Raw genomic sequence first — 57,671 nt, forward strand, 5'->3', positions numbered from 1 at the left:
GAACACAGAAGTTAAGCCTCTCAGCGCCGATGGTACTTGGGTGGAGACGCCCTGGGAGAGTAGGACGCTGCCAAGTACATAGATAAAAAGCTCTATTTCGTAGGTCGAAGTAGGGTTTTTTTTAGTGTTTCAAACAAACCTTTATAGTAATTATTCCTCGTTCATATATATGATATTTTAATAGTATTATAGAAAGCCCATCAAAAACAATAGGTTCTTTAGGAAATAAGTCATAATTTTTTTAATTAACTTATCATGCATATATACTATTATTTATTCCATAGATAACGTTTAATTATATTTATCTTGTATAGCTTTCTGCATCATAACATAAGATATGAAAAGAGACAATTGAATAAAAAATAAAGAGAACTAAAAGGATAAATATTTAACAAATTATGATTGAATTATAATCATAATTATGATATTATACGATTGATAATATTAAAAAAAGAAAGGAAGTGTTTAAATGTCACTATTTGATGCTGATAAAAAAGTAATTATAATTGGCGATAGGGATGGTATCCCAGGACCAGCTATGGAAGAATGTATAAAGACTACAAATGCTGAAGTAGTATTTTCATCAACTGAATGTTTTGTCTGAACTGCTGCAGGAGCAATGGACTTAGAAAATCAAAAGAGGGTTAAAGAACTTGCTGAAAAATATGGTGCTGAGAACATGATCGTATTAATAGGTGGAGCTGAAGCTGAAGCAGCTGGATTAGCAGCTGAAACAGTTACAGCAGGAGATCCAACTTTTGCAGGTCCATTAGCAGGAGTCCAGTTAGGACTTAGAGTTTATCACGCAGTAGAGCCAGAATTCAAAGAAGCTGTAGATTCAAATGTCTATGACGAGCAAATAGGTATGATGGAAATGGTTCTAGATGTTGATGAAATAATAGAAGAAGTTAAAAGCATAAGAGATGAATATACTAAATTCAATGATTAATTTTTTTTAATATAAAATGAAATGAATTTATGAAGTTTGAACATACAAATAAAGTTTATAGACTTTTATTTATTTTTTAAAATATACTATCCAATGTATGATAATGAAAGGAGTGTAAAGGAATGAAACTCGAATTAGGTAATTTTTATGTCAAAGATATAGTCTTTGGAGATGAAACTTCTTATTCAAATGGCGTATTAACAGTTAACAAGGAAGAAGCCTTAGATGTAGTAAAAGAAGATGAGCATATTACTGAAGCAGATCTATTTATTGTTAAACCAGGACATAACGTAAGATTGGTACCGGTGAAGGAAGCAATAGAACCTAGAACTAGAGTAGAAGGAGGTCCAGTATTCCCAGGAGTAACAGGAGATTTAATGCAATCTGGAAATGGAAGAACATTAGCCCTTAAAGATTGTAGTGTACTAGTTGTGGGAAAACATTGGGGTGGATTCCAAGATGGGCTTATTGATATGAGTGGAGAAGGAGCAAAATATACTTATTATTCTCAATTAAAGAATATTGTGTTAGTAGCTGATACGGATGAAGAGTTTGAAAAGAGAGAACAACAAAAGAAAAACAGGGCTTTAAGATGGGCAGGAATGAGATTGGCAGAATATATTGGATCATGTGTAAAAGATTTAGAGCCTGAAAAGGTTGAAACATTTGAATTAGAGCCTGTAACAAAACGTTCAAAAGAAGAAAACGATTTACCATCTGTCGTTTTAGTATTACAACCTCAATCTCAAATGGAAGAGTTAGGATATAATGATTTGATCTATGGATGGGATACTAATAGAATGCTACCAACTTTCATGCATCCAAATGAAGTATTAGATGGAGCTATAATATCTGGAAGTTTCATGCCTTGTTCATCAAAATGGGCAACTTATGATTTTCAAAATTTCCCTGTAATAAGGAAATTATATGAGGAACACGGAAAAACATTGAACTTTTTAGGAATTATCATGTCAAATTTAAATGTTGCATTAGAGCAGAAAGAAAGAGCTGCCTTATTTGTCGCTCAAATGGCTAAATCCTTAGGAGCAGATAGTGCGATTGTTGCTGAAGAAGGATATGGTAATCCTGATGCAGATTTCATAGCATGTATAGCTGCATTAGAGGATGCAGGTGTTAAAACTATAGGATTAACCAATGAATGTACAGGTAGAGATGGAAAATCTCAACCATTAGTTACTTTAGATCCTAAAGCTGATGCAATTGTATCCTGTGGAGATGTATCTCAATTAATAGAACTTCCACCTATGGAAACAGTACTAGGGGAGTTGGAATCATTAGGAAGAGATGGATTATCTGGTGGATGGGAAGGAGACGAAATTCTTGGACCATCTGTTAGAGAAGACGGTTCCATTATTATGGAAAACAACTCTATGTTCTGTGGAGATCAAGTTGTTGGTTGGTCACCTAAGACAATGAAGGAATTTTAAGGAGGTGTAAAAATGAAAAAAGCTATACTTTATATAAATCAATTTTTTGGTCAAATTGGAGGAGAAGAAAAAGCAGATATTGCTCCTGAAATAAGAGAGGGCTTAGTAGGTCCAGCAATGGAATTACAAAAAAGATTAGGAGAAGATGTAGAAGTTACTCATACAGTTATTTGTGGTGATAATTATATGGGTTCTAATACTGATGGAGCAATAGAAACTATATTAGGATACTTAGAAGATAAAGATTTTGACATATTTTTTGCAGGCCCAGCATTTAGAGCAGGTAGATATGGGAGTGCTTGTGGTCACATTGGTAAAGCTGTAAAAGAAAAATTTGATGTTCCAGTTATATCTTCAATGAATGAAGAAAATCCTGGGGTAGAAATGTTCCATGAACATATATATATATTCAAAGGCGGCGCTAGCGCAGCTGCTATGAGAAAAGACATTAAGAAAATGGCCAATTTTGGTAAAAAGATATTGAATGGCGAAGTTCTTTTATCTGCTGAAGAAGAAGGATACTATGGAAGAGGTATAAGACGTCAAGTATGGTTAGAACCCCCTGTAACTGCTGCTGATAGAGTTATTGATATGTTACTTAAAAAGGTTCGTGGAGAAAAGTTCCAAACAGAACTTCCAATACCAGAGCAGGATATGGTACCAATAGCCGAACCTATAAAGGATCTATCAAAAGCAAATATAGCCATAGTTACATCTGGTGGTATAGTGCCAGTTGATAACCCAGACAGAATTCAATCTGCATCAGCCACTAGATGGGGTAAATACAATATATCTGGTTTAGATAGATTAGAAAGCGGAGTATACAAGACTATACATGCTGGATTCGACCCTGCAGCAGCAAATGCAGATCCAAATGTAATAGTTCCATTGGATGTTATGAGAGCTTATGAAAAAGAAGGAAAAATCGGAAAAGTTCATGACTATTTTTATTCCACAGTTGGAACAGGAACTACCCAAGGAGAAGCTGCTAGAATGGGTAAAGAAATAGTAGAACATTTAAAAGAAACAAATGTTGATGGAGTTATATTAGTTTCTACCTGAGGTACCTGTACACGTTGCGGTGCAACAATGGTAAAAGAAATTGAACGTGCAGGTATACCAATAGTACAAATGGCAAATTTAATTCCTGTAGCTAAAACTGTTGGTTCCAACAAAATGGTCCCAACAATATCGATACCTTATCCATTAGGAGATCCAAGCACATCAAAGGAAGAACAATGGAAATTAAGATATCATAGAGTTGGAGTAGCTTTAGACGCATTAACTATGGATGTCAAAGAGCAAACAGTATTTAAAGTTAAAATTTAGTTTATAAATTAAAAAGGGTGATAAAATTTTATCACCCTTTTTAAAGAAAAGCGTAGTTAAAACATTAACATTTAATTATAATTGATAGGAGGTAAGAAAATGAATGATGCAAAGCAGAAAGATAATAAAGTTTTTTATATGTCTCTTGGTTTATCTATCATAATAGTCTTATGGGGTATAATAGGACAGACAAGTTTTGCAAACTTTTCAAATTCCTTATTAAGTTTTTTAACTAATAACTTTGGTTGGTCATATCTGATATCTATGTTAGTGTTTGTAATATTTTCTGTTATACTAGCTTTTAGTAAATACGGTAATATAAAGCTTGGATCCGATGATTCTAAACCTGAATATAGTAATGCATCCTGGTTTGCTATGTTATTTGGAGCAGGAATGGGTATAGGGCTTGTATTTTGGGGAGTAGCGGAACCAATTTCTCATTTTGTTAGTCCTACAGGAGGAATAGAGCCTGGAACAGTAGAAGCAGCAAATTTTGCAATGAAATCATCTTTTATGCACTGGGGATTTCACCCATGGGCGAATTATGCTATTATAGGTCTTGCTCTTGCTTACTTCCAATTTAGAAAGAATAAACCTGGTCTGATAAGTAGTATATTCATACCTTTATTTGGAGAAGAAAGAGTTAGGGGACCAGTAGGTAAGTTAATAGATATTCTTGCAACTTTTGCTACAGTAGCAGGTGTAGCTACATCCTTAGGATTAGGTACTTTACAAATTAATAGCGGATTAAATTATCTTTTTAATATTCCAGAGACAACATTAATTCAGATGTTAATAATTGCAGTTATTACATTTTTATTTATTTGGACTGCAGTAACAGGTATAGATAAGGGGATTAAAGCTTTAGGTGATATAAATTTATATTTAGCATTTGGATTACTTGTTCTTGTGATGATATTAGGGCCAACTTTAGTAATAATAAATAATTTTACCAATGGTTTAGGACAATATATCAATAATTTTATAACAGATAGTTTGAGTATAAGTGCATTTGGAGATAATACTTGGTTAAATGATTGGAGAATATTTTATTGGGCATGGTGGATAGCTTGGGCACCTTTTGTAGGTAGCTTTATAGCTCGTATATCTAAAGGGAGAACTATAAGAGAATTTATTGCAGGAGTTATTTTAGCCCCAGCTTTAGCTTCAGTTATTTGGTTCTCTGCATTTGGATCCATGGGAATAAATTTAGCCGATAAAATTGGATTAGAAAATTTATCAATAGCTGCTCAAGCTCCAGAAACAGCACTATTTAAGGTACTTGGAGAATATCCTTTAGGAAGTGTACTATCATTGGTTGCAGTAGCATTATTATGTACATTCTTTATTACGTCTGCGAATTCTGCTACATTCGTATTAGGGATGTTTACTTCTGAAGGGAATTTAAATCCAGGTAATAGCAAAAAAGTTTTATGGGGATTGGTGCAATCTTTATTTGCGGCAGCGTTATTACTATCAGGTGGATTAGAAGCTTTGCAAACAGCCTCTGTTGCTGCAGCTTTTCCATTTATTTTTGTAATGTTATTAGCAATAGTATCACTTATAAAAGCGTTTAGAGAAGAAGTATAGAGTATAAAACTCTATTTCGTAGGTCGAAATAGAGTTTTTTTTATTTTATAATATATTATCAATCAAAATGAGACAATAGAATCATCCTATGCATTTATTTAATAAGTAGAGAATTAAGAGTGACTTTAATGTACATCATTGTCCTCTCAACAGCAGTATTACGATCTATTGTTCCTTTTATTACTTGTAATAATATGCCTTGAAATAGAAGAGTACCCATTTCATTAAGAGTTTCAGCATCCTCTTCTCTTATAAAACCTTCTTTAACACATTCACTTATAGTAGTCATCCCTCGTTCATATATGTTACGTTTTAAGAGCATTGTAGAAAGCCCATCATATTCAATGAGTTGCTCGGGGAATAGTTTATAATAATCGGCAATATACTCTTCGGGCTTATTACTTAAATCAGCAAAAAAGATTGCATAATATATTTCGGGATCTTTAAATGCAAAATCGCAAAAACATTCCCATACCTTGATAAACCTATCTAAAGCATTATCTGCATTTTTCAAGTATTTAGGCAAAGCAAAAGCATAGTCTTTTATATATCTCATAGCAGTAAATAGAATTAAATGATCCAGATTTTCAAAATAATTATATAAAGTGGCACTATTATACATAGCTTTATCAGCTACTTTTCTTATTGTAACATTGTTTATACCTTCTTCTTTTATGATTTCATCCGCTGCATCAATAAAGAAAGTCATAGTTCTTTTTCTTTTTAAAAATCTCTTATCCATATTTTTCACCTGTCTTTTTTATATTATGAAGATAAATATAGCTCATATATAACATCATAACATGAAGAAAGTGATAATTAAAGTAAAAAAAGATAAAAATTTAACAGGCATAGTTTAATTATAAATATGATTATGTTATCATACAGATGAAGAGTTTAAAAAGAAAGAACGACAAAACAAGGTTTTAAGATGGGCAGGAATGAGATTGGCAGGATATATTAGATTATGTGTAAAAGATTTAGAGCTGATGATGTTAGTCTACAAAAAAACTAGACAGTGTGATATGATATGATACTTCCAAAGTAGACAGTCTAATTAATTTAAATTAGATTATCTACTTGGAGGTATTTTTTTATTAAATAATATTTATCAGTTATAGGAAAAGCTCTTCTGATAATAGATTAGTTATCAGAGAGGTGGATTTGTTATGAACAAAAATTGGATCAAAATTGCATCTATATATATAGGTACGGTAATAGGAGCTGGATTTGCTTCAGGAAGAGAGATAATAGAGTTTTTTGCAGTATATGGAATTAAAGGTATTTTGGGAATGATATGTGTCGGAATATTATTTTCTGTAGTAGGGAGTTTAATGCTTATAAAAATATATAATAATAAAATACAGAATTTAGATGAATTAACTATTAGATTATTTGGTGAAAAGTCCAGATTCATCTTAAATACTATTATTGGATTTTCTCTGTTTACTGGATACAGTGTTATGATATCTGGAAGCGGAGCTATATTTAAAGAAGAATTAGGACTTTTATTAGATATTGGAATTTTGGTTATGGTAATTTGTTCCTTTATAGTTTTTTTATTTAAATTAGAAGGATTATCATTTATTAATTCTATACTAGTACCTTTACTTATTATAGGAATATTATTTACATCATCTTATCTTAATATAAGAGAAGAATTTAATTTTTCCAATATAGAAGGAGTAAGTTTAACTAAAAAAGGGAACTTTTTATCTTCTGCTTTACTATATTTTGGTTCAAATTCTTTGATAATCATTATAGTTTTTTCATCTCTACTTCCTTTGATAAAAGATGTAAGAACAGCTATTTTAGGTGCGACAGTTGGAGGAACTGTATTATTTATTCTTGGAGTATCAATATTGATTTCTATGCTTATATATTATAATGAAACATATGCCTTAGATATCCCAATGCTTAAGATGTGTAGTTATATTAGTAAAAATTATAGGAAAGTATATTCTATAATACTTTGGATTGCAATGTTTACCACCGCTCTGGCTAATGGATTTGGATTTATGAATAAAATATCAAAATATAAAAATAGATTATTATATACAGCATTGTTCTGTATATCTGCTATACCTTTGGCTAAGTTAGGATTTGCGAATTTAGTAGGGATAATATATCCTATTTTTGGACTAATAGGCCTTGGAATGATGTTATTGATTCTGCTATACTGATACTAAATATAAAACAGGAGATGATCTAGTGCCATATATAAAGATAAAAGATAAAAATATATATTATAGGGAATACGGTAATGGTGAACCAGTAGTTTTTTTAAATGGAGTAATGATGAATACCAGTAGTTGGGGACATTTTACTAAAATTGTATCCAAGAATTATAGAATGATTACTATAGATTTATTGGATCAAGGGAGATCTGATAGTTGTGAAGAAGAATATACTGTGAGAACTCAAGCTGAAATATTAAAAAGTTTTTTAGATGAGATTGGAATTGATAAAATTCATTTAGTTGGAATGTCCTATGGGGGTAAGGTAGCTTTAACATTTACTCTTAATTATCAACATATGATTAAATCTTTAATATTAACGAATACGGATAGTTATACTACGAGAATAATGAAAGAATTTGGGAAGGGATGGGGGTATGCTGCATCTACTTTAAATGGCGAGATTTTCTCTTCTATTGTATTGCCATATATGTATTCATACAATTATTATGAAGAAAAATTTTCTGATGTTGAGGGAAAAAAGAGAATAATTTCTAAAATATTAAATAAGAAATGGAGTGATAGATTTATAAGAAATTTAAGTAGTGCTTTAGATTATGATGTATCTCATAGATTGAATAACATTAAAGTTCCTACATTAATAATTAGTTCAGAACTTGATGCTATAACATTAATTAAGTACCAAGAGCTTATGCATAAACAGATAAAAAATTCAAAGTGGATAGTGATGAAAGATGTAGGTCATGCTGCTTTATATGAAAAACCAAATGAATATATATCTATGATAATGGATTTTTTAAGTGAAATATGATATGAGGTAGATATAGAGGTCTACCTCTATATTTCACTTATACAAAGGGTAAATATTTATTATTGTCTTCATCAAATTTTTTCCTTAATAAATTTTCTATAATTTTAATACCTTGAATTATTTCTTCATTGGACACAGCTCCAAAGCTTAAGCGAATATAGTTAGAATATATGTTATTATCAATAAAGAATATCTTACCAGGAACAAAGGTTACGTTATTTTCAACACATTCGTCGTATAATTCTATGGATTCTATTTCATTTGGAAGTTTAATCCATATACTAAGCCCTCCATTTGGTTCAATAAAAGAGAGTCCATATTTTTTTAATCTTTCTAATTCCTTAATCATAGTATTATATTTTTCTGAGTATACCTTTTTTATGGATTTTATATAACCTTTCCATAATCCTTTTCTTAAATATAAATCAAACGCTCTTTGTAGAAATCCAGAAGAAGAAATATCTGTAGTATGTTTTGCTCTTATAATACTTGTAAATAGTCTTTGAGGTACCATCATGAAACCTATTCTAACTCCAGGCATAAATATCTTTGAAAAACTTTTTACATATATGACCTGATCTAAATTATCAATTGATTTTAATGGTAATTTTTTGTCTTTATCATAATTTAAGTCTGTTAAAAAATCATCTTCAATTATATAGAAATTATGTTTTTTACTCAGTCTAATGAGTTCTCTCTTTTTTTCTTGACTATAAGAATAGGTAGTAGGGCTTTGATAATTAGTCATCATATATATAAATTTAGGATGGTATCTTTTAATATGTTTATTTAGTATGTCAAGGTCCAATCCATCATTCAACATAGGTATTCCAATTATTTTAGCTCCTCTAGATTTAAAAGCAGCAATAGCTCCTGAATAGGTTGGATTTTCGACAAATATACAATCTCCTTGAGAAACTAAGGTTTTAGTTATAATATCTATTCCTTGTTGCCCACCGGAAATAACTAACACTTGGTTTTTATCTATCCTCATATTATAATTATCATATAGGAAAGAGGATATGGATTCTCTAAAAGGCTCATATCCACTGATTTCTGGATATGTAAAGGCATTTCCTTTATCTCTGTCTAAGACTTCGACTAGAGCCTGTTTAAATTCCCCTATAGGAAATATTTCAGGAGTAGGAGATACAGAAGCAAAGTTGATACTATTTTTAGATATAGGTAGAACACCTCCTACCATAAGTTCAATATCTCCATCTTCCATATAAGGAATATTTATGTTATAATTAATTTTTCTAACATAGGTTCCACTTCCTTTTATAGAATAGATATAACCTTCTTGTTCTAAAACTTTGTATGCATTTACTACTGTGATATTGTTTACATTTAATTTATTTGCTAAACTTCTAATAGAAGGAAGTTTTTCTCCTTCTTTTAACTCATTGTCTTCAATCATATCCTTAAATCTATTGTATAATTGTATATATAGTGGAATATTTAAATTTTTATCTATATACATTTTCAAAACCTCCATTTAAATGTATGGGTACATTTATTATATCAAATATAAAAATAAATAACTACAATAAATTTAAAGGATATAATGAAAAAATAAAGAATTATAATAACAGAGGTGGATATTATGAAGGCAGAGCAGAAAAGCAATAATGGCTTTAAATTATTTGTTATAGTATTGATTGGCGTTATATTATTTTTCTCCAGTAGTAAAAATCAAGAAAAATTTATAAATTTCATTAATAATACTTCAATGGTAAGAAAAGATTTAGAAGTTATTAGATCTATTCCAATGAAAGAAAGTATAGATGATATCGCCTATTATGATAATAGCATTATAGTATGGATGGACAATAAATTGGTAAGATATAATACACAAGGATCGAAAGAATGGGAGAAGGAATTCAATTTAAATAGTCCTGAGGTGACATTTGGAGATGAAGGCATATATGTATATGAGGCGTTAACAGGAAATGTATACTCATTAAATACAAAAGGAGAAACAATAAGTAAGTTTCAGTTACAGACTGAAGTTAGGAATGTAATTGAGGGTAATAAAAATATTTTGTTACATGTAAAAAAAGATGATAATGAAGGAATCAACATATTAGATACTAATGGAAAAATGATTCAAAATAAATTAGTTGAAGGTGATAATGTTCTTACTTATTGTATAAATAGGAGTAATAGCAAATATGCTTTTGCGACATTAAATTTAAAAGGCAATAGTATTAGATCTGAAATTCAAGCCTATAATATGGAAGGTGAATTTTTATCAACCACATATTTAGATAATGAAATTGTTTTTTATTTAAATTTTATTAAAGATGATACTTTAATTGTAATGACGGATAAGGGATTGTATTCCATTGATGATAGTAGTATTTTATGGCAAAAAGATCATCAATTGATAAAAGATATATATATAAATGAAAAGGGTATAAATATACTTTATGGTAATACTCTTGAGAATATATCCTTTGATGGAATATCTGAATATAAACATTCATTTTTAGAGGAATATAGGAAAAGTATTCCTTTTAATGAATATATGATCATATATGGACCTAACAATATTATAGGACTGAAAGAAGGAAAAGAGGTATTGAAATATGAATCTGAAGAATCTATACTTAAAGTATTAAATGGAGGACAAAATTTGATAATAGTATATGAAAATAGAATTGATATAGTCTCAATTTAAATGAAAGTATGGTGTTTTGTATGAATTGGCTAGATGTAATTATAATTTTAATTTTGTTATTTTCTGTATTCAAGGGATTAAGATTAGGATTAGTTTTATCTATATTTAATATCATAAGAACTATACTATCGATACTGATAACTATTAAAATTTACCCTATTGTACATGAATATATAATTAGTAGTCCTGCAGCTTATGGAATATTTGAGGGGATAACTAAAATAATTCTTAGCATATTATTTAATTCACAAGCTAAAGATAATCCTAATTTTATTCCAAATTTGATGTCAGGAGAATTAGTAGGAATAATAATTAAACTTCTATCAATAATATTTATATTTTGGTTGGTTAGTGTTTTGATGAATTTAATTTTAGGATTATTTTCTTTTATATTGAATGTGCCAATATTGAAGCAGTTAAATAAAGTAGGGGGTATAATATTTGGATTGATGGAAGGAATATTTATAGTATATTTTATAACTTTAATTTTAACTTCTATAGCTACGTTTTCTCCAGAATCTTTGATAGGAGAAGGTGTATACAATTCCTTGATTGTTAGTTGTTTGAAAGATCTTAATTTATTAAATTTAATGATAGAAATTTTATCTAACAAGACTTATATTTAAATGGGAGGGATGTATATGAAAGCTAAAGATTATCTATTTGGTGTATTTCTAGTATTTGTAGGTATATTATTTTTATTGTTAAATTTAGATGTGTTAACATTTGAATGGTTATTGTTTTTGTTATCTATAGCAATTTTAATAGGATATTTGATGAAGAGACACATGGGATATTTAGTTTTAGGATTAGTTTTACTAGGTATTTCATTGATATCTATCCTAGATCGATATATGCTTGTTGGAATAGATATTAAAAGCTTTTTATTCTTATTGATATTTGGAATTATTTCTTTGACGCTTTATGTTAAACAAAAGAATAGGTCGCTTTTAATGGTTGGAATGATGTTACTTGCCTTTGGGACCCATAATTTGGTTGAGGAATTAGTTTCTACAGATGTAAGTTGGACATTATATCTAATATTTGGAATTGCCTTTTATATCATATATCTATTAGGATATAGAGGGTCTGGTATAGAATGGCCTAGAAATTTAGGAACAGTTATGGTAATTGTTTCATTACTGTTTTTATTATCATCTCAAACCATGTTAAAATTTGGATTTTGGCAATTTATATTTTATCTGTTCCCAGTGTTATTGATAGGTATTGGAATAAAGATCATATACAATATAAAAAAATTAAAAGAATAATCCTATTTGGGATTATTCTACAAATATTTCTACCTTTTCCCCGTTATTCCCTTGTATCTCTACTAATTTTCTAGAGGTTCATTTCTTATGACTTGAAATATTTCATTCAAGTCATTATCATCAGATCCAGTTTCTTTAAGCAAGATAAATGTGATTATAGATGTTTTTTATAGTTTATTATCGATATATAAAAATTATTTATTAAGCATGATGAGTAAGGAATAGTATAATATACTTATAATAAAAGAATAGGGGGATTTATTGTGAAAAAAGAAATAAACGCAACAGGACAGGCTTGTCCTAAACCAGTTATAATGACTAAAAAAGAATTAGATAATATAAATGAAGGTATGATAACAACTATAGTTGATAATGAAGCAGCGAAAGATAATGTTTCAAAACTTGCTAAAAGTTTAGGATACGAATATGAAGTTGATGCAAAAAGTGATAATGAATATCATATAACTATAACTAAAGGGGATAAAGAAGAAATTGAGAAAAAGTCCGATAAAGTAACTAAAGGCAATTCAAAGGATGTAACCATAGTATTTGCTTCGGATACAATGGGGAAAGGTTCTGAACAGTTAGGTAAAATACTTATAAAATCCTTTATATATACTTTAACCGAAGCAACCCCATATCCTTCTACATTGATATTTTATAATGGAGGAGTTCATCTAACTTGTGAGGGTTCAGAAGTGTTAGAAGATTTAAAGGAATTAGAAGCTAAAGGAGTAGAAATTATTTCTTGTGGAACTTGTTTGGATTATTATGAAATTCAAGATAAGCTTCAAGTTGGAGAGATATCAAATATGTATACAATATATGAAAGATTAAAAAATGCATCAAATACAGTAAACATAGGATAGGAGAGTATGTTATAATGAAAGAGAGACAGTTTGGAGTGGTTGCCTTTAAATCTACGCAATATGCAATTAAAGCTGATACCATCTTTAATAGACATAATATTAAATATCGAACTATACCGACTCCAAGAGAAATAACCCATAGTTGTGGTTTAGCTATTAAGTTCAATTTAGATGATATAAAAGAAGTGGGAAATATAATTGAGGATAATCATTTAGAAACAGAAGGGATTTTTAAGATCATAAAAGATAATGAAGGAAATAAGGCGGAGAAACTTCACTAGTATAAGAGAAAACATATGGATAGTATATCTAATTACTAGAAAAACTTTTACGTATAATGACTAATATGGTTGCAAAAACAAAGTTAATGGAGCAATGGAGTATAGAAATACCATATCCAAAGATGGTTATATACAATAATAAATCTTAGGAGGTAGGTATTAAGATGTTAAAATATGAGTTGGGAGATGTAATAACTTTAAAAAAACCTCATCCCTGTGGAGAGAATAAATGGGAAATAATAAGAACTGGAGTAGATATTAAGTTAAAATGTTTAGGATGCGGTAGACAGATTTGGATACCTAGAATAGATTTTGAGAAAAGAGTAAGAAAGATTTTAGTAGACGATAAATGGATTAGCATATTCAATTATAAGTAAAGAAAAATGAAGGATAAGAGCTGTTTTCTATTAAAATTTAGTTGGAAAACAGCTTATTGATGTTTAAATTGTATTTAAACATTAGACAATTTTATAATTTAATAGTAAACTATAGGTGAGGGGATTTGTTACAATATTAGCATGAAAACGTTTTTATAAATATTTTAGGAGGTGCTTTAATGTCTTTAAATTATGCAAAAAGAATGAGCAACATGAAGGCATCTGAAATTAGAGAGATGCTAAAGCTTACTCAACGACCAGAAGTTATTTCCTTTGCTGGTGGACTACCAGCTCCAGAATTATTTCCTATTGATCAAATGAAAAAGGTAGCACAAAAGGTATTAGATGAGAATGGATCATCTGCATTACAGTATGGTACTACTGAAGGATTTGGACCACTAAGAGAAAAAATTGTAGAAAGAATGGCTAAAGTTGAAGCTGATGTTAGTGTAGATAATATTCTAGTTACTAGTGGGTCTCAACAAGGGTTAGATTTTGTAGCCAAAGCATTTATCAATCCTGGAGACGTAATAATATGTGAAAGTCCTACTTATTTAGGAGCTATAAATGCTTTCAAAGCATATGAGCCTAAGTTTGTAGAAGTAGATACAGATGATGATGGAATGATAATGGAAGATTTAGAAAAGGCTCTTAAAGAAAATAAGAATGCAAAATTTATTTATGCTATTCCAGATTTCCAAAATCCATCAGGAAAGACTTGGAGTGTTGAAAGAAGAAAGAGATTAGTGGAATTAGCGAATAATTATAATGTAGCAATAGTAGAGGACAACCCATATGGTGAATTAAGATTTGAAGGTGAAAAATTACCATCTGTATTCCATTACGATACAGAGGGAAGAGTAATCTTTTTAGGTACTTTTTCAAAGATATTCTCACCAGGGCTTAGATTAGGTTGGATAGCTGCAGCTCCTGAAGTACTCAATAAGTTTATTATGATTAAACAAGGAGCTGACTTACAATCCAGTACAATATCTCAAATGGAAGTAGCAAAATTCTTAGAAGAGTATGATATAGAAAAACACATTGAAAAAATAAAGAAAGTATATAAGAAAAGAAAAGATTTAATGATAAAAACAATGGAAGAAGAATTTCCTGAGGAAGTAAAATATACAAATCCAGAAGGTGGATTATTTACGTGGGTAGTATTACCAGAACATATAAATGCAAGAGATTTAGGTAAAAAAGCTTTAGAAAAAGATGTAGCTTTTGTTCCAGGAGGGTCATTCTTCCCTAATGGAGGTAATGAAAATACTTTTAGAATGAATTATTCAAATATGGAAGATGAAAGAATAGTTGAAGGAGTAAAAAGATTAGGAGAAGTTATAAGAGAAGCATTGTCAAAAGAAAATGCTTAATAAAAATCTCACCTCAATTAATTGAGGTGAGATTTTTTTATAGGTAATTGTATTTTGATATCTGTTCCTTCATTAATTTTACTTTTTAAAGATATTTTACCGCCGTGATATTTCACAATATGTTTTACCATTGATAATCCAAGACCTGAAGAACCATCTACTTTTTTAGATCTACTTTTATCTACCATATAAAAGCGTTCGAATACCTTTTCTTGTTGTTCATGGGGTATACCTATTCCTGTATCCCTGACTTTAATTACACAATAATCGTCTACTTGTTTAATAAATACCTCAATTTTACCATTAAGTTTATTGTATTTTATTGAGTTATCGATAAGATTATATAGCAAGTCTCTTATCATTCTTCTACTGCCTTGAATTGAGGTATTTTCAGCTATAATATTTAAACTTAAATTTTTCTTTTTAGCTCTGACTTTTAATTGAGATACTACTTCATTAGCAATATCTGAAATATTCATAATCTCCATTTTTTTATTTTCAGTTTCATGTTCAATTCTACTTAGATTTATGATTGAATCTATTAGTTCTAATAGACGGATACCTTCCTTATGAATTATATTAGCGAATTTAATAGCATCTTCTTTATTTACATTACCAGTAGATAGCATTTCAGCAAATCCATTTATTGAAGTAAGAGGAGTTTTTAATTCATGGGATATGTTAGCAGTAAAGTCCCTTCTGGATTTTTCTGCTTCTTTAAGTTTTAGTATATAGGTTTCTATTTCTTTTTTTTGAGTTTGAATAGTTTCCATAAAGGGATTAAGTTCTTCATAGACTTCAATATTTTTTATTTCATCTCTTCCAGATAATATACTTTCTATATTTTTAGTGGCTATGCTTATAGGTTCTATAATACTTTTAGTCAATATATGTGCAACAAAATAGAGTAATATTAGAATAAATACTAAAACACCTGTAATAACAGGGAGTGTATATAAAAATTTGGTTACAAAATTAATATTTCTATTGAGTATATTAGCATTATACAAATCATAAAATAAAAATGCAGTAACGCTAGCAGTAATAATTGCGGTGACAGTCGCGACTATTGCAAGATTTTGATAGATTTTTTTCTCCATGATTAACCTCCTAGTTTATACCCTACATTTCTAATAGTTTTAATATATTTACCTGCATCTCCAAGTTTTAATCTCAGTGTTCTAATATGCACATCTATAGTTCTTGTTTCTCCTTCAAAATCAAATCCCCATATTTCATTCATTATTTTATCTCTTGATAGGACTATACCTTGATTTTTGATTAGATAATATAATAACTCAAATTCCTTATGAGTTAAAGATACTTCCTTTTGCGAAACCGAAACTAAATATTTGTCGTAATCAATGTAAATTTCTTTAAAGGTTAATTCTGTAGATCTATCTATTTTTTTACTGCGGCGTAAGACGGCTTTTACTCTAGATATTAATTCCATAATACCAAAAGGTTTTTCAACATAATCGTCTGCTCCCATGTCTAGGGATTTAACTTTATCAAATTCGCTAGTTTTTGCTGTAAGCATTATAATAGGAATATTTGATGTTTTAAAATTTGATTTTAATCTTTCTAAAATAACGTAGCCATCATCACCTGGAAGCATAATGTCTAATATAATTAGATCTGGAATAGGATTATCAAATAAAGTTTTTCCATTTTCAAAACCTTTTGCATCAAAATTGTTATTTTTGAGAGCATATACTACAAGCTCTCTTATGCTCTCATCATCTTCAATGCAGTATATCAAAGGCATATAATCAACTCCTAATATTCATAATGATCTCCTTCTATTGCATAATATACCCATTCTGCGATGTTTTCTGCATGATCTCCTATTCTTTCCATATCAGTAATTATCTTTAGAGAAGATGAAATAAGTCTTAAATCACTTGCAACAGGTTGCTGTTGCAATAATAGCTTCATACATCTTTTTTCAATATGACTTTCAATATTATCTATTTCATCATCGTTTTCTACTATTCGCTTTGCTAATTCTACATCTTGTTCTTTGAGAGCTGTTACAGCTATCTTTATGGAGCTTTCGATTAAATTACCCATTTCAATTAATTCATTGTTCAGCGAATCCAATTCTCTATCAAATTTACTTCTCATAATTGTCACCTCTTTCAATTTATTCACTAACCAAATCTACCAGTTATATAATCTTCTGTACGCTTATCTTTTGGTACAGAGAATATATTAACAGTTTTATCATACTCAATCAGTTCACCATTTAGGAGAAAGGCTGTTTTATCAGAGATTCTAGTTGCTTGTTGCATATTATGAGTTACTATAACTATTGTATAGTCTTTTTTTAATTCTTGTATCAATTCTTCGATCTTTGTAGTAGAAATAGGATCAAGGGCAGATGTTGGTTCATCCATCAATAATACTTCTGGTTCAATAGCTAGTGCCCTTGCTATACAAATTCTCTGTTGTTGTCCACCAGATATCCTTAAAGCATTTTTCTTGAGATCATTCTTTACTTCATCCCAAATTGCTGCAGATTTTAAACTTTTTTCAACAATTTCATCTAGTTTAGATTTATTTTTTACTCCATGGGTCCTTGGTCCATACGCAATATTGTCATATATACTCATTGGAAATGGATTAGGTTTTTGAAATACCATGCCGACTCTTTTTCTTAGTAGATTTACATCAGAATTTTCAGCATATATATCTTCACTATCAAGAAGGATATCTCCTTTGATTGTACATTTTTCAACTAAATCATTCATACGGTTTAAGCTTTTTAATAGAGTAGATTTACCGCATCCTGATGGACCTATAAGAGCAGTTATTTTTTTCTCATGGATATTCATATTTATGTTTTTTAAAGCATGAAAATCATCATAATATAAATTCATGTTTTTTATAACAAATTTATTCATTTCGATTCTCCTTTGTCAATTTATTACTTAGTAATGTAGATAAAACATTTATAATTAATATTACAAGCAATAGTATAACTCCTGTTGCATAAGATTCATCTACATGCATTCCTTCTGTGGAAAGCACATACATATGAAGGGCTAGAGTACGTCCTGATGAGAAAAAACTATTTGGAATTTTTGTAGCAGTTCCTAAAGTAAATATCAATGCTGCAGTCTCTCCAACAATACGACTTACAGAAAGAATGATTCCTGATAAGATCCCTGGCATAGTTACAGGAAGAACTATTTTAAAAATAGTACGTAGTTTACCAGCTCCAAGTCCAAAACTTGCTTCTCTAAGAGAATCATCAACAGACATTAAAGCTTCTTCAGTAGATCTTATAATTAAAGGCAATACCATTATTACAACTGTTAAAGTACCTGCTAATAATGAATATTGAAAATCGAGATATATAACAAAGAATAACATACCAAATAATCCATATACTATTGAGGGTATTCCTGATAATGTTTCTGTTGTTATTCTAATTATTTCAACTAATTTGCTACCCTTTTTTGCATATTCTATAAGGTAAAATCCTGTAAATACACCAATAGGTGTTGCAACTAAAAGTGTAAGGACTACTAGCATTAAAGTAGTAATTATAGCAGGGAACAGTGATATATTTTTTGTTGTGTATTTTAATCCAAACAAAGACGGAGTTAGGTTTGGTATACCCCTTATCAAAATATGACCAATCATGAAGAACAATACGCCAAATGTTATAATAGCTGATAGTTTTACAGCAAATCGTATTACTTTACTCAATTTTTACTCCTCCTTCTGACAATTAGAAAGGTTCCATTGATAATTAGGATAAATATAAACAATACTGCAGCTGTTGCTATTAGAGCTTCTCTATGTTCATCAGCAGCATATGCCATTTCAATTACTATATTAGTAGTAAGAGTTCTTATCCCTTTTGTAATTCTAGCAGGCATACGAGCTTGATTTCCAGCTACTAATATTACTGCCATAGTTTCTCCTATTGCTCTACCAATTCCCAATATTATACTTGATAATACACCTGATTTTGCAGCAGGTAGTATTACCGACATAATAGTTCTCTCATGCGTTGCACCAAGGGCAATACTTCCTTTATAGTAGCCTTCAGGTACAGCTTTAAGGGAAGCCTCTGACATACTTATAACAGTAGGAAGTATAATGATTCCAAGTAAAATGGAGGCAGTAAGAATGTTCATGCCTGTTCCTCCAAATATGTCTCTTATAATTGGTACAATAACAACTAAAGCAAAAAATCCATACACTATTGAAGGAATTCCAGCCATTAAATTGATACCTGGTTTTAATAATTTATATAGCTTATTATTGCAAAACTTTGACAAATATACTGCTGTCAAAACACCTATAGGAACTCCTATAATTATTGCACCTATAGTAACATAAATTGAACCCATTATCATTGGCAATATTCCAAAGGACGGAGGCGTATTGCTTGGTTTCCATTCAGTTCCAAGAAGAAAATGTTTGAGACCATATTCCTGTATAAAAGGAATACCTCCAGTAAATATAAATAAACATATAAGAATTATAGCTACTACAGATATAACTGCACTAATTAGAAAGACACCTTTCATAAAATATTCAAAGGATTTTGAACTCATTTTTTCACCTTCATTTCTATTTTACCATCGCATTCCACTCAGTTGTTTCACCTGTATAAATTGATTTTACATCTTCAAGGGTTAGGTCTTCTGTAGGATTTGAATTGTTAACTATTACTGCAATACCATCTTGAGCTATTACTTCTGAAGTTAATTCAGCGAGTTCTGATTCTTTAAGTTCTCTTGATGCCATCCCTAAGTCAGCAGTACCTTCCATTGTTGATTGCATACCAGCTGATGAGCCTGTGGATTGAATTTCGATTGATACTCCTGAGTGAATTTCTTGATATGCTTCAACTAATTTTTCCATTACTGGAGTTACTGAAGTGGAACCTGCCACTACTAAGTTACCTTCTTGTTCACCATTTGCTTCATATGCTGTTAAATCATTTCCAATTTGTACATAACCTTCTTTTAATACAATTTCTTGACCTTCTGTACTTAATATGAAGTTTAAGAAATCTTCGGATAATGTGTTAAGTTTTCCTTTATATGCTATATTGAATGGTCTTGATATTTTATAAGAGTTATTTTGTACATTTTCAGCAGTAGCTTCTGCTCCTTCTATTTTCAAAGCTTTTACAGTATCATTTAAAGAGCCTAATGAAATATATCCTATACTATATTCATCACCAGTTACTGTGGTCATAACTGCATTGGTGCTGTTTTGAACAACAGCTTCAGTATAAGTTCTATCTGTTTCATTACCATTTTCACCTTTTTCTAATATTCCTACTATTTCTGTAAACGCTTCTCTAGTTCCTGAACCATCTTCTCTAGTTGCTACATTTATAGTACTACTTGCATCAAAATTACTTTCACTATTTTTAGCTGGAGAATTTGTGTTATCTCCTGTTTTAGCTGTATTATCATTTGAACAGCTAGCTATAATAGTCATTGTCATGATTGATACTAAAAAGATACTCCATATTTTTTTCATAATATAATACCTGCCTTTCGTTATATCTTTATTTTCAATATAAGTTTACAGAGAGAATGTAAAATCTGTTGCATATAGAATGTAAAATCTATGTAAAATTTTAAGTATATAAAAATAATATTTATTGCATGAAAAGCATATTAATGATATACTTTATAAGTAAATCCTTGCTCTTAATTAGAGCCGATAGTCCAAAAGGAGGTGAAAAACATGAGAAAATACGAAGCAGTGTTTATTTTTATGGCAAGTCTAGAAGAAGAAAAAAGAAATCAACTATTTGATAGATTAAAAGGTATCATAGAAAAAGATGGTACTATTTCTAATGTAGATGAGTGGGGGAATAGAAAGTTAGCATATGAAATAAATGACTTAACAGAAGGATACTATATTATTGTTAACTTCGAATCCACCCCTGAAGTTGTAGATGAGGTAGATAGAATAAGCAAAATCACCGACAGTATAATAAGACATATGATAATTAGAGAAGAAAAGTAGTCAATTAATTTAAGGTGGTGTTTTGGTTGAATAGTGTTGTGTTAATTGGAAGGCTTACGAGAGATCCTGAATTAAGGTATATCCCAAATACAGGGAGCCCAGTGGCCAGGTTTAGTTTAGCGGTAGATAAGCAGTTATCCAAGGAAAAGAAGCAAGAACTTGAATCAAAAGGACAACCAACAGCCGACTTTATAAACATCGTTGTATGGGGAAAACAAGCTGAGAATTGTGCAAATTATCTAGCTAAAGGAAGACTTACTGCAGTACAAGGAAGAATTCAATCTGGCTCTTACGAAGCAAAAGATGGTACAAGAAGGTATACAACTGACGTTGTAGCGTCGAGAGTTGAATTTTTAGAGTGGGGAAATAACAATAACAATTCTAATTTTGATTCTGATTTCAATAACTCAAATACGGATTTTCCAGGAGTAGATGGTTTCGATCCCGTAGACGACGATAACATTCCATTCTAAGAAGGAGGGAAGAAAGGTGCAAAGAAGATTTAGACCAAGAAAAAGAGTTTGCAATTTTTGTGCGGACAAAGTTGAACATATAGATTATAAAGATATAAATAAATTAAAAAAATATGTTACTGATAGAGGGAAAATTCTCCCAAGAAGAATTACTGGTAACTGTGCGAAACATCAAAGAGAATTAACAAGAGCTATAAAACGTGCAAGACAAATTGCATTGCTGCCATATAGTGCAGATTAAGAGAGGAATAACCTCTCTTTTTTGTTTGACATATAATAGTATACTCTGTATTATTTTAATAGGACTATATTTTAATATAACTTTTTATGAGCAAGTATTATGATAAAAGGGTGAAATTATGGACGAAAAGAGAGAAGTGGATATAATAAAAAATGTTAGAACTATAGAGTGGCTAAAAAGTGAACTATTAACTTCAGTGGCTTATCTATATAAGACTTTATCCGAAGGAGAAGATGACACCAATAAAGATTTAGAAGATACAATTTCTAATATTATGTTATTGTCTTTTCTATTAAGTAAACGATTAGGATTAGATTATGAAAATATAAGTTCTAATCTTGAGGACAAAATAAGATTAAATATATTAGAAGATCATAAAATTGAGAAATGGTATGGAGATCTAAGTGAACTGTTAGAGTTTATAAAATCCAAGCAAGAATAGGGGTGGAAATTTGAATACAGAATTGAAAAACAAGATAATGGAGACCATATTTGTATTAGTAATAGCTACAATATTTATGATAGTAGGTATGTATTATTTTCCATGGATAATCTTTTTATATCCTATCCTATTTATATTATTAGGGGTTAGACAGGGGCTAAATTTAGCAATAATAGGCTTAATTTTATCAACTTTATCTATTGGATTAATTATGGATATAATATCTGGTATAGTAATACTTATAACTTTTGCACCTTTAAGTATTACTATTATATATACTCTTAAGAAGAGAAAAAGTTCCACTGAAATTTTAGCTGTATCTACTTTAGTTTTTCTTCTGAGTGTCTTATTGATAATTGTAATGATGAATGATATAACTGGAGTTAATATTATTAGTCTGTTAACCAATATTATTAATCAGTTAAAAGAAGCTTTTGATCAATCGATTGATAATCAAATTGAAATATTGTACGAATTAAAATTATCTAACTATCAAATATTGCAGATTAAGGATTTAATAGAGGATACATTTCAATATATATTAACTATAACGCCATCTATGATTATAGTATTTTCCTTAATAACTGCATATTTAAATTATTTAATATCATCATTATCCCTCAGAAAATTAGGATATGGCATAGTTTTTATTCCCCGATTTTCAAGGTTTAAATTACCTAGAAATATTTTAGTAGGTATAGGAATTATGTTTTTGGTTACTTTTTCATTAAGTTATCTGGGAATGCATCACTCTGAGGCAGTACTCGTAAACTTAATTGTGCTTGCATTTTTTGTATTTTTCACTCAAGGTTTATCAGTGACATATTATAAATTAGCACAGTGGAAAGTTAATAAAATTACTAGGATGTTTATTGTATTGTTCATTATTATATTGTCATCAGTTCTAGGAGGAATAATTACGATTATAGGGGTACTGGATACAATATTTGACTTTAGAAGATTTAGAAGATCTGTTTAAATCCATTTAGGAGGATTATTATGAATAATAAAAATTCAATTAACATGAAAGATGGGAAACTATATTTAATAATCATAGGGGTCCTTATAGCTATAATTGCTTACTTTCAGCCAATTTTAGCATTGCTTCTTACTATTGCTTTAGCCTATTTAATCTACCAATATATCGCTACTATAAATAATAAGGAGAAAGAATGGACCAAATACATTGAAAGCTTAGCAGAAGAATTTGATTCGGTTACTAAGCATGCTGTATTTAATATGCCATTTCCTCTAGTAATGTTAGATTCAAACTATACCATATCATGGTATAATACAAGATTTTTTGACATGATTGGTGAAGAGAATATATTAAATAAGCCAATTAATGAGCTCATACCTTGCTTTAACATAGAAAAATTGGAAAAGAATTCTGATAATGAAGTACCTATAAATGTTGAATGCAATGAACAATATTATAGGGTTTACTATAATGTAGTGGAAAGTAAAAAAGGTAGTATTGTAATGCTATACTGGATTGATAATACTCATTATATAAAACTTTATAACAAGTCTATGGATAAGAGGATTTCGGTCTGTTTAGCATATATAGATAACTATGATGAAGTAAGAAATAACACTTCTGAAGTCAATAGGCCTCTAGTATTTGCAGAAATTGATAAAATCTTAAATTCTTTTGCTAATATGAATAAAGGATTAGTACGAAAGTACGAAAACGATAAATATATATTAATATTTGAGAGTAGATATTTAAAAGAAATTCAGGATAAAAAATTTGATATATTGGATAGAATTAGAGAAATTGATAAAGGAAATACAATATCAGTAACATTGAGTATGGGAGTAGGAACAAATGGAAATAATCCAAGTGAATGCTATGAATATGCAAGAGCCGCAATAGATATTGCATTGGGCAGAGGCGGAGATCAAGTAGTAGTAAAAGAAGATTATAATTTAAGCTTCTATGGTGGTAAAACCAAGGCAATAGAAAAGAGAAATAAGGTTAAATCTAGAGTTATATCCCATGCTTTAATGCAGCTTATTGATCAATCTGATGAAGTATTCGTAATGGGACACAAAAATGCAGACATGGATGCCTTTGGCGCATCATTAGGAATAATTAGAGCTGTTAAGAACAGGTATAAGGATGGATATTTGGTTTTAAGTGGATCAAATCCGTCTATAAAAAATGTCTATGATAGAATGATACGAGAAGAGCCTGAATATTTGGACTTGATTATTACTCCAGATAAAGCTAAAGATATGGTTAATGAATCGTCACTTTTAGTGGTAGTGGATAATCATAAACCTAGTTTTATGGAAGTTCCTGAACTTCTAGATTTGACAGATAAGGTAGTGTTGATTGATCATCATAGAAGAGGGGCAGAATTTATACAAGATCCAATACTTACCTATTTGGAACCATATGCGTCATCTACTTGCGAATTAGTAACGGAGATACTATATTATATGGAAGATAAATTAAAGATGACAAAATTTGAAGCAGATGCGTTACTAGCTGGTATAACTGTAGATACTAAAAACTTTACGTTTCAAACTGGAGTAAGAACCTTTGAAGCTGCTTCTATTCTAAAAAGAGCAGGAGCTGATACTGGAAATGTAAGTCAATTATTCAGAGATGATTTTGATATATTTTTACAAAAAGCGGAAGTAGTAAAGAATTCTAGGATAGTGTTTAATAAAATTGCCATAGGGAGATTAGAATTTGATTCAGATGATTCGGTTTTGATTGCAGCACAATCGGCAAATGAATTATTAAATATTAATGGAGTAGAAGCCTCTTTTGTGTTAACTCATTCAGAAGGTAAAATTCATATAAGCGGTAGATCACTAGGAAACCTGTCTGCTCAATTGATACTTGAGAAACTTGGCGGTGGCGGACATTTGACTAGTGCAGGGGCTCAAATTGAAGAAAAAACTATGGATCAGGCAGAAGAAATGCTTATTGATATTATAGATGATTATTTAAGGGAAGGTGATGAAGAATGAAGGTAATATTATTAAAGGATGTAAAGGGTTTAGGAAAAGAAGGAGATATGGTAAATGCCAAGGATGGATATGCTAGAAATTATCTTTTACCAAAAAAATTTGCGATAGAAGCAACACCAGCAAATACAAAGAAATGGAAAATAGATATGAAAAATAAAAAACAAAAAGAAAAAGAAGAGTATGAAAGTGCTCTTAAATTAAAGGAAAAAATTGAAAATTCTACTGTCGAATTAAAGAGTAAAGCAGGAGAAGGTGGAAGACTTTTTGGCTCAATTACATCAAAAGATATTTCAGGAGCATTAAAAAAGCAACATAATATAGATATAGATAAGAAAAAAATTGAAATGGACGATAATATTAAATCTTTAGGAGTAACTACTGTAGAAGTAAAGGTATATCCAGAAACTACTGCTACGTTAAGGGTCAAAGTAGTAGAAAAATAGCGAGGTGATTCAAATAGAAGCACAAGCATTAGGTAGAATTCCACCACATAGTTTAGAAGCAGAGCAATCTGTATTAGGTTCTATGATAATAAACAAGGAAGCTATAAACACAGCTATAGAGCAACTTCATCCAGATGATTTCTACAAAGAAGCAAATAGAGAGATATTTGAAGCCATAGTAAATTTATTCAATAGGAATGAACCAGTGGATTTAATCACTTTATCTGAGGAATTAAGAAAGAGAGGCACATTGGAGAATATTGGAGGGGTTACATATCTTGCCGATTTATCAGGAGGGATAGCTACAACTTCAAATGTTAAGTATTATTGTGATATAGTTGAAGAAAAATCTATATTGAGACGTTTGATAAAATCTTGCGACGATATAGTAGGTAAAAGTTATGAAGGCAGCGAAGAAGTTAACGCTATAATAGAACAAGCAGAAAAAAATATATTCGATATTACTCAAGGAAGACATAGAGATGGGTTTTCTCCATTAAAAAATGTATTGTTAGATAGCTTTTCAAAGATAGAAGAAATGGCAGCTAATCAAGGAGATTTAACTGGTCTTACTACTGGATTTATAGATATTGACAACAAGCTATCAGGAATGCAAAAATCTGACTTAATACTTTTAGCTGCACGGCCATCTATGGGTAAAACTGCTTTAGGCATAAATATTGCTACCAATTCGTCTATTAAAGCAAATGCTAATGTAGGAGTATTTTCTTTAGAAATGTCTAAAGAGCAACTTGTCCAAAGAATGATTAGTTCAGTAGCCCATGTAGATTTACAAAAGATAGTCAGTGGACGTTTAGATGAAGATGAATGGATAAAGATTATTGATTCTATGGGACCCTTATCTAAAGCTAAGGTATTTATAGACGATACAGCGGGAATATCATTGACAGAAATGAAAGCTAAATGCAGAAGATTGAAAATAGAAAAGGGGCTAGATTTAGTTGTAATAGATTATTTACAGTTGATGCAATTAGAAGGGAAGCAAGAAAATAGGCAGCAGGAAATATCTGCTATATCGAGAGGACTTAAAGCATTAGCAAAGGAAATGGATTGTCCTGTTATAGCATTATCACAACTTTCTCGTGCACCAGAGTTGCGTTCTGATCATAGGCCTATACTTTCAGACTTAAGGGAATCTGGAGCAATAGAGCAGGATGCTGATGTAGTATTATTTTTATACAGAGATGAATATTATAATGAGGATTCGGATAAAAAGAATATAGGAGAGGTAATAATAGCAAAACATAGAAATGGACCAACTGGAACTGTTGAATTAGTTTGGAAAAAAGAATTTACAAAATTCTTAAATAAAGAGAATTTTGGTGGATAGATTAAATAGTAAAAAAAAGGGTAGATATCCATTAAAAGACTAACCAATATGATTATTATAGGAGGGCTTTTATGGATATGAAGATTTTAAATGTAAATGAAACAATAAAATGGATTGGAATTTTAGACCCAGGCTTAATAACCTTTGATGTGGTAATGGAAACTAAGTATGGGACTACCTATAACTCATATTTTATAGATACAGATAAAAAGGCTATTATAGAAACATCAAAGGAACCTTTTAAGGATGTATATCTAGATAAGGTAAAGAAAGTAGTGGATTATGAGGATATTGATTATATAATTTTAAATCATACGGAACCAGATCATTCGGGGAACTTAACTCATTTATTGGACGTTGCGAAGAATGCAACAGTAGTGGCTAGCAAGTCTGCTATTAATTTTTTAAAGAATATGGTCGATAAAGAATTTAAATACATGGTTGTATCAGATGGAGATGAATTGAGCCTAGGCAATAAAACTCTTAAGTTTATATCAGCACCATTTTTGCATTGGCCGGATACCATGTTCACATATTTAGAAGAGGATAGTATATTATTTACTTGTGATGTATTTGGTTGCCATTATTGTGATGAAAGAATGTTTGATGATTTAGTTGATAATTTTGACGATGCATTTGAATATTATTTTAATGTAATACTAAAACCATTTAGTAACTATATGTTGCAGGCTATAAATAAGATAAAAGATTTGGATATAGATATTATTGCTCCAGGCCATGGTCCTATATTACGTTCGAATTGGAAGAAATACGTAGAATGGTCTAAGAAAGCATCAGAAGAAACAGAGAACAAACCTAAAAAACATAAAGTGTTTATGCCTTATGTTTCTGCTTATGGAAATACAAGAAAAATAGGAGAAAAAATAGCGGAAGGTATTAAGATGGTGGGAAATGTTGATGTAGAAATTAAGGATATAGAATTAGTAGATATATCCACTTTAGAGGAGAAGATAGAAAAAAGTACAGCTATATTAATTGGTTCTCCAACTATAAATCAAAATACATTAAGACCAATATATGAGTTATTTTCAGTTATCAATCCCATTAGAAACAGAGGGAAACTAGCAGGGGCCTTTGGGTCTTATGGTTGGAGCGGAGAAGCTATAAAAATTATAGAACAAAACCTTAAAAATTTAAAATTAAAAGTTCATGATGATGGAGTTAAATGCTGTTTTATTCCTTTCGAAGATTCTTACCAAGAAGCTTTTGAATATGGAAAAAACTTTGGCAAAAAATTGTTGGAAGATAAAAGATAAATTGATACTTCAGTAGTATCTCGAAAAAGGATTAATTCTTTTTCGAGATACTGTTTCACCTTATAGGATGATGAGAGAGGGTGTTTGAATGGAGTTGAAAGGAAAAAGAGTAAGAATTGCTCCTCTGAAATTAGAAGATGTTTATGCTATGAGAAACTGGGGGACTCATGAAAATCCTTTACTTTTTGATTATAATTTACCACCATTAACTGATGAAGAATTAAAGAATTGGCATTATTATAAGACAAGCGAAAGAAACAGAAAATACTTTAGTATATTTGACGAAGACCATAGGCTCATTGGCTATTTAGGAATTAAGTCCATACGAAAAATATTTAAGGATTCTGTATTAGGAATAGTTTTTGATCCAAATAATGTGAATAAAGGATATGGCACTGAGGCTATTACTACCTTTTTGGATTATTATTTTAATGAAATGAATATGAGGAAGATGTATTTGGATGTAGCTAAATTTAATAAAAGGGCTTTACGATGTTATAAAAAAAGTGGATTTAAGATTATAAATTTATATTTAGATGATTTTTTTGACCAAAATATAGATGTGAATAATTCGTATTTTGTAAAGGAAAAATCTTCTTTTATAATAAAAAAAGGAAGGATATATAATTATATCTATAGAATGAAGATAGACAAAGCAACTTATTTAAAAGAGAGGGATAAAATTGATACGACTAAATCAAAGAATCAAACAAAGCCAAATATTGAGTGACATATGCTTACCGTTAAATACAATAGAAAATAGATATTATGAGCATTTAAAACATACATATAAAGAAGCGCTGAAGGATATTAGATTGATGGTACTATATTTTGGGGTGGTAGTATGAACTTTATAATTCAAACCACAGATATTGATTTAGGAGATACTCCTATTGAGAATATATTTATAAATGATTTTATGCCTATGGCTAATGGCACTTATGTAAAAGTATATTTATTAGGATACAAATATGCCCATGATAAAGACGATAGTATTATAGTTGATAATAAAACTATATCTAAACATTTGAATATACCTTTAACAGATGTTTTAGGTGCGTGGGATTTTTGGGAGAGCAAGGGGATAATTGAAAAAAAATATGATGATGAAGATAATAAATTTAATTATAAGATTAAATTTTTAAATTTAAAGCAGCTCTATATAAAGAATAACTTTAAACCATTTGATACTAAAGATGAATCAGCTACAAAACCTTATACTTGTTCAGTTGAAGATCTGGTAGATGCAAATCAAATACCTGCAATTAATAGGATGTTTAATAATATTGATTATATTATGAGAAGACAATTGGTGCCAAATGAAAAACAGAAAATATTGGAATGGATATATAATTATAACATGAATCCAGATATTATTGAAAAGGCATTCTTTTATGGAATAGAAAAGAAGGGAAAGAGAAATTTCAATTATATAGGCGGAATAATAAGAAACTGGTATGATCAAGGCATAACAAATGTGGAAGCTTTACAGGAATATTTGAAAGCTAACGATGAAAAATACTTTAGGTATGAGAAGATCATGAAATATCTAGGATATGGAAATAGGTTTCTTACTGAGCCTGAGAAGAAAGTAATAGATAAATGGTTTGATAAATATAAATTTTCAATGGAAATGGTGTTAAAGGGATGTGAAAACACTAAAAAAACATCAAATCCAAACATCAACTATATTGATAGTATTTTAGGCTCTTGGCATAATAAAGGAATTAAAACAGTAAAAGAGATAGAGGAAAAAGATAAACCGCCTAAAAAGAAAGAATATAGACGCACTAAAAAGGATAATGACAGGAAACCAACTAAGACTAAATTCCATAACTTTGAACAGAGAACTGCGAATTATACAGCAGAACAGTTAGAAGAAATTGCAAAGAGGAAACGAGAGGAATACTATTTTAAACAAAAGGGAGAAAGTAAGTGATGTATAATCAAATTCTAAAGGATATTTTGAATAAGTATGAAAATAAAAGAGATAGAGCGATTAATGAGCAAAAACTTAGGATTAAAAAGGTATATGAAAAGGTACCTGAAATAAGGAAGTTAGATAAGAAAATAACAGAAACAGGACTACTTATGTCTAAAGCTATAATTGAAGATCCGGGAAATTATGAAGAGAGTATGAAAGATGTAAAAGAGAGATTGGAAAAGTTAAAGATGGAAAAAGCATACTTGCTCACAGAAAATAATATTCCATTAGATTACTTAGATGTTAAATACGAATGTTCAAAATGTCAGGATACTGGCTACTTACCTAATGGTAATAAGTGCAATTGCTTAAAACAATCCTTTATAAATAAAGCTTATGAAATGTCAAATATAGAAGGTGTTTTGAAAAAGGAAAACTTTCAAACTTTTGATATAAATATTTTTCCTGACGAACCTTTTGAAGAAGAAAGCATGACCCCTAGGGATAATATGAAAAACATTTCAAGCATAAGTGAAGGTTTTGTTAATAATTTTGATGAAAATAATGATGAAAATCTGTTATTTTATGGAACAACAGGATTAGGAAAGACTTTTATGTGTAATTGTATAGCAAAAGCCTTGCTTGATAAAAATAAGATAGTAATATATCAAACAGCATTTAAAATATTGGAGATTATAGAAAAACGTAGGTTTGGAAGAGATTCTAAAAGATTTAAAGATGAAGAATATGATTTACTATTTGATGCAGAATTATTAATTATTGATGATTTAGGTACTGAATTATCAAATACCTTTACGAATACTGAAATTTTTAATATAGTAAATACTAGACTTTTAGGAAGTAAGAGGACCATCATATCAACAAATTTGACTCCAAAGGAAATATCTGACACATATACTGATAGAATTTTTTCAAGGATATTAGAAAAATTTATACCTTTAAGATTTTTTGGACCAGATTTAAGATATTATAGATGGCAAACCCAATAGTATTAAATTTAAGTCTACTTGAAGGAGTAGGCTATTTTTATTATCACAAAATCATAAAGTTTAATTTAAATTTTGGAAAGATACAGATATTAGGTATAATTTATGATAAAATATAGTATAAATATTTGGTCGTGAAAGGAGAATAATAGTGGATGCTTGGGAAAGAAGAGAAAAAATACTGTATACTTTAAGGAAAAGTGAAAAACCTATAAAAGGGACAAAACTCTCTAAGATCTTTGGAGTTAGCAGACAAGTTATAGTTCAAGATATCGCATTATTAAGAGCAAGGGGAGAAGATATATTAGCTACACCCCAAGGATATGTAATTCCCAGTATGAATAAAGAAAATAAGTTGGTTAGAAAGATAGTTTGTAAGCATAATCGTTATGATGAAATAGAAGATGAATTAAAAACCATCATTGATTTAGGAGGTAAAATAATAGATGTTATTGTAGAACACTCTATTTATGGTGAGATTAAGGGTTCTCTTGAGATTAGTTCTAGATTAGATTTACAGGAATTTATGGTCAATTTAAAAGATGCTAAGGCAGAACCTTTATCATCCTTGACAGAAGGTATCCATATTCATACCATAGAGGTTGAGAACGAAAAAGTTTTTAAAAAAATAAAAGATGCCCTTAATAACAAAAAGTACTTGATAAATGAAGAATAAAATGATATATTTTTACAGTAAGGTGACAAGACACATGTATATACACATATTAATAATAGAGAGGTGGCTAATTTGACAAAGAGAAAACCAGATAAAAAAGGCAGTAATAGTACAAGAAATTATTTAGTTAAGATTTTGAACGGTATGGCACGAGGACTTTTTGCATCGCTATTAATAGGGCTTATAATTAAACAATTAGGTGTTCTTTTAAATGTTGAACTGTTGACCATATTTGGTGAAATTGCTCAAATGCTTATGGGACCAGCAATTGGTGTAGGAGTAGCATATAGTGTAGGAGCTCCTCCTTTAGGAATATTTGCTTCAGTAATAACTGGAGCCATTGGAGCGGGAACGATAACTTTTAACAATGATATTGCATTGATACAGATTGGGGAACCAGTGGGAGCTTTTATTGCTGCACTGCTAGGTGCTGAATTTTCTAAGTTAATTAGCGGTAAGACAAAAGTAGATATAGTGTTAGTTCCTCTTGCAACTATTATAATAGGTGGTCTAACTGGCTATTATGTGGGACCTATTATGAGCTCTTTTATGGGACTTGTAGGAAATATTATAAATAGAGCAGTAGAATTGCATCCATTTCCTATGGGAATAATTGTGTCAGTTTTGATGGGAATAATATTGACTCTACCTATTAGTAGTGCCGCTTTAGCTATATCTTTAAGTCTTAGTGGCTTAGCTGCAGGAGCAAGTACTGTAGGTTGTGCTTCTCAGATGATAGGATTTGCAGTAGCTTCATATAGAGAAAATGGATTTGGGGGATTCATAGCTCAAGGAGTTGGCACATCTATGTTGCAGATTTCAAATATAATAAAAAACCCCAAGATATGGATACCAGCTACACTTACTTCGGCCATTTTAGGCCCTGTTTCAACCATCTTATTTAAGATGGAAAGCAGTGCATCAGGAGCAGGAATGGGAACTAGTGGTCTCGTTGGCCAATTTGCAACTATTGAAGTAATGGGATCGAGTCTAGATGTATTGATTAAAATGGTCATGCTTCATTTTATACTTCCAGCACTTATATCATTCCTAATTTCGCAATGGATGAGGAAAGCTGGATATATAAAATATGGTGATATGAAATTATAATTTCCAATAATTACTTGATAACAACATTTATTTGTGCTATTATTCACAATAAAAGGATTTTATGTAATAGAATAAAAAGATTATAAAATCCGGTGAATAATAGGAGGTGAATATGGTACAGATTCTAGATGATTCTAACAAAAAAGTTACACTTTGGACGAGACAACATAAAGATATAATGAAAGAGTTAGAGGAAAAAGGAATATATAGAGTAAAAAAAGAATATATTCAAGAAAAAATGGATACAATATCAGACTATTATTTAAATTTATATGACTGGTATGTAAAGCATGCTGAGAAAATTGTACCAAGACCTGATGGGGTGACATATCCTATCTGGTTTTCTACGTCTTCAGAGATGATGTTACAGCCTACGGAAAATACGGTTATTCTAAAACTAGAAGTAGATAGAAATCTTGTTGTTATTACTGATTCTAATAAATGGGGATATGTAGTAAATTATTTTTATTTACCTGTTGATCATGAAGATGAAATAAAGCATAATAAAGAGCTTGAAAAGTATGGTATAGGAGATGAGTCTGCTTTAATAATGGAGGATAAAGGTAATTTTTACCCGTTATTAAGAAACAAAATTATTAATAGTTGGGAAAGATTATTTGAAGAATGTGATGAGCAAGATCCTTCGGCACAAGCAACTATGTGGGAAATTAAAAGAGAATGGATTGTAGATGTTATATATGGGTAAATGTTAAATAAGAAGAATAGAGGGGTCAAAGATGGTTAATCAAAATGATAATAAGAAGATTACATTATGGACATCACAAAGAAAAATTGTATTAGATACCCTTGAGAAAAAAGGGGTATATCATGTAAAAAGAGATTTTATTGTGAAAAAATACGGGGAAGTTTCAAATGTTTTCTTAGAGCCTTATAACTGGTTTGTTAATAAGGCAGAAAAAATGGTGCCAAAGCCTGAAGGAGCAGAGTATCCTATTTGGTTATTCACTGATTTAAAATATATAGATCATCATGGAGATAGTAAAATTTTAAAAATAAGTGTGGATAGAAATAAAGTTATTTTATTTGATCATCTTAAATGGAACCGAATATTAAATTTATCTTATCTAGCAAAAGACGAGAGAGATGCCAATGAATATGAAGAAATGTTAGAAAAGCAAGGTATTTATGATGAAACAGATATATATATGACAAGTTTTTATCCTCACTTAAAGATGAAGGTAAAAAAGAGTTGGGATAGATTATTTGATGATAATAATGATAATAATTTATTAACTACTAAGCAAGCAGCTCTATGGGAAATAAGAAAAGAGTGGATAGTTAGTTCATAGATAGGTAAAAAGTGTTAATGATTGTTTATACTGACTTATAATGCAAAATAATTGATATTTTTAATAAAATATGATATACTAATTAGTAAAATATCACATTGTGGCTATGAAAGGACCAAGTAGATGACAAAGCTTTTTTTAGAGAGCCAATGGGTGGTGAGAATTGGTAAAGCTTGTTGTTGAATCCAGCCTTGAGCTTATTTTTATATAAGTGAACCGAAAGGTTAACTAGGGTGGCAACGCGGGAATAACTCTCGTCCCTAATATATAGGGATTGAGAGTTTTTTTAATTATAAGAATAGGAGGTAAGAATATGCTTGATATCAAACGTATTAGGAATAATTCAAATGAAGTAAAAACAGGATTAGAAAAGAGACATGGAGATTTTCCAATTGATCGAGTGCTAAAACTTGATGAGAATCGAAGAAGTTTGTTGACTGAAATGGAACAAATGAAAGCTAAACAGAACTCAGTATCAAAAGAGATTCCAAAGTTGAAAAAAGAAGGGAAAGACATATCATCGATATTAGAAGAGATGAGAGAGCTATCAGATAAAGTAAAAAAAATGGATGAACAGATAAAGGAAATAGACAGTGAGCTAAGAGATGAATTATTGCATATTCCGAATGTTCCCCATGAATCCGTTGTAGAAGGGGAATCAGATGAAGATAATGTGGAAATAAGAAAATGGGGGGAGCCTACTGAGTTTGACTTTGATGCAAAGGCTCATTGGGACATAGGTACCGATTTAGACATATTGGATTTTGAAAGAGCATCTAAATTAACAGGAGCTAGGTTCTCGCTGTTTAAAGGTGCAGGAGCATTACTTGAAAGAGCTTTAATTAATTTTATGATTGATTTACACGCTGTAGATCATGGATTTACTGAAATGCTAACCCCATTTATGGTTAATAGAGAAAGTATGACAGGTACAGGGCAACTTCCAAAGTTTGAAAATGATATGTTTCACCTACCAAGCAAGGATTATTTTTTAGTGCCTACTGCGGAAGTACCATTAACAAACTTTTATAGAGATGAAATATTGGACGAAGAAATGTTGCCTATATACCTTACTGCATACACTCCTTGTTTTAGACAGGAAGCAGGTTCTGCTGGTCGTGATACTAGAGGGCTTATCAGAAATCATCAATTTGACAAGGTAGAGCTAGTTAAATTTTCGCTACCAGAAAACTCATATGATGAGTTAGAAAGTTTGACAAATAATGCAGAGGAAGTATTGCAAAGACTTGGGTTACCTTATAGGGTAGTAATATTGAGCACTGGAGATTTAGGATTTTCTGCAGCTAAAACCTATGATATAGAAGTATGGATGCCAAGCTATGGAAGATATGTGGAAATATCTTCTTGTAGTAACTTTGAAGACTATCAAGCTAGACGTGCAAATATAAGATATAGAAAGAAAGATAACAAAAAAGTAGAATATGTGCATACTTTAAACGGTTCAGGATTAGCTGTTGGAAGAACTTTAGCAGCTTTAATTGAAAATTATCAACAAGAAGATGGTTCAGTAACAATACCAGAAGTATTAAAACCTTATATGAGAGGTTTAGAGAAGATAACAAAATAATTTAATGAAAAAGGCTAAGTATACTTAGTCTTTTTTATTATCTAATAAGGAATAATAATATATAGATAGAATATATAATATTAATAGAACAATAAAATGGGAGGAAAAAATCTTGAGAAAGAGACGTCTATGTATTGTTATATTAGTTTTCTTAGCGATTGCTACAACTGGGTGTACCGAAACTACGAGTCAATATTCTACATTAGTTGTAGACGATTATAATGGTATTGATTTAAATATGATAGACCATTACGAAATAGACATAGACTTTGATCCGGAAAGCAAAATATATTCAGGTAATCAAATAGTTACATATGTTAATAATACAGAAGTAAAGTTACAAGAAATATACTTTCATTTATACCCTAATGCATATAGGGATTTAGAAACAGCACCTATATTATTTGAGGAAGAGATTAAAAATGGGGGATATAAACCTGGTTATATAGAGATAGAAAAATTAGAAGTAGATGGGGAAAAAACTGATTTTCAAATACAAGGTGAAGGGAATACTATTCTAAAAATAAATTTACCAAATACTTTAGACCCTAAGCAGAAAGTTAAGATAGACTTTAAGTATGAAGCTAAACTTCCTCTAAATATAGATAGGTTTGGGTATGGAGAAAATGTATTTAACTTTGGCAATTGGTATCCTATAGCTTGCGTATATGATATCAATGGATGGAATACCGATCCATATTATAATATTGGAGATCCTTTTTATAGCAATATAGCTAACTATGACGTTACTATTATAGTTCCCGAAGATGTAATAGTAGCTACAAGTGGCAATGTAATTGAAGAGAAAGTAAAAAGAGACAAAAAGACATATATAATTGAGGGAAGGCTTATTAGAGATTTTGCATGGGTAGCCAGTAGTGATTTTATAGTAGAAGAATCTACAGTAGAGGGTATAGCTATAAAATTATATGCCTTAAAGGATAATCAAAATATAGCAGATTTTGCTTCCAAAGTTGGAAGTAAAACAATAAAGATGTTTAGTACATTATATGGGAAATATCCTTATGGAGTATATTCTATAGTTATGACCGACTTTCCAAGCGGCATGGAATATCCTGGCATAGTATTTATAAATAAGGATTATTATAATGAGTCGGGGAAAGACTACTTAGAGCAGGTAATCGTTCATGAGACTGCTCATCAATGGTGGTATGGGGTAGTTGGAAATGATCAAGTTGATGAAGCTTGGCTAGATGAATCCTTAGCTACCTATTCGGAAGTAATATATATGTATAATACATACGGTAGAGCAAAGGCTGATGATTATTACAATTATACTTGTGAATTGGCTTATGAATATGGAAAGGATTATTTAGAAGCAGATGAAATAATAAACAAACCACTAGATGAATTTGAGGGTTGGAATGATTATGGGCTTTTAGTATATACAAAAGGTGCTATGTTTATAAATGAAATAAAAGAGGAATTTGGTATGGAAACATTATATAAAATATTGAGTAGATATTATGAGACATATAGGTTTCATAATGGAAATACGAGGGATTTCATAGATATATGTCAACAAATAACAAATACATCATTTAAAGATAAAGTAGATCAATGGCTATATGATAAATAAATGGAGGGTGAAACCCTCCATTTAAGCTTAATATTTTTTATGCCCAAAGCCACCAAATAATATTACTAGGAGTAGGAAGAAGAATAGTAAGCTACTATCATCTCCATCCCAGAATCCACCTTTCATGTCACTCATATCTTAAACCTCCTTTTATGATATTGTATTTAGCCTAATACATTATATAAAGAAAGAACGATAAGTGTTACTAACTAAATATGATAATTTTTACATATAATTAATTAAAACTGTTTCAGTTAAAATGATATACATTGACAAGAATAAAAAAATGTTGTAAAATATATAAACATGAATATTAGTTGTGCATCCGTAGCTCAGTAGGATAGAGCAGCGCCCTCCTAAGGCGTGTGTCGGGGGTTCGACTCCTCTCGGGTGCACCATATTATTTTGGTGATTATTATGGATGAGATGTATATGCGTTTGGCATTAAAAGAAGCATATAAAGCGTTTAGCACCTGCGAAGTACCTATAGGTGCTATTGTTGTCCATGATGGAAAGATAATTGGGAGAGGTTATAACAAAAGAGAGACAACTAAAGATCCTACATCTCATGCAGAAATTATTGCCATAAAAGAAGCTAGTCAATATTTAAGTGGTTGGAGACTTTTAGATTCTACTATGTATGTAACTTTAGAGCCTTGTGCTATGTGTGCAGGGGCAATACTCAACTCAAGAATAGATCGTCTTGTAATAGGTGCTATGGATTTAAAAAGAGGTTGCTGTGGTTCTGTTATGAACTTGTTAAATAACCCTCACTTTAATCACATTGTAGATATTACCTATGGAGTATTGGAAGAGGAATGTAGCTTGCTAATAAAGAAATTTTTTAAGGATTTGAGAAAAAATAAATAATGGAGAGATGTCCGAGAGGTTTAAGGTGGTGGTCTCGAAAACCATTGTACAGTACATTCTGTACCGAGGGTTCAAATCCCTCTCTCTCCGCCAGAATATAAACTTTATATCAGTATAAGAAAATATACCATAGAATAGAAGAATTTGCTGACGGTTTTAAAGAAAGGAGATATTATGTTTACTAAAGAGATGGTCATACTAGATATTGTAGCAGACTATCCTGAAACAGAACAGGTCTTTAGAATGTATGATGAAATAGCAGAAAAATGTGTTATGTGCAACAATCTATTTGAAACTTTAGAGGAATTTACTACACTATATAAGATAAATTTAAATGATTTGATTAATAAATTAGATAATGCGGTGAAATCTGATTAGATTCATCAAAAGCTTTTACTTTTGAGTTTTTGGTGAATATATATAGGTACAAAGATAATGGATAAAGGGTACAATAATTAAGGAGAATTCCATGAATATTGAATTACTTTTAGAAAAGGTTATTCCATATATCGCAGGTTTATTAGAAGCTATAGGTGTATTTGTTATAGTTGTAGCTTCTTGTAAAGCTATTATTAAACTTATAAAATTTAAATTTGACCTTAGTAATGAAGATATAAAAATTGAACTATCTATGGCTATGGCTTTAGCTTTAGACTTTAAATTAGGTGCAGAGATATTGAAAACTGTTACTGTTAGGAATTTAGATGAATTTTTTGTATTAGCTGCTGTAACGATATTAAGAATAATAATAAGTTTTGTAATACATTGGGAGGTAAAATCCAAAGAAAGGAAAGATGAGATAAATAGGGCTAAGGATGAAATAAGCACTTATAAATAATTTACAAGTTATTAAATTAGAAATATTAATAACGGAGAAGAGATTCTCCGTTATATTTTTTGAAAAAATAAGATTTCATGAGAAAGGTCAAAGAAAGTCAAAATAATTAAAAATATTTTATCTTAATGTTTGATTAACATAATATTTGGAAGTTGAATAATAGTATATTAGGTGATATATTTTAATTAAAGTCAAAGTAAGTCAAAGTAAAACTAGAGGAGGTAGATCTGATGTTTGGAATTAGACCTTATAGAGAAAGAAGAAATCTATCTAAAAGATGGATGTCTAATTTCGATGATATACTAAATTCAATGTTTGATTCTATGTTAGAAGAATTTGATTATGGATTATCTTCATATTATCCAATGAAAGTAGATATTAAAGAGGTAGATAATAGATACTTATTAGAGGCAGAGTTACCAGGAATAGATAAGGAAGAAATCAATATCGAAATTAAAGATGATGTTTTAACAATATCCGTAGAAAATAAAGAAGAAATTAAAGAGGAAAGGGAAAACTATATTAGACGTGAAAGAAGATATGGTTCTTTTAGAAGAAGCTTTTGTGTAGAAGGTATTGATCAAGATAATATACATGCAAAATTCGAAAATGGAATTCTTCATTTAGAATTACCTAAAGATAAGAATTTTTCATCAAAAGGGAATAAGATTTCTATAGAATAGGCTATATGCCTATTCTTTTTTTTAAAAAGGAATATAATTTATAGTAATAGTAAAATTTTTCATAATTGCATTAACTATTTCAAAAATTTTTAATTTAGTTATAAATTCCTTCATATATCTGATATAATTAACATGTAAGCATAGTCAAAGATAGGGGGTAAAGTCTATGAAAAATCTTTTAACAGGCAATGAAGCTATTGCACGTGGAGCTTATGAAGCAGGATGTTTAGTAGCATGCGCTTATCCTGGAACACCGAGCACTGAGATTCTGGAAAATGTTTCTCAATATGACGAGATACGCTCCGAATGGTCTACAAATGAAAAAGTAGCTTTAGAGGTTGCCAGTGGAGCAGCTATTGCTGGAGCTAGGTCATTAGTGGCTATGAAACATGTTGGCTTAAATGTTGCGGCAGATCCTTTTTTCACAATAGCATATGAGGGAATAAATGGTGGATTAGTTATAATAACTGCTGATGAACCAGGAATGCATAGCTCGCAAAATGAACAAGACAATAGGTTATATGCTCTTCATGCTAAAGTAGCTATGGTAGAGCCATCAGATAGTCAAGAATGTAAGGATTTTACAAAAAAGGCTTTTGGAATTAGTGAAACTTTTGATACTCCAGTATTGATTAGAATGACCACTAGAGTATGTCATAGTAAGGGTATAGTGGAACTCGAAGAAAGAGAAGAAGCAAGTATTAAAGAATATACAAAGGATACAAGTAAATATATAATGGTTCCAGCCAATTCTAAACCAAAACATATAGAAATGGAAACTGAGAGAATTCCAAAATTAAGAGATTATTCAAATACCACATCTTTAAATAGTATAAAATATAATGATAAAAAAATCGGAATTATAACCAGTGGTATATCCTATCATCATGCGAGAGAAGTGTTTGGAGATAATGCTTCATATTTAAAGATTGGGTTCAGCTATCCATTACCAGATAAATTAATAGAAGAATTTGCAGAAGAAGTAGAAACCTTATATATAATAGAGGAAAATGAACCATACATAGAAACCTTTGTGAAAGCTATGGGAATTGATTGTATAGGAAAAGAAGCTATTCCTATATGTGGAGAATTAAGTCCTCAAATAATTAAAGAGTCTCTATTAAAAGAAGAGGAGAACGAAATATTAAAATTAGATTTGAATATACCAATAAGACCACCAGCATTATGTGCTGGGTGTCCACATAGAGGAATTTTTTATGAAGTAAGTAAATATAAGAATAAAATAGTTTCGACAAGTGATATCGGTTGTTATACTTTAGGAATGGCTCCACCTTTAGGAGTGGGGGATACATGTATTTGTATGGGTGCCGGTGTCTCTGCAGGCATAGGATTTGATAGAGTAAATCAGATGGCAGAGAGAGATAAGAAGGTATTTGGATTTATAGGAGATTCAACATTCTTCCATTCCGGCATTACAGGATTGATCGATGCTGTTTATAATGGTACTAATATGGTTGTTGTAATACTTGATAATAGGATTACTGCTATGACTGGGCACCAAGAAAATCCAGGTACAGGCAAAAACATAATTGGACAAGAAGCACCTATGGTAGATATAGAATCAATGGTCAAAACAATAGGAATTAAACAAGAAAATATTAGGGTAATAGATCCATATAAATTAGATGAAACTAAAGCAGCTGTTAAAGATGCATATGAAGCAAATGAGCCCTTTGTAATAATTACTAAACAGCCCTGTGCATTGATAAAAGATGTTCAAAAGAAAAGAAAAGATCTTTATTGTCAAGTTGACCAAGAGAAATGTACAAAATGTAAGACTTGCTTAAGAATTGGATGTCCAGCTATTTCATTTAAAGATGGTGAAGTGACTATAGATGAAAATCAATGTAATGGTTGTACAGTATGTCTTCAAGTTTGTCCATTTGATGCAATAGAATTTAATGGGGAAAGTAGGTGATCTTGTGGCAAAAAGTATACTTTTAGTAGGAGTTGGAGGTCAAGGTACAATTCTCGTTTCGAAAATTCTCTCTCAAGGTTTAATGAAGGGTGGATATGATGTTAAGATGTCTGAAATCCATGGGATGTCACAAAGAGGGGGAAGCGTAACTACTCAGATTAAATTTGGGGATAAAGTATATTCTCCCTCAATTGATAAAGGTGAAGCAGATATATTAATAGCATTTGAAAAATTAGAAGCAGCTAGATATTTAGATCATCTTAAAAAGAATGGCATATTAATAGTAAATGATGAAGAAATATATCCAATGCCAGTTTCATCAGGACTAGCTGAATATCCACAAGGAGTAATGAAGGCATTAACGGATACAATAGATAATATTAAAATAATACAGGCAACAAAAATTGCAAAAGAATTAGGTGAACCTAGATGCCATAATATAATAATGCTAGGTTCCATGGTTAAATTCTTAGGGGTTAAAGATATAGACTGGGTAGAAATGATAAAACAGAACCTACCTGAAAAGGTTCATAAAATAAATATAGGAGCATTTAAAAGAGGGCAAAATCTATAAGACTTTCTTTAATAATAAATAATAAGCTGAGGTGCATTTCAATGCACCTCAGCTTATTATTTATGTTCATTTAATAGTCTATCCCTTATGTCCCACAAAGGTTTGGACAAGTCAACAAAGTACTCATGAGGCTTTTCAAATCTTTTAACTTCATCCCAGAGAGTATCTAGTTGCGCTTTGCAATGTTCTTTTATTTCGTTCATCGGTGGGGTATCATATATTAATTTTCCTCTATCAAATATCTTTACCAATAGTTTTTTAGCGTAAAAATTAGTTAAAATTTTTCTTTTCCAAGTATAAAGAGGATGAAATATTTCATAAGGTTTTGTTTCATCTATTGTCTCATCGTGTAGAGTTACCACATCCGCTATAGCTTTATTAGTACTTTTATCGTATAATCTATATAATTGTTTAAATCCTGGATTTGTAATTTTACCAACGTTCTCACTTATTTTAATCTTAGGTACTATTTTTCCATTGATTTCAACAGCAGTTAGCTTATATACACCACCGAAAACAGGTTCTGATCTTGCAGTTATAAGTCTTTCTCCTACTCCAAATGAATCTATCTTTGCTCCTTGAGTTAATAAATCTCTTATTAAATATTCATCTAAACTACTAGAAGCAATAATAGAACAATCTTCGAAACCGGCTTCATCTAACATCTTTCTAGCTTCTTTGGAAAGATAAGCAATATCACCACTATCAATTCTTATTCCTTTAGGTCTATAGCCTTTTGGTACTATTTCTTCGTTAAAAACTTTAATAGCATTCGGGACACCGGATTTTAAAACATTATATGTGTCTACCAATAATACACAACTATCAGGATATAGCTTAGCATAAGCTCTAAAGGATTCTAATTCTGAAGGGAATACTTGTACCCAACTATGAGCCATGGTCCCTAAAGCAGGGATATTAAAATCTCTATCGACAATAGTACATGCAGTACCTATAGCACCTCCAATATATGCAGCTCTTGCTCCTAATATTGCGCCTTCATATCCTTGTGCTCTCCTAGAACCAAATTCCATTATAGGACGACCATTAGCTGCTCTGGTTATTCTATTAGCTTTTGTAGCAATAAGACTTTGATGATTTATGGTCAGTAGAACCATTGTTTCAATTATTTGAGCTTGAATTATAGGCCCTCTTACTATGACCAAAGGTTCTCCTGGAAATATTGGAGTCCCCTCTGGGATTGTCCATACATCACATTGGAATTCAAAGTTACTTAGATAGTCTAGAAATTCTTCACTAAACATATTTTTAGATCTGAAGTATTCAATATCTTCATCGGAAAATTTAAGGTTATCTAGATAGCCTATTAATTGTTCTACACCTGCCATTATTGCGAAGCCACCATTATCAGGAATTGATCTAAAAAACATATCAAAATAGGCAATTACATCTTTCATATCGTTTTCAAGATATCCATTAGCCATAGTAAATTCATAGAAGTCTGCTAACATGCTTAAATTTTTCTTTTCTTTCCAGTCAATATTTGTCATAATTAATATCCCCTTTTATTTTATCATTTGAATTTCGATACATATTTATTTTAATTATAACCTAAATAGGATAAAATTCAATTATTTAATAGATAATTATCAGCATTATTATAAAATTTAGATAAAAGTTAAAAGGTGTGCTTTGAAAAGCACACCTTATATTAAGGGTTAAGTTTGTGTTTGACTTTGGAAGGGATTACTTATTTAATAGTTTCTCACCTTTTTTAGTAATTATTATAGTATTTATTGGAACTTTATTACATAAACTAGCAAACGAGCAACTACTACATTTATAATTACAACTATTCATGTTATTTTCCTCTATATATCCCATTCTAGCAAGTTGATAAAAAGCTTGTTCTATTACGTTTTCATTTGTATTTAATTTTGAAGCAATATTAGCTTTTGATATATATTTTTTATCTTTAATTTCTTTTAGTATTTCTTTTAACAAAAGATCAACTCCTTATAGCTTAGCTAAAACCTAATAAACTACCGATTTGGAATACTAATACAGCCATAATCCATCCAATTACAAAACTATATACAGCACTAAAGATTGTCCATTTATATGAGTTGGTTTCTTTTTTTATAGTACCTAAAGTAGCAGCGCACGGTGTATATAATAGAGTCATTATCATAAAGGAAACGGCAGATAGTGGAGTAAAGGCTGTTTGTATTGCTTGAGTAAGTTGTACTCCATCTTCTACTCCAGCATATATCATGCCTAAAATAGCGACTACAGCTTCTTTAGCAGCTATTCCTGAAAACAATCCTACAGAAGCCTCCCAAGTTCCAAAGCCTGCTGGTTCGAATATTGGAGCGATAAAGGTTCCTATACCTCCCAATAGGCTGTTTTGGCTATAAGGTTCTACTCCCATAGGTAGTATTGCTAAAATCCAAAGCATAGTAACAACTATAAGAATAGTGGTGCCTGCTCTTTTTAAAAATTCAGATACATTGTCCCACATATTTCTTAAAACATTTCTAGGAGTTGGAAGCCTATAAGGAGGAAGCTCCATGATGAAATAAGAAGGCTCTCCTTTAAATAATGTTTTACTGAATATTTTGGCTACTAACAATGCAACAATTATTCCTAAGGAATATAATGAGAACAATACTAATCCTCCATTATTAGGGAAGAATGCTGATATAAATAATAAATATATTGGAATTCTAGCTCCACAAGACATAAAAGGATTAATTAAGATAGCAATCATTCTATCCCTCTTATCTTCTAGAGTTCTTGTAGCCATAACTCCTGGAACATTACAACCAAATCCTATTATCATGGATATAAAGGTTTTACCTTGAAGTCCTAAGGCTTTCATTATATTGTCCATCACATATGCAGCTCTTGCCATATATCCACTATCTTCTAGAAATCCCATTAGCATATATAGAACTAAAATAAGTGGAATGAATTCTACTACGGCTCCCAATCCGCTAATAACTCCATCAGTAAAAAAGGATACTAGCCATATTGGCGAACTTAAATAAATAAGTAGCTGTTCCAAGTTTTCACCTAATATCTCTATTCCAGTGCCTATTATTCCACCTAATAGATCTTCTCCTATAACAAAGGTTAATTCGAAGACAGCAAACATAATAAGGGCAAATATGGGTAACCCTAAGAACTTATTAGTTATTATTTTATCTATTTTATCTGTTAAAGTTTCCTTATTATCTTCAGGTAATTTCACAGTTAAATTTGATATATTATTTATGAATTCATATCTTTTATCAATAATTTCTAACTCATAGTTCCCAATTTGATTCTTTAATGTATCATTTTCATTTAACATTTGATAAATATATTCATCTCCCTCAAGAAGCTTTATAGCAATCCACTGATGAGGGTAGTCTAAATTTTTTTTACTTAATAATCCTTTTAAGCTTTTAATTTCTTTGTCTATATTTTCACCATAGCTAATATTAGCTTTATAATCTATATCTTTATTAATCAATTCTACGGCTTCATCTATAAGTTTGTCTATTCCCTTTCTTTTAGATGCCACAGTGGGTATTACGGGTGTACCCAACTTTTGAGATAGGGTTTTAATATCTACTTTGATGTTTTTGGTGTTTGCTTCATCTATCATATTTAAAGCTATTACTACCTTGGCTCCCATTTCCAATAGTTGAGTAGTTAGATATAGATTTCTTTCAATGTTAGTTGCATCTACTACATTTATAACTACATTTGGGTGTCCTTTTAAAATATAATTCCTTGCTACAATTTCATCTTCAGAAAAAGAACCAAGGCTGTAAGTACCAGGTAAATCTACAACGTTATATACGACATCATTAAATTTAAAATTTCCCTCTTTCTTTTCAACAGTAACACCCGGCCAATTCCCTACACGTTGATTGGATCCTGTTAAGGCATTAAATAAGGTGGTTTTACCGCTATTAGGATTACCAACTAATGCTATTGTATTCATTTAAATCCTCCTTTGACTACAAGTAGAATCACTATTTCAATTTTCTACTATTATTTTTTCGGCTAAACCTCTTCCTATAGCAATTTTATTTCCGGACAAGGAGAGTATTATAGGACCTATATCATTTTTTACGACTTTAATATTAGCTCCTGTATTCAAGCCCATTTCATAAAGTCTTCTAGTAGCATTATATCCTGCACATATTTTGTTAACTTTGCAATTATCACCAGGATGTAATTGAGTTAAATATATAGGTTTTAGTGTAGTTTTCATTGTGTGTCCCCTTTCTTATATATATGGAACTGATAATCAATATCAATTATTTCTATAAATATAATAATATACTTTAGCGATAAAAGCAATAGTATAAATTAATATAATTAAATTTGGAGAAAATATGTTTACAAAGATAGGGTGACGGGGTATAATAAAGATATGCTACCCCCGGCAGGGGGGTAAGATATAAAAGGAGTTGATATTGTGACAGCTAAAGAAATAGCTATAGGTGTACAAGGCATGACTTGTGCAGCATGCTCTGCTAGAGTAGAAAAAGCTTTAAAGAAGCAGGAAGGTGTCATAGATGCTTCCGTAAATTTGCTTGCACAAAAGGCAAATATAGAGTTTGATGAAGGAAAAATTAATATAGATGAATTAGTTAATACTATAGAAAAGACTGGATACGAAGTACCTCTGGAACAGAAAACTCTATTAATAGAAGGGATGACTTGTGCAGCATGTTCTACTAGAGTAGAAAAAGTATTGAACAAAGTCGAAGGAGTAGTTAATGCTAATGTGAATTTATCTACAAATAAAGCGGTAGTACAATTTCCTTCTGGCACTATAGAAGATGATATTTTAATAAAAGCTGTTGATAAGGCAGGATATAAGGCTGAAGTTGAACTGGAAAGGGATGTAGATAAAGAAAAGGAAATGAGGGAAAAGGAGATAAAATCTCTTAAAACTTCATTTATAATATCAGCAGTTTTAAGTATACCTCTTTTTGCAGCCATGTTTTTTCATATGGCAGGACAAGAAAATATACTTACTAATGGTTATTTTCAATTGCTACTAGCTACTCCTGTTCAATTTATAATAGGCTCCAGATTCTATAAAGGTGCTTATAAGTCATTAAGAGGTGGAGGTGCTAATATGGATGTATTAGTATCCATGGGAACATCGGCTGCTTACCTTTATAGTGTATATAATCTTTTGACAGGAGTTCATGAATTCTATTTTGAATCATCAGCAGTTATTATTACATTAATATTATTGGGAAAAACATTTGAAGCAATAGCAAAAGGAAGAACTTCAGAAGCGATAAAGAAATTGATGGGATTACAACCTGAAACAGCTAGAGTAATTAGAGATGGAGTAGAAAAGGATTTACCTATAGAAAAAGTTGAGATAGGAGATATTATAGTAGTAAGACCAGGCGAGAGAGTACCTGTAGATGGAACTATTACGGAAGGAAATTCATCAATAGATGAGTCCATGATAACAGGAGAAAGTATACCTATAGATAAATCAGTTGGAGATGAGGTAATAGGAGCTACTATAAATAAATTTGGTTCATTTAAATTTAGAGCTACAAAGATTGGAAAGGATACTGTACTATCTCAAATAGTTAAGATGGTAGAAGATGCTCAAGGTTCTAAAGCACCAGTTCAAAGATTGGCTGACAAGATCTCTGGTATATTTGTACCTACAGTAATAAGTATAGCAGCTTTAACCTTGTTAGCATTTTATTTAATACAAGGTAATGCTAATACAGGCCTTATTAATGCGGTATCGGTTCTTGTAATAGCATGTCCTTGTGCTCTAGGATTAGCGACTCCTACAGCAATAATGGTAGGTACAGGAAAGGGAGCAGAAAATGGTATACTCATTAAATCTGGAGAACATCTAGAAAGAGCTCATGAGATGAACACCATAGTATTTGATAAAACTGGGACTATAACTAAGGGAGAACCAGAGGTTACTGATATAATAACTAATAAATCTATGGACAGAGATGAACTTCTTAGGATTGCAGCTACTGTTGAAAGAACTTCCGAACACCCATTAGGGCAAGCTATAGTTAGAAAAGCCGAAGAAGAATTACTAAAGATAACAGAACCTGAGATCTTTGAAGCAATACCTGGTAAAGGACTTAAAGCTGTATTTGAAGACAAAGAAATATATATAGGTAATAGAAAGTTAATGGAAGAAGCAAAAGTAAAGATAGGGAATGAAGAAGGGGAATTGTCTCACTTAGAGGAAGAAGGAAAAACAGCTATGATAGTTGCTATTGATGGAATTATTACGGGAATAATTGCAGTAGCAGATAAGATCAAGGAAAGTTCCAAGGAAGCTATACAAAGGCTAAAACAGGATGGATTAGAAGTATATATGATAACTGGAGACAATGAAAGAACAGCTAATGCTATTGCCAAACAAGTAGGAATAACAAACGTACTAGCAGACGTATTACCAGAGAATAAAGCAGAAGTAATAGAGAATATTAAGTCTAAAGGTAAAAAAGTTGGAATGGTAGGGGATGGTATCAATGACGCTCCAGCATTAGTATCAGCAGATGTAGGGTTTGCCATAGGAACAGGTACTGATGTAGCTATGGAAGCGGCAGATATAACCCTTATGAGAGGAGACCTAATGAGTATAGTTACTGCAATAAGGCTTAGCCATAGAACAATGAAAACCATAAGGCAGAATCTATTCTGGGCATTTTTCTACAATTCAGTTGGAATACCATTTGCAGTATTAGGTTTCTTGAATCCAATGATAGCAGGTGGAGCTATGGCTTTTAGTTCTGTATCTGTAGTTACAAATTCACTTAGACTAAGAAAATTTAAATAATAGGAGGAATTAAAATGAAAAAAACTATGTTAGTAGAAGGCATGTCATGCAATCACTGTGTAATGGCAGTAACAAATGCATTAAAGGAATTAGAAGGAGTATCTAAGGTAGATATAAATTTAGAAGATAAAAAGGTGGAAGTTGAAGGAGAAAATTTAGTAGATAAGTCTTTAAAAGAGGCGGTAGAAGAAGCAGGATATGATGTAGCAGAAATTAAATGATAGTAGGTGAACATTATGAGTTCAGGTAAAGAAAAGGCAGCCATGAAACTTAAGACTGTGAGAGGTCAAATAGATGGCATAATCAAGATGATAGAAGAGGATAGATATTGCGTAGATGTATCAACTCAAATTCTATCAGCAATAGCACTATTGAAAAAGGCTAATATAGATGTATTAAATTCACATATTAGAACCTGTGTGAAAGATGCCATACTAGAAGGTGAATCCGAGGGAGAAGAGAAAATAGAAGAGATAATTACTGTAATAGATAAGTATATAAAATAATGTAGAAATAAAATTGAGTTTTCATTTATAATATAAATGAAAACTCAATTTCTTATATGAGGAATTAGTAATTTAATAATATCTTTAATTAAAGATAATTCTTTGCTAGAACAACGGGATAATAAATCGAATAATTCTTTTAAATCACTGTTTAATTCTAAATTATAGTTTTTATCATCGGATTCTAATATTGAGAATTGATATTCTAGTTCATTTGTTTTTTTATCATAATCATATGTATTGGATCCATATAATAAGTAATCAACTGATACATGAAGTGAATTAGAGATTTTTGATAAAGTTTCTAAGCTCATCCTTCTATCTCCTCGTTCAATCTGTCCTATATAAAATGAAGACAACTCTACAATTTCTGCTAATCTTTCTCTAGATAGATTTAGACTTTCTCTTTCAGCTCTTATTCTTGACCCTATATTTTTAAAGTTTAATGTTTTTTTGTCGTTCATTATCTCACATCCTTTAATCTAACTGTATTATTTTAATTATAATATTTAAATATGCAAATAGTATAAAAAAATACTTGCCAAATAGCTTAAGAAATATTATCTTATTATATGAGGATGAATTATGAGAAATTTTATCAAAGAGGGGTGGTAAGTTGAAGGATGATGCTGATGTATTAAAAGATAAGATTGATATATTAAAAGATCTGCTAAATAAGCAATTGGATTCAAAAGATTTTGATCGAGAAGAAATACTGAAGATAAGCCAGGAATTAGATATATGTATATTAGAATATTATAAAAATCAATAACTGATACTAAAGAGATGCCGTTGATTTATTATAATAAAATTATTATAATAAATATGAAAATCAATAAAAGTCGAAGTAAGTAAACTTGATTTAGAGGTGATAAACATATGGAGTATAAAGACTATTATAAGATATTAGGTATAGATAAGAATGCAAGCAAAGATGATATAAAGAAAGCCTATAGGAAATTAGCTAAGAAGTATCATCCAGATTTACATCCTAATGATGAAAGGGCACAGGAGAAATTCAAGGAAGTAAATGAAGCATATGAAGTATTAGGAGATGAAAATAAAAGGAAACAATATGATACCTTTGGTAGTGGAAATAACTTTAATCATGGCCAAAATTTTGACCCGTCACAATTTGGATTTGAAAACTTTGGTAATGGTCATAGATATACTTATACTACAAGTGGTGGGGAAGGATTTAGTGATTTCTTCAATATGTTTTTCGGTGGTAAGGATTTTGGAATAGGAGATATCTTTGGAGGAAAGAAAAAAGGAAGAAACCCTTTTCGTGGAACTATAAATAAACATCAACAGAAATATGAGTCAAATATAAATATAACCATAGAAGAAGGATACAATGGAACCACAAAACAAGTTCCGTTAAAAATCGGGAATGAAAATAAGTTTTTGTCGGTAAAAGTCCCAAAAGGAATATTGCCCGGGAAAAAAATAAAGATTAAAGGCGAAAAAGCAGGAATTGATGGAGATGTTTATTTCAAAGTAAAATTTATGAAAGATGAAAATCTTAAGATTGAAGGGCTAGATCTATATAAAAAGATAGATATATATCCTTGGGAGGCTGTTTTTGGAACAAAAAAGGTAGTAGAGACTTTATCAGGAAAAATAAAAGTAACAGTTCCTGAAAATATGGAAGGTGGCAAAAAAATAAGGATACCAGGGAAAGGCTATAGAGATATGAAGAAAAACAAGGGAGACCTGTATATCGTAGTAAATATAATAAATCCATCTAATATAACAGATGAGCAGAGAAGATTATATGAACAGCTAAAGGATAGCGTGGATTAATAATGCAAGATTGTAGGATTATGCGTCGTGATTTGTGGTGAATTGCGGTTCATTTGGATTATTGTCATACGTTAGCGCCAGGCCGCGACTTACCACATTGCAAACATATGATTGTTTCTTACAATACAGTCATCCTGATTCTATCAGTATAAGATTTACTTACGATGAATCTTAAAATCCCAGATACTTCACGAATCTTGAATCGGAGGCGGTGTTGTCCACAAATATGTCTTGACCTAATATACTGTAACTTACTATCAACTTAAGTTGTATGTTTATGACATAGAATAGAGAATTGCTGTGATTTGAATTATTGAGTATTGTCTAAAGTTTTCCCGATCTTATTATTGAAATTAAAAGTAACAATCCAGCCAATCCTGCACCTAGATATCCGAAAATACCTATAGATGATATACCATATATCTGCAACCCCACATTTGCGTTTATAACTAAAGAAGAGCTTACTAATAGACCAGCTACTATTATAGCAAATACCAATCTGTTTACCATTTTATTTATCATATTAAAAGTTTTAACTGAATCCTTAAGCTCAAGAGAAAATCTTAATCTGCCTTGTAGTCCAGACTCTAAAAACTCTATTAGTTTTGTAGGTAGTTGAGCAGTTGATTTTATAGAAGAATATAATAACATTATTATTTCAGTAGGATTGAGTTCCTTTATTTTACTTGCAAATATTTTATCCCTAAAATACGGAGTAGCTATATCCATTATGGTTAATCCCTTATCAATATTCGCCAATACAGCTTGAAGAGTTAATAATCCTTTAGCAAGGAGTGTTATATTATGGGGCATACCTATATTATTCTTTTTAGCTATAATAATCGTTTCTTCCAATACCTTTGACAGGTTAAAGTCATTGATTGATTCATCTATATAAGAATCATAGAAAATTTCAATATCTCTATATAGATTATCCATATCTATAGTACCTTTTTTTATTCCGATTGCTAGAAGAGACTTAATTATCAATGTGATATTTTTTGTAGCAGCTCCTTCCAATAACTGATTCATTTTTTTTCTTAAGTTGGGGCTTAAGTTTCCCATTAATCCAAAATCAATATATCCTATTGTGTTATTATGGATTAATATATTTCCAGGATGGGGATCTGCGTGGAAGTATCCGTCTTCAAATATTTGTTTAAAGTAATTATAGGTTATTTTAGTAGCTATGTCATGCATATCATATCCATCTTGTTGCAATTTACCGATATTATCAATTTTTATTCCAGATATGTAATCCATTACTAATATCTTTTCAGTACAGTATTTTTCATAAACTTGAGGACATGTTATGAATTTTACATTCTTATTATATTCAGAAAACCTTATGATATTTTCCATTTCATTTAAAAAGTTGAGTTCCTTTTTAGTTGCAGTACTCAAATCTTCTATTACTTTTCTCATGTCAACAATGTTTTTTGTAGGAGTAATATCCATAAAGGGAACTAATTTTTTAAGTATTCGAATATCAGATAGCATTCTATTTTTCACAAAGGGTTTTTGAACCTTTACTACAATTTCTTTTCCTGTCATTAGCTTAGCCCAAAATACTTCTGAAAGAGATGCAGATGCAATTGGAGTTTCCTTAAAGTCTAGGAATATTTTATTGATAGGACCTTTTAATTCAGATTCAATGACTTCTTTCATAATATCAAAATTTTCAGGTTTTACATTATCTTGTAGATTTTGTAATTCAGTAATATATTCTATAGGAAGTATATCAGGCCTTGTAGATAAAATCTGTCCAATTTTGACAAAGGAAGGTCCTAATTCTTCTAATGCAAGCCTTAATTCCTTCGGGTTCCCTAATCTATTTTTAAATCCATGTTTAATAAATATCGATACAATTTCTCTTATTCTCTTTTTAGTGTGGTTATTATTCATATTAAGAAGCCATCTTGTTCAACCAAGATGGCCAATCCCTCCTAAAGTTTTTTCTCTAGCTCTTCAATTCGGTTATTTAGATTATCTATATCTGTTTTTGTTGCCAAATTTAAGCTATCTATATATGCTTTTACGTCTGTTTCAATATCTGTAGTGTTTTGATTACCTGGTTGATTATCATTTATAACTCTTTTAAGCTCTTCATTCAGTTGTTTTCCTTGGTCTACTGTCAATTGACCTTTCTGAACTAATTCATCTACTAAAGTATTGGCTTTTTCATAGGTCAAAGCTAAAGTACCAATTCCAGCAAGAAACACTTTTTTTAATAGCTCTTCCATGATCATACCTCCCTTTAATTATGTAAGAATATCTAACAGTAATCCTTTGATATCGTCTAATCGTTTTAGTATTTTAATTCTATTGTTTTCTATATTTAAAAAATCTTTTGTTAACTCATCTAATTCATTGTCAACTTTCTTTACTAAAGAATATACCCTATGACGTCCTCTTCTATCCAAAGAATTTTCTTTATAAAATATATGAGAATTATTTACAGAAATATCTAAAAAATCTTTTACAAGTTTTTTGTATTCAACTAAATCCTCGATAAATAGCTTATCCTTCAATTTCCCAGATTTGGATTCAATCTTATCATATAAGACCTTAAGTTGTTTTCTAATATGTTCTTGTTGAATTTCTGACAACTTATTCTTGAAGGTTTCATGTACTTCTTTTTTATTGGTAGTTTTTATATTATTTACATTATTTACATCTTCTATGTTTTTGGTTCCAACTCTATCTACCCTAGTCATGGTTCCACTCTCCCTTATATTTCTATTATATACTATCGACTAGATAAATGAAAAAATTATATTTTACTTAAGAAAAATAATACATTGGTCGATATAATAAATGAAAAAATAGGTTAAGGATGGTTAATATGGAAGTTCTGAATATAAAGAATAAGGAAAATATAATAGATGCCTATGGATTAAAACCTACTCTTTTTTATGATATAGAAGGAACTTTAGGGCAGAAGAATGGCAAAGATATAAGAGTAGATAAAATAGTAGAAGATAAGAAAATATCCTATTCATTAAGATTGAAAGAAAAAATTGGTGCTAAAGTAGGAGAAAAGGTCATAATAGATAAGGACAATATACTATCGATTAAGATGGAGGAAAAAGGAGAGCGGCAGGCAAAAATAAACGTAGAACAGACAATTAAAAAACTAGGATTGGAGGACACTGAAGAAACTAGAGAAGGAATAGAATATCTTATAAACAATGGAATTTCAATAACTAAATCAAATTTGAAATCTTTTCTGGCTTCTAAAAAATACTTAAAGGAGATAGTTGATAATATTGATTTTGATTCCTGTATAAAATTGCTTGATAGAGGGGTAGATTTAAAGGAGGATTCTCTACAGAAGATTGCACAGGGTCTATCAGAAATAAAGGATAAAGGTAAGGAGCTATCCTTTAAGGAAATATTGAAGTTAAGCAGAAAATTAGGTTATAAAGAGGCAGAAATTATTGCAAGGAATATATATGGAAGAAAAATGGGGAAAGATGTATACGATGCTATAATAGCATTGCATAGGCAAAGAATTCCGATAGATAAGGGAAATATAGAAAAGGTTTTAGAGGTAATAGACAAGCTATATGATTTAAAGAATTATGATGATGAGATGTATATAAAGATATTAAATGATGATGCTCCAGTGAATATTGAGACATTATATAAATATAAACATTCATATAGTGATGTGATGTTAGGTAAAAATATTACTTCATCTATTTACGAACAGTTTACAGTAGATAAGGAGCCATCCTTAGAAGATATATTGAAAATATTAAAGAAATTAAATATAGATAAAAATGGGCAAAACATTAAGCTTGTTAGAGAATTTTTATCAAATGCAGTTGAAATAACTAAAGCAAATTTTGATAAGATTATGAGAATGAAAAGCAATTTAAAAGAGCTCATAAGAATAGTAGACCAGCAGAAGGTAGTTAAAGCTATGGAAGATGGAATAGATCCCCTTAAAGAGAATATATCTAAATTAGTAGATAAAATTAAAAACCAGGTAGATACAAGCAAAGACTATGATTCACCAGGTTTGACACACATAATAAGAGAATTAGATAGTTTAGATACCATTACAGATAAGGACTTATTATTACTTATAAAAAGTGGAGAAGATTTTAAAATAGAAAACCTAAAGAAGATAACAAGTACAGACATTAATTTAAGTAAAGGAATAAATGAGAAAACTGCTCAAAAGGTAATAACCATATCCAATATGTTTAATACTTTAGGAGGATTGAATTCTGATACCATAGCCTTTGCAACTAGAAGATACAGCAATATAACATTGAATAATTTATATAATTCACATACAGCATTAGCCTTGGAGGATAAAGTAAATATTCAATCTATAACAAAAACAGAAGAAAATATCATTAGACAAGAATATCTAAATATTAAGAATAACACTACAATCAGCCTGATAAAAGAAAGTATTAGGGATGGAAGTTTAATAGAGCATATGCCTTTAGATGAATTAAGTGGATACATAGATAAGAATATAATAAAGTATAATGAGACTCAAAAATTTATAAATAAGGTAAAACATATTAAAGGCAAAGAGGGGTCTATTATACCTATAGTGATGAAAAATGGTTTAAATATGTCCGTGAATCAACTAAATAATATAAATTCTATGTTCTATAATGGAAAAGGTATTGGAAATATATTTAATTATTTGTCGAAAACAAAGAGTCAATATGATCAAGAAATGCAAGAAGGAATTGAAATTTTGGAGAATAAAATAAAGGAATTTACATCATCTCTTAAAAAAGGAAATGATAAGATAAAAAGAGATTATAATGAGATTATAAATGGATTCACTGATCTGAATAATTCCCCTAATTCTAATGAGAATAATAGAGATGACAACTTTAATCAGATTAGGGAATATTTAGACTTACAGTACAAACTATCCAAAGATGATTTAATATTACAGCTACCTATGTCCATGAGTAACGAATACAACAACATCAATTTAATAATTCCTAATGTAAAAAAGGGTATTGATGAAAACAATATGGTATTTTATTTGAGTTTGACTACAGAAAAGTTAGGACAAGTGAATTTTAACTTAGAAGTAAAGGGCAATAAGGTTAAAATAGATTTTGAGACGGAAGATGATGAAGAAATATTGAGAAATAAAAATACCCTAGAAGATGGGCTAAATAAAATAGGATATGGATTACAAAGCATTCAACCAATTAAATAAGTTCAGGTGATATTGTGAAAATACGTTTAGTATCAAAAGAACAGGTAAAGAACGCATATAAAAAAAAGGACACAAAAAATGATGTTGATTTAAAAGAAGAAATGAGAATAGAAAATATTGAAAAGGTTCCAAAGGAATTGTTTCAAATATTAGGAGAGACCTTATCATTTATACAAAATGTAAATAAAATGGAGGATGATAAAGATGAGAATTAATAATAATATACCAGCATTAAACACCCACAGAATGTTGGGAATAACTAATAGTGGATTAGAGAAAACTTTAGAAAGATTATCATCAGGAAAGAGAATAAATAAAGCTTCAGATGATGCAGCAGGATTAGCTATATCTCAAAAGATGGATGCTCAAATAAGAGGGCTAAGACAAGCCTCTAGAAACTCCTTAGATGGAGTATCACTGCTACAAACAGCAGAAGGAGCATTAAATGAAGTTCATTCCATGCTACAAAGGATGAGAGAATTAGCGATACAAGGAGCTAATGGGATATATGAAGAAGGAGAAAATGGAGATTTAAATGCTATAGCTAATGAGATGAAGGAGTTAACAGAGCAGATAGATAAGATAGCCAATGATACAGAGTTTAATGGGATTAAATTGTTAAATGGTGAAAATAAAACAATAGAATTACAAATAGGGGCAAACTCAGGTCAGTCCATATCAATAGATATGTCAGAGATAAATATCATTGCTGCAAATAAAAAAAATAATAAGAGATTAGGGATTCTTGGTGATGTTGTTGTAAAATCAGGGGATGATTTTATAATTAAATCGACATTAAATTCAACTAAGTTTAACGATG

The 57,671-nt window shown here is 30.4% G+C and carries 62 protein-coding genes, 2 tRNA genes and 1 rRNA gene (1 of these 65 running past the window's edge); 48 read left to right on the forward strand and 17 right to left on the reverse strand.

The window, feature by feature from the left end; genetic code table 11:
• The 5 genes from rrf to K8M07_RS08995 all read left to right on the forward strand — a co-directional run.
• Positions 1–76: ribosomal RNA gene (rrf, locus tag K8M07_RS08975) — 5S ribosomal RNA — on the forward strand; the annotation flags it as partial.
• 393 nt (positions 77–469) lie between these two features.
• Positions 470–949 (forward strand): glycine/sarcosine/betaine reductase complex selenoprotein A, encoded by a 480-nt coding sequence (gene grdA, locus K8M07_RS08980; protein ID WP_223377969.1) that lies wholly within the window; start codon positions 470–472, stop codon positions 947–949.
• A 122-nt stretch (positions 950–1,071) separates the two neighbouring features.
• Positions 1,072–2,397: a glycine/sarcosine/betaine reductase component B subunit gene (locus K8M07_RS08985; protein WP_223377971.1), complete on the forward strand. Its 1,326-nt coding sequence runs from the start codon at positions 1,072–1,074 to the stop codon at positions 2,395–2,397.
• A 12-nt stretch (positions 2,398–2,409) separates the two neighbouring features.
• Positions 2,410–3,726 carry a betaine reductase selenoprotein B gene (grdH, locus tag K8M07_RS08990; RefSeq protein ID WP_223377973.1) on the forward strand — a complete coding sequence of 439 codons (1,317 nt, stop codon included), beginning with the start codon at positions 2,410–2,412 and terminating at the stop codon, positions 3,724–3,726.
• Positions 3,727–3,825: 99 nt separating this feature from the next.
• Positions 3,826–5,316: a BCCT family transporter gene (locus K8M07_RS08995; RefSeq protein ID WP_223377975.1), complete on the forward strand. Its 1,491-nt coding sequence runs from the start codon at positions 3,826–3,828 to the stop codon at positions 5,314–5,316.
• A 94-nt stretch (positions 5,317–5,410) separates the two neighbouring features.
• Here K8M07_RS08995 and K8M07_RS09000 read toward each other — a convergent pair whose 3' ends face one another.
• Complete coding sequence (locus K8M07_RS09000) at positions 5,411–6,058, reverse strand: TetR/AcrR family transcriptional regulator (RefSeq protein ID WP_223377977.1); 648 nt, start codon at positions 6,056–6,058, stop codon at positions 5,411–5,413.
• A gap of 427 nt (positions 6,059–6,485) precedes the next feature.
• Between K8M07_RS09000 and K8M07_RS09005 the strand changes: the two genes are divergently transcribed.
• Positions 6,486–7,499 carry a hypothetical protein gene (locus tag K8M07_RS09005; RefSeq protein WP_223377979.1) on the forward strand — a complete coding sequence of 338 codons (1,014 nt, stop codon included), beginning with the start codon at positions 6,486–6,488 and terminating at the stop codon, positions 7,497–7,499.
• Positions 7,500–7,527: 28 nt separating this feature from the next.
• A complete protein-coding gene (locus K8M07_RS09010; protein WP_223377981.1) occupies positions 7,528–8,325 on the forward strand; it encodes an alpha/beta fold hydrolase in 798 nt (265 codons plus the stop codon).
• A 37-nt stretch (positions 8,326–8,362) separates the two neighbouring features.
• Here the strand turns inward: K8M07_RS09010 and K8M07_RS09015 are convergent, their stop codons facing one another.
• Positions 8,363–9,808 (reverse strand): PLP-dependent aminotransferase family protein, encoded by a 1,446-nt coding sequence (locus K8M07_RS09015; protein WP_223377983.1) that lies wholly within the window; start codon positions 9,806–9,808, stop codon positions 8,363–8,365.
• 123 nt (positions 9,809–9,931) lie between these two features.
• Here K8M07_RS09015 and K8M07_RS09020 point away from each other — a divergent pair, with 123 nt between their 5' ends.
• From K8M07_RS09020 to K8M07_RS09050, 7 genes are all read left to right on the forward strand, one after another.
• Positions 9,932–11,008, forward strand: coding sequence for a DUF5711 family protein (locus K8M07_RS09020; RefSeq protein ID WP_223377985.1), 1,077 nt, complete (start codon positions 9,932–9,934; stop codon positions 11,006–11,008).
• Between the two features lie 20 nt (positions 11,009–11,028).
• Positions 11,029–11,634, forward strand: coding sequence for a CvpA family protein (locus tag K8M07_RS09025; protein WP_223377987.1), 606 nt, complete (start codon positions 11,029–11,031; stop codon positions 11,632–11,634).
• Between the two features lie 15 nt (positions 11,635–11,649).
• On the forward strand, positions 11,650–12,279 hold the full coding sequence (locus tag K8M07_RS09030) for a hypothetical protein (protein ID WP_223377989.1): 630 nt from the start codon (positions 11,650–11,652) through the stop codon (positions 12,277–12,279).
• 263 nt (positions 12,280–12,542) lie between these two features.
• Positions 12,543–13,148: a sulfurtransferase-like selenium metabolism protein YedF gene (gene yedF / locus K8M07_RS09035; RefSeq protein WP_223377991.1), complete on the forward strand. Its 606-nt coding sequence runs from the start codon at positions 12,543–12,545 to the stop codon at positions 13,146–13,148.
• Positions 13,149–13,162: 14 nt separating this feature from the next.
• A complete protein-coding gene (locus tag K8M07_RS09040) occupies positions 13,163–13,429 on the forward strand; it encodes a DUF3343 domain-containing protein (RefSeq protein ID WP_223377992.1) in 267 nt (88 codons plus the stop codon).
• Positions 13,430–13,593: 164 nt separating this feature from the next.
• A complete protein-coding gene (locus tag K8M07_RS09045; RefSeq protein ID WP_223377994.1) occupies positions 13,594–13,806 on the forward strand; it encodes a DUF951 domain-containing protein in 213 nt (70 codons plus the stop codon).
• A gap of 179 nt (positions 13,807–13,985) precedes the next feature.
• Positions 13,986–15,182 carry a PLP-dependent aminotransferase family protein gene (locus K8M07_RS09050; protein WP_223378002.1) on the forward strand — a complete coding sequence of 399 codons (1,197 nt, stop codon included), beginning with the start codon at positions 13,986–13,988 and terminating at the stop codon, positions 15,180–15,182.
• Positions 15,183–15,199: 17 nt separating this feature from the next.
• Here K8M07_RS09050 and K8M07_RS09055 read toward each other — a convergent pair whose 3' ends face one another.
• The 7 genes from K8M07_RS09055 to K8M07_RS09085 are packed head-to-tail and all read right to left on the reverse strand — an operon-like array spanning position 15,200 to position 20,696.
• On the reverse strand, positions 15,200–16,282 hold the full coding sequence (locus K8M07_RS09055; protein WP_223378004.1) for a sensor histidine kinase: 1,083 nt from the start codon (positions 16,280–16,282) through the stop codon (positions 15,200–15,202).
• A 2-nt stretch (positions 16,283–16,284) separates the two neighbouring features.
• The gene (locus tag K8M07_RS09060; protein WP_223378006.1) at positions 16,285–16,950 is read right to left on the reverse strand and encodes a response regulator transcription factor; all 666 of its coding nucleotides are present in this window, start codon (positions 16,948–16,950) and stop codon (positions 16,285–16,287) included.
• A gap of 11 nt (positions 16,951–16,961) precedes the next feature.
• The gene (locus K8M07_RS09065; RefSeq protein WP_223378008.1) at positions 16,962–17,309 is read right to left on the reverse strand and encodes a phosphate signaling complex PhoU family protein; all 348 of its coding nucleotides are present in this window, start codon (positions 17,307–17,309) and stop codon (positions 16,962–16,964) included.
• Positions 17,310–17,335: 26 nt separating this feature from the next.
• A complete protein-coding gene (gene pstB, locus K8M07_RS09070) occupies positions 17,336–18,088 on the reverse strand; it encodes a phosphate ABC transporter ATP-binding protein PstB (protein WP_223378010.1) in 753 nt (250 codons plus the stop codon).
• Positions 18,081–18,899, reverse strand: coding sequence for a phosphate ABC transporter permease PstA (pstA, locus tag K8M07_RS09075; RefSeq protein ID WP_223378012.1), 819 nt, complete (start codon positions 18,897–18,899; stop codon positions 18,081–18,083). Before pstA ends, pstB begins: the two co-directional genes overlap by 8 nt.
• Positions 18,896–19,756, reverse strand: coding sequence for a phosphate ABC transporter permease subunit PstC (pstC, locus tag K8M07_RS09080; protein ID WP_223378014.1), 861 nt, complete (start codon positions 19,754–19,756; stop codon positions 18,896–18,898). Before pstC ends, pstA begins: the two co-directional genes overlap by 4 nt.
• 16 nt (positions 19,757–19,772) lie before the next feature.
• Positions 19,773–20,696, reverse strand: coding sequence for a substrate-binding domain-containing protein (locus K8M07_RS09085; RefSeq protein ID WP_223378015.1), 924 nt, complete (start codon positions 20,694–20,696; stop codon positions 19,773–19,775).
• 210 nt (positions 20,697–20,906) lie between these two features.
• Between K8M07_RS09085 and rpsF the strand changes: the two genes are divergently transcribed.
• The 26 genes from rpsF (at position 20,907) to K8M07_RS09215 (ending at position 42,525) form a co-directional block, all read left to right on the forward strand.
• The gene (gene rpsF / locus K8M07_RS09090; protein ID WP_223378017.1) at positions 20,907–21,191 is read left to right on the forward strand and encodes a 30S ribosomal protein S6; all 285 of its coding nucleotides are present in this window, start codon (positions 20,907–20,909) and stop codon (positions 21,189–21,191) included.
• Positions 21,192–21,217: 26 nt separating this feature from the next.
• A complete protein-coding gene (locus K8M07_RS09095) occupies positions 21,218–21,664 on the forward strand; it encodes a single-stranded DNA-binding protein (RefSeq protein WP_223378018.1) in 447 nt (148 codons plus the stop codon).
• A 16-nt stretch (positions 21,665–21,680) separates the two neighbouring features.
• Positions 21,681–21,905 (forward strand): 30S ribosomal protein S18, encoded by a 225-nt coding sequence (gene rpsR / locus K8M07_RS09100; RefSeq protein ID WP_223378019.1) that lies wholly within the window; start codon positions 21,681–21,683, stop codon positions 21,903–21,905.
• A gap of 118 nt (positions 21,906–22,023) precedes the next feature.
• Positions 22,024–22,347 carry a MazG-like family protein gene (locus K8M07_RS09105; protein WP_223378021.1) on the forward strand — a complete coding sequence of 108 codons (324 nt, stop codon included), beginning with the start codon at positions 22,024–22,026 and terminating at the stop codon, positions 22,345–22,347.
• A gap of 10 nt (positions 22,348–22,357) precedes the next feature.
• Positions 22,358–23,326 (forward strand): DUF2232 domain-containing protein, encoded by a 969-nt coding sequence (locus tag K8M07_RS09110; protein WP_223378024.1) that lies wholly within the window; start codon positions 22,358–22,360, stop codon positions 23,324–23,326.
• Between the two features lie 20 nt (positions 23,327–23,346).
• Positions 23,347–25,335 carry a DHH family phosphoesterase gene (locus tag K8M07_RS09115; RefSeq protein WP_223378026.1) on the forward strand — a complete coding sequence of 663 codons (1,989 nt, stop codon included), beginning with the start codon at positions 23,347–23,349 and terminating at the stop codon, positions 25,333–25,335.
• A complete protein-coding gene (rplI, locus tag K8M07_RS09120; RefSeq protein WP_223378028.1) occupies positions 25,332–25,778 on the forward strand; it encodes a 50S ribosomal protein L9 in 447 nt (148 codons plus the stop codon). Before K8M07_RS09115 ends, rplI begins: the two co-directional genes overlap by 4 nt.
• A 4-nt stretch (positions 25,779–25,782) precedes the next feature.
• The gene (gene dnaB / locus K8M07_RS09125; protein ID WP_411741966.1) at positions 25,783–27,129 is read left to right on the forward strand and encodes a replicative DNA helicase; all 1,347 of its coding nucleotides are present in this window, start codon (positions 25,783–25,785) and stop codon (positions 27,127–27,129) included.
• Between the two features lie 71 nt (positions 27,130–27,200).
• A complete protein-coding gene (locus K8M07_RS09130) occupies positions 27,201–28,406 on the forward strand; it encodes an FprA family A-type flavoprotein (protein WP_223378030.1) in 1,206 nt (401 codons plus the stop codon).
• A gap of 88 nt (positions 28,407–28,494) precedes the next feature.
• Positions 28,495–29,136, forward strand: a complete 642-nt coding sequence (locus K8M07_RS09135; RefSeq protein WP_223378032.1) for a GNAT family N-acetyltransferase — start codon at positions 28,495–28,497, stop codon at positions 29,134–29,136.
• A gap of 114 nt (positions 29,137–29,250) precedes the next feature.
• Positions 29,251–30,345, forward strand: a complete 1,095-nt coding sequence (locus tag K8M07_RS09140) for a DnaD domain-containing protein (RefSeq protein ID WP_223378034.1) — start codon at positions 29,251–29,253, stop codon at positions 30,343–30,345.
• On the forward strand, positions 30,345–31,340 hold the full coding sequence (locus tag K8M07_RS09145; RefSeq protein ID WP_223378037.1) for an ATP-binding protein: 996 nt from the start codon (positions 30,345–30,347) through the stop codon (positions 31,338–31,340). The genes K8M07_RS09140 and K8M07_RS09145 overlap by 1 nt, the downstream gene beginning before the upstream one ends.
• A 148-nt stretch (positions 31,341–31,488) precedes the next feature.
• Positions 31,489–32,013 (forward strand): transcription repressor NadR, encoded by a 525-nt coding sequence (locus K8M07_RS12795; RefSeq protein WP_223378039.1) that lies wholly within the window; start codon positions 31,489–31,491, stop codon positions 32,011–32,013.
• 72 nt (positions 32,014–32,085) lie between these two features.
• Complete coding sequence (locus K8M07_RS09155) at positions 32,086–33,123, forward strand: PTS sugar transporter subunit IIC (RefSeq protein WP_223378041.1); 1,038 nt, start codon at positions 32,086–32,088, stop codon at positions 33,121–33,123.
• Positions 33,124–33,235: 112 nt separating this feature from the next.
• The gene (locus K8M07_RS09160) at positions 33,236–33,829 is read left to right on the forward strand and encodes a DUF3841 domain-containing protein (protein WP_223378042.1); all 594 of its coding nucleotides are present in this window, start codon (positions 33,236–33,238) and stop codon (positions 33,827–33,829) included.
• Positions 33,830–33,860: 31 nt separating this feature from the next.
• Positions 33,861–34,433, forward strand: a complete 573-nt coding sequence (locus K8M07_RS09165; RefSeq protein ID WP_223378044.1) for a DUF3841 domain-containing protein — start codon at positions 33,861–33,863, stop codon at positions 34,431–34,433.
• Positions 34,434–34,746: 313 nt separating this feature from the next.
• On the forward strand, positions 34,747–36,021 hold the full coding sequence (serS, locus tag K8M07_RS09170) for a serine--tRNA ligase (protein ID WP_223378046.1): 1,275 nt from the start codon (positions 34,747–34,749) through the stop codon (positions 36,019–36,021).
• Between the two features lie 112 nt (positions 36,022–36,133).
• Entirely contained in the window at positions 36,134–37,621 is a 1,488-nt protein-coding gene (locus tag K8M07_RS09175) for a M1 family metallopeptidase (RefSeq protein WP_223378048.1), read from the forward strand.
• Between the two features lie 321 nt (positions 37,622–37,942).
• Positions 37,943–38,019, forward strand: a tRNA-Arg gene (locus tag K8M07_RS09180).
• A gap of 19 nt (positions 38,020–38,038) precedes the next feature.
• Entirely contained in the window at positions 38,039–38,491 is a 453-nt protein-coding gene (gene tadA / locus K8M07_RS09185) for a tRNA adenosine(34) deaminase TadA (RefSeq protein WP_223378050.1), read from the forward strand.
• 1 nt (position 38,492) lies between these two features.
• Positions 38,493–38,584: transfer RNA gene (locus K8M07_RS09190), tRNA-Ser, on the forward strand.
• Between the two features lie 81 nt (positions 38,585–38,665).
• On the forward strand, positions 38,666–38,869 hold the full coding sequence (locus K8M07_RS09195) for a hypothetical protein (RefSeq protein WP_223378052.1): 204 nt from the start codon (positions 38,666–38,668) through the stop codon (positions 38,867–38,869).
• 91 nt (positions 38,870–38,960) lie between these two features.
• Positions 38,961–39,329 (forward strand): DUF1622 domain-containing protein, encoded by a 369-nt coding sequence (locus tag K8M07_RS09200; RefSeq protein ID WP_223378054.1) that lies wholly within the window; start codon positions 38,961–38,963, stop codon positions 39,327–39,329.
• A gap of 230 nt (positions 39,330–39,559) precedes the next feature.
• On the forward strand, positions 39,560–40,012 hold the full coding sequence (locus tag K8M07_RS09205) for an Hsp20/alpha crystallin family protein (protein ID WP_223378056.1): 453 nt from the start codon (positions 39,560–39,562) through the stop codon (positions 40,010–40,012).
• Positions 40,013–40,178: 166 nt separating this feature from the next.
• Positions 40,179–41,951: an indolepyruvate ferredoxin oxidoreductase subunit alpha gene (gene iorA, locus K8M07_RS09210; protein ID WP_223378058.1), complete on the forward strand. Its 1,773-nt coding sequence runs from the start codon at positions 40,179–40,181 to the stop codon at positions 41,949–41,951.
• Between the two features lie 4 nt (positions 41,952–41,955).
• Positions 41,956–42,525, forward strand: a complete 570-nt coding sequence (locus tag K8M07_RS09215) for an indolepyruvate oxidoreductase subunit beta (RefSeq protein ID WP_223378061.1) — start codon at positions 41,956–41,958, stop codon at positions 42,523–42,525.
• Between the two features lie 56 nt (positions 42,526–42,581).
• Here the strand turns inward: K8M07_RS09215 and K8M07_RS09220 are convergent, their stop codons facing one another.
• The 4 genes from K8M07_RS09220 to K8M07_RS09235 form a co-directional block, all read right to left on the reverse strand.
• Positions 42,582–44,036, reverse strand: a complete 1,455-nt coding sequence (locus K8M07_RS09220; RefSeq protein ID WP_223378063.1) for a nicotinate phosphoribosyltransferase — start codon at positions 44,034–44,036, stop codon at positions 42,582–42,584.
• A gap of 196 nt (positions 44,037–44,232) precedes the next feature.
• On the reverse strand, positions 44,233–44,490 hold the full coding sequence (locus K8M07_RS09225; protein WP_223378064.1) for a FeoC-like transcriptional regulator: 258 nt from the start codon (positions 44,488–44,490) through the stop codon (positions 44,233–44,235).
• Positions 44,491–44,509: 19 nt separating this feature from the next.
• Positions 44,510–46,480 (reverse strand): ferrous iron transport protein B, encoded by a 1,971-nt coding sequence (feoB, locus tag K8M07_RS09230; RefSeq protein WP_223378066.1) that lies wholly within the window; start codon positions 46,478–46,480, stop codon positions 44,510–44,512.
• 36 nt (positions 46,481–46,516) lie between these two features.
• Complete coding sequence (locus tag K8M07_RS09235; protein ID WP_223378068.1) at positions 46,517–46,753, reverse strand: ferrous iron transport protein A; 237 nt, start codon at positions 46,751–46,753, stop codon at positions 46,517–46,519.
• Positions 46,754–46,960: 207 nt separating this feature from the next.
• Between K8M07_RS09235 and K8M07_RS09240 the strand changes: the two genes are divergently transcribed.
• Genes K8M07_RS09240 through K8M07_RS09250 form a run of 3 tightly spaced genes read left to right on the forward strand, consistent with a single transcriptional unit; the run spans position 46,961 to position 49,839 of the window.
• On the forward strand, positions 46,961–49,333 hold the full coding sequence (locus K8M07_RS09240; RefSeq protein ID WP_317845492.1) for a heavy metal translocating P-type ATPase: 2,373 nt from the start codon (positions 46,961–46,963) through the stop codon (positions 49,331–49,333).
• 14 nt (positions 49,334–49,347) lie between these two features.
• Positions 49,348–49,554: a copper ion binding protein gene (locus tag K8M07_RS09245; RefSeq protein WP_223378070.1), complete on the forward strand. Its 207-nt coding sequence runs from the start codon at positions 49,348–49,350 to the stop codon at positions 49,552–49,554.
• Positions 49,555–49,569: 15 nt separating this feature from the next.
• Positions 49,570–49,839, forward strand: a complete 270-nt coding sequence (locus K8M07_RS09250) for a metal-sensing transcriptional repressor (protein ID WP_223378078.1) — start codon at positions 49,570–49,572, stop codon at positions 49,837–49,839.
• 44 nt (positions 49,840–49,883) lie between these two features.
• Here the strand turns inward: K8M07_RS09250 and K8M07_RS09255 are convergent, their stop codons facing one another.
• The gene (locus tag K8M07_RS09255; RefSeq protein ID WP_223378080.1) at positions 49,884–50,303 is read right to left on the reverse strand and encodes a helix-turn-helix domain-containing protein; all 420 of its coding nucleotides are present in this window, start codon (positions 50,301–50,303) and stop codon (positions 49,884–49,886) included.
• Positions 50,304–50,455: 152 nt separating this feature from the next.
• Between K8M07_RS09255 and K8M07_RS09260 the strand changes: the two genes are divergently transcribed.
• Both K8M07_RS09260 and K8M07_RS09265 read left to right on the forward strand, forming a co-directional pair.
• Positions 50,456–50,611, forward strand: a complete 156-nt coding sequence (locus tag K8M07_RS09260) for an aspartyl-phosphate phosphatase Spo0E family protein (RefSeq protein WP_223378082.1) — start codon at positions 50,456–50,458, stop codon at positions 50,609–50,611.
• A 107-nt stretch (positions 50,612–50,718) separates the two neighbouring features.
• Positions 50,719–51,645 carry a J domain-containing protein gene (locus K8M07_RS09265; RefSeq protein WP_223378084.1) on the forward strand — a complete coding sequence of 309 codons (927 nt, stop codon included), beginning with the start codon at positions 50,719–50,721 and terminating at the stop codon, positions 51,643–51,645.
• A gap of 324 nt (positions 51,646–51,969) precedes the next feature.
• On the opposite strand, the gene K8M07_RS09270 is transcribed toward K8M07_RS09265, so the two are convergent.
• From K8M07_RS09270 to K8M07_RS09280, 3 genes are read right to left on the reverse strand one after another with little or no spacing between them, the layout of a single operon-like run.
• Complete coding sequence (locus K8M07_RS09270; protein ID WP_223378086.1) at positions 51,970–53,550, reverse strand: ABC1 kinase family protein; 1,581 nt, start codon at positions 53,548–53,550, stop codon at positions 51,970–51,972.
• Between the two features lie 41 nt (positions 53,551–53,591).
• Entirely contained in the window at positions 53,592–53,888 is a 297-nt protein-coding gene (locus K8M07_RS09275) for a phasin family protein (RefSeq protein ID WP_223378088.1), read from the reverse strand.
• An 18-nt stretch (positions 53,889–53,906) separates the two neighbouring features.
• The gene (locus K8M07_RS09280; RefSeq protein ID WP_223378090.1) at positions 53,907–54,362 is read right to left on the reverse strand and encodes a YaaR family protein; all 456 of its coding nucleotides are present in this window, start codon (positions 54,360–54,362) and stop codon (positions 53,907–53,909) included.
• A 128-nt stretch (positions 54,363–54,490) separates the two neighbouring features.
• Here K8M07_RS09280 and K8M07_RS09285 point away from each other — a divergent pair, with 128 nt between their 5' ends.
• The 3 genes in view from K8M07_RS09285 to K8M07_RS09295 are tightly spaced (at most 14 nt apart) and all read left to right on the forward strand, a layout consistent with a single transcriptional unit that may run on beyond the window.
• Positions 54,491–56,851 carry a DUF6240 domain-containing protein gene (locus K8M07_RS09285; RefSeq protein WP_223378092.1) on the forward strand — a complete coding sequence of 787 codons (2,361 nt, stop codon included), beginning with the start codon at positions 54,491–54,493 and terminating at the stop codon, positions 56,849–56,851.
• 14 nt (positions 56,852–56,865) lie between these two features.
• Entirely contained in the window at positions 56,866–57,066 is a 201-nt protein-coding gene (locus K8M07_RS09290) for a hypothetical protein (RefSeq protein WP_223378094.1), read from the forward strand.
• Positions 57,056–57,671, forward strand: partial view of a flagellin gene (locus tag K8M07_RS09295; RefSeq protein WP_223378096.1) — the 5' portion only. The gene runs 269 nt beyond the window's last position; only the first 616 of its 885 coding nucleotides appear in the window; its start codon is at positions 57,056–57,058; the stop codon falls past the right edge of the window. The genes K8M07_RS09290 and K8M07_RS09295 overlap by 11 nt, the downstream gene beginning before the upstream one ends.

This window comes from Schnuerera sp. xch1, from assembly GCF_019931165.1.
GTDB lineage: Bacteria > Bacillota > Clostridia > Tissierellales > Tepidimicrobiaceae > JAIOUP01.

Coding starts and splice junctions, on each gene's coding strand:
- K8M07_RS08985 (WP_223377971.1), top strand. CDS start 1,072: ATGAAACTCGAATTAGGTAATTTTTATGTCAAAGATATAGTCTTTGGA.
- K8M07_RS09195 (WP_223378052.1), top strand. CDS start 38,666: ATGTTTACTAAAGAGATGGTCATACTAGATATTGTAGCAGACTATCCT.
- iorA (WP_223378058.1), top strand. CDS start 40,179: ATGAAAAATCTTTTAACAGGCAATGAAGCTATTGCACGTGGAGCTTAT.
- K8M07_RS09085 (WP_223378015.1), bottom strand. CDS start 20,696: ATGAAAAAAATATGGAGTATCTTTTTAGTATCAATCATGACAATGACT.
- rplI (WP_223378028.1), top strand. CDS start 25,332: ATGAAGGTAATATTATTAAAGGATGTAAAGGGTTTAGGAAAAGAAGGA.
- K8M07_RS09255 (WP_223378080.1), bottom strand. CDS start 50,303: ATGAACGACAAAAAAACATTAAACTTTAAAAATATAGGGTCAAGAATA.
- pstB (WP_223378010.1), bottom strand. CDS start 18,088: ATGAATAAATTTGTTATAAAAAACATGAATTTATATTATGATGATTTT.
- K8M07_RS09270 (WP_223378086.1), bottom strand. CDS start 53,550: ATGAATAATAACCACACTAAAAAGAGAATAAGAGAAATTGTATCGATA.
- K8M07_RS09160 (WP_223378042.1), top strand. CDS start 33,236: ATGGTACAGATTCTAGATGATTCTAACAAAAAAGTTACACTTTGGACG.
- K8M07_RS09220 (WP_223378063.1), bottom strand. CDS start 44,036: ATGACAAATATTGACTGGAAAGAAAAGAAAAATTTAAGCATGTTAGCA.
- K8M07_RS09145 (WP_223378037.1), top strand. CDS start 30,345: ATGTATAATCAAATTCTAAAGGATATTTTGAATAAGTATGAAAATAAA.
- K8M07_RS09140 (WP_223378034.1), top strand. CDS start 29,251: ATGAACTTTATAATTCAAACCACAGATATTGATTTAGGAGATACTCCT.
- K8M07_RS09015 (WP_223377983.1), bottom strand. CDS start 9,808: ATGTATATAGATAAAAATTTAAATATTCCACTATATATACAATTATAC.
- K8M07_RS09115 (WP_223378026.1), top strand. CDS start 23,347: ATGAATAATAAAAATTCAATTAACATGAAAGATGGGAAACTATATTTA.
- K8M07_RS09200 (WP_223378054.1), top strand. CDS start 38,961: ATGAATATTGAATTACTTTTAGAAAAGGTTATTCCATATATCGCAGGT.
- K8M07_RS09105 (WP_223378021.1), top strand. CDS start 22,024: ATGGACGAAAAGAGAGAAGTGGATATAATAAAAAATGTTAGAACTATA.
- K8M07_RS09280 (WP_223378090.1), bottom strand. CDS start 54,362: ATGACTAGGGTAGATAGAGTTGGAACCAAAAACATAGAAGATGTAAAT.
- K8M07_RS09065 (WP_223378008.1), bottom strand. CDS start 17,309: ATGAGAAGTAAATTTGATAGAGAATTGGATTCGCTGAACAATGAATTA.
- tadA (WP_223378050.1), top strand. CDS start 38,039: ATGGATGAGATGTATATGCGTTTGGCATTAAAAGAAGCATATAAAGCG.
- K8M07_RS09275 (WP_223378088.1), bottom strand. CDS start 53,888: ATGGAAGAGCTATTAAAAAAAGTGTTTCTTGCTGGAATTGGTACTTTA.
- K8M07_RS09025 (WP_223377987.1), top strand. CDS start 11,029: ATGAATTGGCTAGATGTAATTATAATTTTAATTTTGTTATTTTCTGTA.
- K8M07_RS09285 (WP_223378092.1), top strand. CDS start 54,491: ATGGAAGTTCTGAATATAAAGAATAAGGAAAATATAATAGATGCCTAT.
- K8M07_RS09000 (WP_223377977.1), bottom strand. CDS start 6,058: ATGGATAAGAGATTTTTAAAAAGAAAAAGAACTATGACTTTCTTTATT.
- K8M07_RS09250 (WP_223378078.1), top strand. CDS start 49,570: ATGAGTTCAGGTAAAGAAAAGGCAGCCATGAAACTTAAGACTGTGAGA.
- K8M07_RS09130 (WP_223378030.1), top strand. CDS start 27,201: ATGGATATGAAGATTTTAAATGTAAATGAAACAATAAAATGGATTGGA.
- K8M07_RS09205 (WP_223378056.1), top strand. CDS start 39,560: ATGTTTGGAATTAGACCTTATAGAGAAAGAAGAAATCTATCTAAAAGA.
- K8M07_RS09055 (WP_223378004.1), bottom strand. CDS start 16,282: ATGGAGAAAAAAATCTATCAAAATCTTGCAATAGTCGCGACTGTCACC.
- pstC (WP_223378014.1), bottom strand. CDS start 19,756: ATGAGTTCAAAATCCTTTGAATATTTTATGAAAGGTGTCTTTCTAATT.
- K8M07_RS09135 (WP_223378032.1), top strand. CDS start 28,495: ATGGAGTTGAAAGGAAAAAGAGTAAGAATTGCTCCTCTGAAATTAGAA.
- K8M07_RS09245 (WP_223378070.1), top strand. CDS start 49,348: ATGAAAAAAACTATGTTAGTAGAAGGCATGTCATGCAATCACTGTGTA.
- K8M07_RS09050 (WP_223378002.1), top strand. CDS start 13,986: ATGTCTTTAAATTATGCAAAAAGAATGAGCAACATGAAGGCATCTGAA.
- K8M07_RS09030 (WP_223377989.1), top strand. CDS start 11,650: ATGAAAGCTAAAGATTATCTATTTGGTGTATTTCTAGTATTTGTAGGT.
- K8M07_RS09005 (WP_223377979.1), top strand. CDS start 6,486: ATGAACAAAAATTGGATCAAAATTGCATCTATATATATAGGTACGGTA.
- K8M07_RS09235 (WP_223378068.1), bottom strand. CDS start 46,753: ATGAAAACTACACTAAAACCTATATATTTAACTCAATTACATCCTGGT.
- K8M07_RS09040 (WP_223377992.1), top strand. CDS start 13,163: ATGAAAGAGAGACAGTTTGGAGTGGTTGCCTTTAAATCTACGCAATAT.
- K8M07_RS09045 (WP_223377994.1), top strand. CDS start 13,594: ATGTTAAAATATGAGTTGGGAGATGTAATAACTTTAAAAAAACCTCAT.
- K8M07_RS09165 (WP_223378044.1), top strand. CDS start 33,861: ATGGTTAATCAAAATGATAATAAGAAGATTACATTATGGACATCACAA.
- K8M07_RS09265 (WP_223378084.1), top strand. CDS start 50,719: ATGGAGTATAAAGACTATTATAAGATATTAGGTATAGATAAGAATGCA.
- K8M07_RS09020 (WP_223377985.1), top strand. CDS start 9,932: ATGAAGGCAGAGCAGAAAAGCAATAATGGCTTTAAATTATTTGTTATA.
- K8M07_RS08995 (WP_223377975.1), top strand. CDS start 3,826: ATGAATGATGCAAAGCAGAAAGATAATAAAGTTTTTTATATGTCTCTT.
- feoB (WP_223378066.1), bottom strand. CDS start 46,480: ATGAATACAATAGCATTAGTTGGTAATCCTAATAGCGGTAAAACCACC.
- rpsF (WP_223378017.1), top strand. CDS start 20,907: ATGAGAAAATACGAAGCAGTGTTTATTTTTATGGCAAGTCTAGAAGAA.
- K8M07_RS09060 (WP_223378006.1), bottom strand. CDS start 16,950: ATGCCTTTGATATACTGCATTGAAGATGATGAGAGCATAAGAGAGCTT.
- serS (WP_223378046.1), top strand. CDS start 34,747: ATGCTTGATATCAAACGTATTAGGAATAATTCAAATGAAGTAAAAACA.